Origin of the sequence: Catellatospora coxensis (assembly GCF_016862635.1) — a bacterium.
Classification (GTDB): Bacteria; Actinomycetota; Actinomycetes; order Mycobacteriales; family Micromonosporaceae; genus Catellatospora; species Catellatospora coxensis.
This window is the reverse complement of sequence record NZ_BONI01000005.1, coordinates 113,293-170,558: the sequence shown is the minus strand read 5'-3', so window position 1 is coordinate 170,558 and position 57,266 is coordinate 113,293. Positions and strand designations below refer to the sequence as shown.

Here is a 57,266-nt window from a genome sequence, read left to right as displayed (position 1 = left end):
CCGGGTCCGTTTCCGGATCCCGGGCCTGTTCCTCGATGCTCATCGAGCCGTGTGGTCGCGCGCCTGGCGGCGCTTGCGGCCGTGGCGGTGCAGCCGGTTGGCCATCCGCTCCTTCGCGGCCTCGTCTATGAGCTCTCGGTGATGCTGCTTCGCCAGGTCGAAGTACATCTCGGGTGTTCCGAACATCGCAGACTCCTCAGTCCTTGACTCTGTGTCTTTCTGACGAGATGAATACTCCTCCGACGACAGCCCCGTTCCATCCGCAGCGACGGCGTATCTTGCCTGGCCGTGCCCTACCTAGAGGCGTGCCTGGGTGGATCTAGGTATGCCTACGCACCGTGACCGCGGTCACCGGCGGCCTCATCGGTTCGAAACCGGTGGAGCCGGGGTGTTGTGCCGCCTACGCTGCACGCATGCGCAGCGTGTTCGTGTTTCCGGCGGGCGAGCGGGCCGAGACTGTCGCGACGCTCGACCGGCACCTACTACGTGGTGGCGATGACTGGGTGTTGGAGGGCAAGCTCTGGATCGGTTTCGTCACCGGCCGCGACTTCGGCGGCATCTTCTGGGACCGGGGCCCTGACGACGTGGCGCTGGTGGAAGCCGCCGTCGGCAGCCTGCCCGGCTGGGGGCTGCAGATCGACGTCTCCGGTCGGATCGACGGCGCCGCGGAGGTCGGGTACGCGGTGGCGATGCTGCTCGAACGGGGCGGCGTGGCGGTCGACGACTACTCCGCCCATCCCTGGACGCTGCCGGAGATCGAGTCCGGCACGGTGGTCGACGGCCTGCGCTTCTTCGATCACCGGGCCTGGTGCGGGATCCACTGCACTCATCCTCCCGTACCGGGTGAGAAGGGCGACCCGACGTGATTTATGGATGTGCATGCCGTGCGCTGGATCGTCCCCGGACGCGCGGGCGATCCTCGCGGGCCTGAATGCCGAGGCGTGACGCGACGGTGTGATCAGGGGCGGAAACTGGCCCGGTACTCCGTGGGGGTGCGGCCGGTGAGGTCCAGGAACGCGGCGTTGAACGCCGACAGCGAGGTGTAGCCGACCGTGTGCGCGATCCGGGTCACCGGTGCGTCGCCCGCGGCGAGTTCCTCGATCGCCCGCAGCACCCGCATCCGCCGCAGGACCGCGCGCCAGGTCAGGCCGGTCTCCTCGGCGAAGCGCCGGGCCAGCGAGCGCGGCGCGAGCCCGACCTCGGCGGCGACGTCCTCGAAGCTGACCTCCCCGCCGAGCTGCCGCTCGGTCGAGGCCAGGGCCCGGCGCAGTTCCGGTGACCGTCCCGCGGGGACGACGACCGGGCTCGGCTGCTCGGCGAGCCGCCAGGTCACGGCGGCGAGCGCGGCGAACAGCGTCCGGGCGTACGCGGGAAGGGGTTCGTCGCTCTGCCCCCAGGCGCCGCATTCGTCGACGAGTGCGCGGGCCAGCGGGTTGAGGTCGAACACGGTCAGCGGCGCGGGCGGGGCGGCCGTGAAACCGGTGTCGAACAGCACCGAGGCGGTGGTGACCGGTTGCGGGATGCTGACCAGGATCGGCCGGCCGGCCTCGATCAGGGCGGCCCGTGCCGGGGGCAGCAGCCACGCCTGGCCCTGCGCCTCCAGCCGGAGCACTCCGGCGGAGGCGCAGAGCAGGTAGTGGCGGTCCACGCGCAGTTCCCGGGCGGGTTCTGCGGGGAAGGTGCGGACGAAGCTGTACGCCTCACAGGTCATCGGCGGCCTCGCACGGACCCATCGTAGGCGCCCGGCGTCAGCCGACCGTCTCCAGCAGGTCGGCGCGGAAGCGGCGGCTCACCGGCGGAGCGATCATCATCGGGCGCAGCACCTCGCCGGAGCGGGTGAACGAGTCCGACGACTGGTATCCGGCGAAGGACTGCTCGTCGGCCCACTCGTGCACGATGGCGATCGCGGACTCGTCGGCGCGGGAGGCGTAGACCCGGAAGGCGACGTTGCCGGGCATGGCGCGGACCCGCTCGCTTTCGGCGTCGAGCTGGGCGAGGGCGGTGGCGCGGTCGGCGGGGGCGGTGCGGAAATCGACGATCGCGATGAACATGGAGAACCTCCGGGAGTACGGCGGCGGCTGCCGCGGCTGGATTCGATCCTCGCCGCGTGGCGGCCGGCAGGCTCGCGTCGGCCGGACGCGTTCGCGCTCCTATCGGACGCGTGTCACAGGCCGAAGAGCGACCGGAGTTCCGCCTCGTGCCGGGGGTCCCTGCTGCCCGCCACGACGTACAGGGCGACCTGGCCCTTGACGGCGAGCATGACCCGGGCGGCGCCGTCGAAGCGGTAGACCGCGTCGCAGTCCTGGTTGCCCGCCCAGGCGTAGGTCGTGGGCAGCTCGGTGTAGCGCTGCCGCAGCAGGTCGAGCGCGTGCGGCGGCAGTGGCAGGTCGAATCCGGAGACCTCGCCGTCGAACCAGCGCGAGTCCCACACCGACGTCAGCACGTACGCGGAGAAGGTGTCGGCGTAGCGCAGCTCGAACCGCTCGGGGTCGTCGGGGTCGATGACCCACACCGGCGGGTCCTCGTCGAAACGGGGCACGGGTTCGGACATCGGGAACAGCGGCTCTGTGCCGTCGGGCGGCGGCGGGATCCGGACGATCCAGTGGCAGCAGTACTGGCAGTCGGTCTCGGTCACGAGCCGGCCCGAAGCGAGGTGGTCGACGCGGTCGGTCGGCTCGCCGAGTTCTTCCGGGGTGACCAGGAAGTTCTGCCGGCGGTGGGCGAGCCAGCGCTGCGCGGCGGCGATCGAGTACCACTCCCGGATCGCCGCGGGCAGCCGCAGGCCCGAGCGGCCTTCCAGGGCGTCCAGTTCCGCGGCCAGGCGCGGATCGACCACGGGCCGCAGGCCCATCAGCCGGTATGCCTCAGCATGCCACCACGTCGGAGTCGTCAGCATCGCCCGAGGCTACCGGGGCATACGAACAGGCCCGGGGCCGTGGTGCGGCTCCCGGGCCTGTCTGGTCGTGCTCATCGTGCCGTGTGGTCGCGCGCCTGGCGGCGCTTGCGGCCGTGGCGGTGCACCCTGTTGGCTACCCGCTCCTTCGCGGCCTCGTCGATGAGCTCTCGGTGATGCAACTTCGCGAGATCGAAGTACATCTCGGGCGATCCAAACATCGCAGACTCCTCAGTCCTTGACTCTCTGTCTTGCTGACGAGGTAGATACTCCTCCCGCCGGACCCTCGCCCCATCCGCAGCGACGGCGTATCTTGCCTGGCCGCGACCTACCTAGAGCCATGCCTAGGCCGGTCTAGGTATGCCTACCCGCGGTGACCGCCATCACCGCCCCGAGGTCGTTAAGTCCGTTTCGGAGTGATCCGTTGTTGTCGGACGGCGCGGTTAGGGTCGGGGCCGTCCTAGGTGAGGAGGCGCGTGGTGCGGGTCGAGGTGCGCAGCAGGGTTCCCGGCGGGGACCGCCTGCCCGATGTGCTGGTGGAGCTGGCACGGGAACAGACGACGGTGGGCGAGCTGATCCGGGCCGCCGTCGCCGAGCAGGTGCGCGCCTGGCAGGCCGACAGCACGCGGTGCCGCGCCCTGCTCGACCGGCAGTACCTGACCGACGAGGACATCCGGGCCCAGGCCGGCACCGGGGTCATCCGGATGCCCGACCGGCAGGCGGCCGCGCCCGACGTCGAGGCCGAGGTGGCCCGCGCCTGGCGGGCGTTCGAGCGCGGCACGTTCGCGCTGTTCGTCGGCGGGCGGCAGCTGGACCTGCTGGACGAGGAGATCGTGCTGCGGCTCGGCGAGCCGGTCGTGTTCGTGCGGCTCACCGCACTGGTCGGCGGCTGACATGGACCACCCGATCCCCGACGTGCACGTGGCGGCGTTCGAGCAGGAGCGCGACGGACTGTGGCAGCGCGTCGAGCAGGTGCGTGCCGCGGTCAAGGACGGTGACCTGGCGCTGCTGCGTGAGCTGGGACCGGTGATCCGCGAGCAGTGCCGGCGCGGCGACGACCGGATCGGCGGCAACCTGGAGCGGCGCATCCCGGAGATCGACCGGGCGCTGAGCGACGCCTACGACGAGGCCTTCCCGCTCGCCCCGGACGCGGACGTGTGCACCGTGCTGGACGTGCCGTGGGCGACGGCGACCCGCGACGCGGCGCTGCGCGCACTGCTGGGCGCCCCGGCCTGGGGGACGCCGCCGCTGGACGAGGTGGCCGACCGGGTCATCGCGTCCGGTGCCGTGGGCGCGATGCGGACGCTGGTGCTGACGCCGCTGGGGCGGCTGACCCGGCCCGCCGTGACCAGGGTGCTCGACGCCCTGCACGCCCGGGACGCGCTCGACGCGGAGCTGGTCGAGCACGCGTTCACCGTGGACCGCTGGCTCGGCAACACGATCGTGGGCCGGGATCCGGCGGGTGGGCCGCCACCGCCGCCCGCGGCGTGCGCCGACGCGGTGCGGCCGTACGTCGAGGAGATGCTGTGGCGGCTGACCTCGGCCGGGGTGCCCGACGACGAGCTGCCGCAGGTGGTCGTGCCGCGCGGGCTGCGGTTCGTGCTGCGGGCGCTGGACTGGGCGGGGGAGGAGCGCACCGGGCGGCGGCTGGGCGCGGCGGAGCTGACCGGGGCCGAGCTGGCGGAGCTGGTCGCGCACCTGCGGCAGTGCCCGCTGGAGGTCCGGCTGCGCGCGTTCCACCTGCGCCGGGAAGCCGGTGACGCCGAGGGGCTGCTGCCGGTGCTCGGGCTGGAACCGGCGTCGGCGCTGCTGCGGCTGGTGGACCGGATCGAGGCGGGAGCCGTGGTCCGCCACGACCGCGAGCTGATCCTGGCGGCGGCCGAGGCGGCCGGACCGGAGACGATTGAACGGCTGCTGGCGCAGACGCCGTGCGAGCTGGTCAGCGCGGTCCTGGGGCGCAACCGCGCGGCGGTGCTCAAGCGCGTGAAGAACAACGCCCTGGCGGGCATCGCCGCGTACGGCATGCTGCCGCTCGCCGACGGCGAGACGGTGCTCGACCGGTACACGGCGTTGCGGGAGGTCGCCAAGCGCGGGCCGAAGCTCGGCCCGAACCGGCGGCACAGCCACGCCGCCGCGATCGAGGTCGCGCTGGAGCACCTGGCGCAGGTCGCGGGCCTGCCCGACGCGAGCCGCCTGGAGACCGAGTGCGAGATCCGGCTCGCCGACGACACCCCGCCGCCGTGGACGTGCGGCGACTACACGGTCGCGGTGGTCATGGACGGACCCGACCCGGTCATCACCGTGACCAGCGGCGGCAAGGTCTTGAAGAGCGTGCCCGCGGCGGTACGCGCCGACGCCCGCCACGCGGCGAGCCGCGAACACCAGGACCTGCTGCGCGACCAGGCCAGGAGGCTGCGCACCGGCGTCATCGAACGGCTCGTCGCGACCGGCGCGCCGGTCGGCCCGCAGGAGCTGGCCGGGCTGCTGAAACTGCCCGCGGGCGCGGCGATGCTGCCCGCGCTGCTGTGGCGCGACCGCACCGGTGAGGTCGGGCTGCTCGCCGACGTCGACACGGCCGGCCCGGTCACCGCCGCGCACCCGTTCGACCTGTACGAGTCCGGGCGGCTCGGGCACTGGCAGGCCGAGATCGTGCGCCGCCGCCTGCGCCAGCCCGTCAAGCAGGCGTTCCGCGAGCTGTACGTGCTCACGCCCGCCGAACGCGAAGCCGTCGACGTCTCCCGGCGCTTCGCCGCCCACACCGTGACCGGCCGGGTCGCCGGGCAGCTGCTGTCCGGCCGCGGCTGGCGCACCCACGGCGAATACGCCGAGCACCAGGCCACCCGCCCGGCGGGGAATCTGACGGCGGCCCTGCGCTGCGACTTCCACGGATACTTCGGCATGGGCGACGTGGAGATCGGCGAGCTGTGCTTCCTGTCCGGACGCGAGCGCGTGCCGCTGGCCGACGTGGCGCCGACCGTGTTCTCCGAGGTCATGCGTGACCTCGACCTGGTCGTGTCGGTAGCGGGCACCGATCCGGCGCGGCTGGACTCGCCGTCGCGGGCGCAGAGCCGGGCCGAGGTGCTGACCGCGCTCATCGAGGACCTGGGCCTGCGCCGGGTCGCCGTCGAGGGCACGGCCGCCGTCGTGCACGGTTCGCGTGCCGTGTACCGGGTGCACCTGACCAGCGGCAGCATCCACGTCGAGCCGGGTGGCTACCTGTGCGTGGTCCCGGACGGGTTCGGCCGCAAGCCGCACCGGCGGCTGTTCCTGCCGTTCGCCGACGACGATCCGATGACGAGCGTCGTGCTCAGCAAGGTGCTGCTGCTCGCCGAGGACGAGAAGATCACCGACCCGTCGATCCTGGCGCAGCTGGCGGCCCTCGCGCCGCGCTGACACCACGGCCCGCGGCAAGAGCCGGTGCGGGCCGGCCCGGCCGCACCACGCGGCCGGGCTGCCAGGTCGTGGCCGGGCGGTGAAGCCCGGTTGTCCACCTGGTGACATGTCGCCTTTGCGCAGCACCCGCTCTAGTGACCTTGGACACGTCGCCGCAGCAGAATCCGATCACCTTCGCCGTGGACAGCGGCGATGATCGTGAGGAGCTGCACACGATGTGGTCACCCCTGGGCCGCGCCACCGCCGCCGGCGGTATGGCGGCCGTACTCACCTTCACCGTGCTCGGCACGGCGCAGCAGACCGCTGCCGCCGCGCCGGCCACGCCGGACCGGACCGCGGCGACCCCGACGGCCGGCCAGACGGTCACGCTGATCACCGGTGACGTCGTCACCGTGAGCGACGCCGGCGCGGGCCGGCACACCGCCGCGGTGCGCCCCGCCCCCGGGCGGGAACGCATCACGTTCCACACCCTGGAGGTCGACGGCGGCCTGCGGGTGCTGCCCTCCGATGTGGTCCCTTACGTGTCCTCGGGCGCGGTCGACGCGGACCTGTTCGACGTCGAGGAGCTGCTCGCCGCCGGGTACGGCGACGCGACCGCGACCGGTCTGCCGCTGATCGTGCGGTACGCCGACGGCGGCGCGAACGCCATGCGTACGGCCGGTGTCACCGGCGTGCGTGACCTGCCGAGCATCGGCGGAGCGGCGCTGACCGCGAGCCGTGACAACCTCGCCGGGTTCTGGCGGGCCACCGCGCCCGCCGCCCCGACCGCGGCGGACACGGCGGCCGCCGCGTCCTCGGCGGGCGGCGTGCGGGCCCGCGCCGCGCAGGGCGGGCGCCTCGGCGGCGGCATCGAGCGGATCTGGCTCGACGGCCGCGTGGCGGCGGCCCTGGACCGCAGTGTCGCGCAGATCGGCGCGCCCGACGCCTGGGCCGCCGGGTTCGACGGCAAGGGCGTCGACGTGGCGATCCTGGACACCGGCGTCGACGCGAACCACCCCGACCTGGCCGGGCGCATCGGGCAGGCCCGCAACTTCACCGACAGCCCCGACGCCGTCGACCGGCACGGGCACGGCACGCACGTCGCCGCGACCGTCGGCGGCACCGGCGCGGCCTCCGGCGGCACCCGCAAGGGCGTCGCGCCGGGCGCGAACCTGCTGGTGGGCAAGGTGCTCAACGACGGCGGCTCCGGCTACGAGTCCTGGATCGTCGCGGGGATGGAGTGGGCCGTCGAGCAGGGCGCCGAGGTCGTCAGCATGAGCCTGGGCGGCTCGGCCACCGACGGCCAGGACCCGATGAGCCTGGCCGTGGACCGGCTGACCGCGTCCAGCGGCACGCTGTTCGTCATCGCCGCCGGCAACGAGGGCTCGGACTACAGCGTCGGCTCGCCCGGCGCGGCTGCGTCCGCGCTGACCGTCGGGGCCGTCGACCGGGACGAGAACCTGGCCGACTTCTCCAGCCGTGGCCCGCGCCTGGGCGACGAGGGCCTCAAGCCGGAGATCACCGCGCCGGGTGTCGGCATCGTCGCGGCCCGCGCGGCCGGAACGTCGATGGGCACCGTCGTCGACGCGAACCACACGACCGCGTCGGGCACCTCGATGGCCACCCCGCATGTGGCGGGCGCGGCCGCGCTGCTGGCCCAGGCCCACCCGGGCTGGAAGGCCGGGCAGCTCAAGAACGCCCTGGTCAGCACCGCCCGCGCCAACGCTTCGCTGACGGTGTACCAGCAGGGCGCGGGCCGGGTCGACCTGACCCGGGCCGTCGCGCAGACCGTGTACGGTGCCGCCACCGCCGACTTCGGCCTGATCACGGTGGCGCCGGCGGCGCAGGCGTCGACCCGGACGCTGACGTTCACCAACACCGGCAGCACGCCCGTGACCCTCGACCTCGCCGTCGACCTGCGCAACGTCGACCGGGCCGTCGCCGAGACCGACGCCCTGACCACCGACCGGCAGGTCACCGTGCCCGCGGGCGGCACCGCCGACGTCACCGCCACCCTCGACCCGGCCAAACTGGACCGTGGCCGGCACAGCGGCGTCATCACGGCGACCGGCCCCGGCGGGATCGCCCTGCGCACCGCCGTCGGCCTCACCCTGGCCGGGCCGCGGCACAAGGTCACCCTGCGGGCGCTCGACCCGGCCGGCAAGCCCGGCTCCGCGCCGGTCGTCATGCTGCACGGCGAGGACAGCCGCTCCGACACCCTCACCTGGCTCGTCGGCGACGGCGGCACCGTCGAGGTCGAGGAGGGCAGCTACCTGCTGCAGGGCCTCATCGAGCACGGCGCACCCCTGGACGAGCAGGTCACCCTGGTCACCGACCCGGAACTGAAGATCACCCGGGACATGACCGTGGTCCTCGACGCCCGCAAGGGCACCCCGATCCGGATCGAGACGCCCAAGCCGTCCGAACAGCAGGCGATCCTCAGCTACTACGTGCACCGGGTGCACGGCAACGGCCGCACCATCAGCCACGGCGTCATGCACTTCAGTACCGTGCAGCAGGTCAACGTGACCCCGACCAGGCCGGTCAGCGCGGGCTCGTACGAGTTCTCGTCCCGCTGGCAGCTGGTAGCGCCGATCGTGCAGGCACAGATCGACGGGGTGAAGGGCCCGCTCGACATCAACCTGCTGCACCTGTCGCCCGGCTACGACGGCCCGCGCAAGCTCAAGCTGGTCCGCGCCGGCACCGGCACGGCACAGCAGCTCGCGGCGGCGCGCGTGCGCGACGCGGTCGCGCTCGTCGAGACGGCCACCGACCGCACCGAGCAGGAGCAGATCGCGGCCGCGGCCGCGGCGGGCGCGGCGGCGATGATCATCGTCCGCCCCGCCGACTGGTCGGCGTGGACGGTGTGGGAGCCGCAGGGCGAGCGGGAGCCGATCCCGGCCATGGTCGTCGCGTACGACGACGGGCAGAAGCTGCTCGCCCGCACCGCGCGCTCCAGCGCGGCGATCGAGCTGGTCCTCACCCCGGTGAGCCCGTACCTGTACGACGTCTTCCACGTCGAGCACGGCCGCGTCCCGCAGCGCATCGTGCACCGGGTGACCGCCGCGAACTCGATGCGGATCGACACCTCGTACGCGCACAACGGCGGCGAGCCGTGGGCCCGTGAGCAGCGCTTCGGCTGGCGTCCGTGGCAGGACTACTCGTGGAACGACACCACCCGCTTCGTGGCGACGCCGTCGACGCGCGAGGAGTGGGTGTCGGCCGGGGACTCGATGTGGCAGCACCGGGTGCACCAGGAGTACCCGTGGGGCGGCTGGGGACCGCTGGCCGGCGGTATCACCGAGCAGCCGCGCAGCTACCGCCCCGGCAAGATTCGGGAGACCTGGTTCGGGCCGGTGGTCCGTCCCGCCGCAGCGAGCGGGCTGCTGTCCACCCGCCTCGGTGACGTGCTGTCGCTGCGGGTGCCCGAGTTCGTCGACGCCGCCGGCCACGCCGGCTTCCGCGAGGGCGACGAGGTCGCGGCCATGCTGTGGCGTGACGGGACGCTGGTCGCGGAGCTGCCCAGCGCGATGGCCGACGTGGAGGTGGCGGCAGGCGCGGCCGGGTACCGGCTGCAGCTGACCACCGCGCGGACCTCGCCGGAGTGGGCGAGGGCGACCCGTACCGACACGGTGTGGGAGTTCCGGTCCGGGACCGCGGACAAGGCACGGGCGCTGCCGCTGCTGCAGGTCGACTACCGGGTGCCGGCCGACCTGAACGGCTCGGTCGCCGGGCGGGCGCACACGGTCGGGCTCGGACTGCGCCACCAGGCGGGTCTGCCCACGCCGCGGCACACGACGCTCGTCGTCGAAGTGTCGTTCGACGAAGGCAAGAGCTGGCGGGCGGTGCGGGTGACGGGACGCGGCGACGCGTACACCGCGCACATCCCGGCCGGGTCGGGCAGCGTCTCGCTGCGCACCCGGGCCACCGACGGCGCGGGCAACACGGTCACCCAGACCGTCGTCCGGGCGTACGACCTGCGCTAGCGGGACAAGGATGGGCGTCCTCCGAGCGGGAGGACGCCCATCCGTTCATCCGTCATGCCGTCGCTTCGACGACCGAGCCCACCGTTTCCCGTACGGTGCGGTGGCGGCGGACCGGCAAGCCGAGCGTCGGGTTGGCCACGCCCCAGGCGGCGCCCTTGCAGATCACTTCCTTGTACGCGGCGGCGAGCCGTCCGGTCAGGACCGCCGGCTTGGCGACGTCGTCGGCGGTGACGTACTGGATCAGACCCTCCCTGCGGCCCAGCGAGATGCACTGGTTGAAGTAGCGCAGGTGCGCGGTCGGCAGCTCGCCGCCGGTCAGGCGGGCCGCGATCGCGTCGGCGGCCTGCCATGCCATCGGGGTGCCCGAGGCGCACGACATGCGCAGCGGCTTGTCCCCGGCACCGATCGCCATCGCCGCGTCGCCGACGGCGTACACGTCCGGGTGCGAGACCGAGCGCATGGTCCCGTCGACCACGATCTGGCCGGTGCCGGTGACCTCCAGAGCCGTCGCCTGCGCGATCGGGTGGACCGCGAAACCGGTGGTCCACACGGTCACCGCGGCCGGGACGGTCCGGCCGTCGGCGAGGGCGACCCGGTCGGCGTCGACGCGGGTGACGGCGGCGTCCTCGTACACGGTGATACCGAGCTTGCCGGCGACCTTCCACAGGTGCTCACGGCCCTTGGGCGAGAGCCAGTCGCCGAGGCCGCCGCGGGCGGCCAGGGCCACCTGGAGGTCGGGCCGGGTTTCGGCGATCTCGGTCGCGGCCTCCAGGCCGGTCAGGCCGCCGCCGACCACGACCACGGCCTGCCCGGCGTCGAGGCGGGCGAGGCGCTCGCGCAGCCGCAGCGCGCCGGGGCGGCTCGCGATCTCGTACGCGTGCTCGGCCGTCCCCGGCACGCCCTGGGTGTTCCAGCCGCTGCCGAGGGCGTAGACGAGGGTGTCGTAGGCGAGTTCGCCGCCGTCGGAGACGGCGACGGTCTTTCGGTCGACGTCCACGCCGGTGACCTTCGCGAGCCGCAGCTCGACGCCGGTGCCGGCGAACATCTCGCGGAACGGCCGGGGCTTGAGGTCCTGGCCGGCGGCCAGCTGGTGCATGCGGACGCGCTCGACGAAGTCGGGCTCGGCGTTGACGAGGGTGATGGTGACGTCGTCACGGTGCAGCCGCTTGGCGAGACGGCCGGCGGCGATGGCGCCGGTGTATCCGGCTCCGAGGACGACGATGCGGTGCTGCATGTCCTTGCTCCTGTCTTCGCGGGTTCGCCTCTTGAACCGGGCAGCCCGCCGTTTCCTGACAGGTACGGCTGTGAAGCAGCTCACACGGCGGTCAGAACGCGGTGAACAGGGGTTTTCCGTGGTCCTCGGCGGCCCAGCGCGCGGTGGCGCGGGCGAGCTTGTCGGGGTTGACCTGGTTGCGGGACGCGGCGATGCCCTCGGCGGTGACTTCCAGGCACATGACGCCGACGACCCGGCCGTCCACGACGGCCACCACGGCGGGGTCGCCGTTGGCGGTCGTCGCGTAGATCTCCGGCGACCCGCCGATGATGGCGCGCTTGGCCTCGGCGGGCCGGAACAGGCCCCACAGGAACTTCGCGACCGCGACCGCGCCCTCGAACGCCCTGGCGCGGGCCGGGACCTTGCCGCCGCCGTCGCCGATCGCGATCGCGTCGGCGGTGAGCAGCCGCACCAGCGGCTCGGTCCGGCCGCTGGTGGCTGCGGCCAGGAACTCCTCGACGATGCGCCGGGCGGCGGCCTCGTCGATCTCGGTGCGGGCCTTGCCGTCCGCGACGTGCTTCTTCGCCCGGTGGAAGATCTGCTGGCTGGCGGCCTCGCTGAGGTCGAGGATCTCGGCGATCTCCCGGTGCGGGTAGTCGAACGCCTCGCGCAGCACGTACACGGCGCGCTCGTTGGGCGACAGGCGCTCCATCAGGGTGAGGACCGCGTAGGAGACCGATTCGCGCTGCTCGGCGGTGTCGGCCGGGCCGAGCATCGGGTCGCCGGCGAGCAGCGGCTCGGGCAGCCACTGGCCGACGTACGTCTCGCGGCGCGCCCGCGCGGAGGTGAGCTGGTTGAGGCACAGGTTGGTGAGCACCTTGGTCAGCCAGGCCTCGGGGACCTCGATCTGCTCGACGTCGGCGGCCTGCCAGCGCAGGAACGTCTCCTGCACGGCGTCCTCGGCCTCCGTCGCCGAGCCGAGCATGCGGTACGCGACGGCGGCCAGGCGCGGCCTGGCGGCTTCGAACCGGTCGACGTCCAGCGCGGTCAGCATGGCCCGATACTAACCACCGGCCCGGGGCGGCCGCTGTGGTGATCGACTCCGCGGCGCGCTCCGGATCAGAGCCAGCCGTGCCGCGCCGCGTGGTACGCCAGGCCGGGGCGGGTGTCGACGCCGGCCAGGGCCATCAGCCGGTCGAGTCGGCGTTGGACGGTACGCCGGCTGACCCGGAGCTGGGAGGCGATGGCCTTGTCGGGCAGCCCGCCGATCATCAGGGACAGCACGTACAGGTCGGAGTCGTCGGGGCCGTCGGCGGCGGCCGCCTCGCCCGAGGGGTGGATCGGGGTGGCCATCGCCCAGTACGCGTCGAACAGCGCGAGCACGGCGGTCAGCAGCTCGCTCTGGCCGATCACGGCGGCGGTGGGCTCGCCGCCGCCCGTCTCGCGGACCAGCGGGCAGATCGCGGTGGCCCGGTCGGCGATCGCGATCCGGATCGGCAGGCTGGGCAGGGTGCGGGCCTGCTGCCCGAGGCGCATCGCGGCCTGCGCGTTGTCGAGCACGCCGGGCGACTGCAGGAACTCGCGGTCGTAGATCACCTGGTAGCGCACGCCGCGGCGCAGCGCGTCCAGCTCGGCGGTGTTCTCGCCGCTGGGCAGCGCGACGGGGTTGGACCGGCAGAACCACAGCATCTCCTGGCGGGCCCCGTCCTGCAGCTGGCGCAGCCGTTCCCGCAGCGCCCCGCCGCCGACGACAACCTCGACGAGATGGTCGGCTTCGAGGCGGCGCACACCGGCCCGGTACTCGTCGTTCAGGTCGGCGACCAGCTGCCGGGCCCGCTCCAGCGCCTCGTACCGGCGCAGCAGGTGGTTGCCGAGGGCGACGTCGGGCGGCAGGGGGCGGAACACCGCGTCCTCGCCGGGCTGGGCCGCCGCCAGGCCGCGCGCCTGCAGCGCCTGCAGCACCCGGGCGGCCTCGGCGTGGGACAGCGTCGTGATCGCGGCGAGGTCGTCGGGCCGGGCCCGGTCCAGTTTCACCAGCAGGCGGTACGCGTGCTCCTCCAGCGCGGGCAGCATCTCCAGCTCGTCGGGCATGCGCGGTACCTCCGATGTGCGGATCTTGCCAGTGTTCCCCGGTACTGACCGTCGCGAGCTGCCCACGGTTCCCTGCGCTCGATCCGGACTTCAAGGCTGCTTCGGGGACCGGGCGGGCGCGCAGGCATGGAAAGCGGTGTGGGCGGGCAATACCGGGATGTGTGGTTGACGACGGGAGGCCGGCCATGACCGGGCGTAAGGAAGACATGCCCTCATCGGTGTCCGGCAAGGACATGTCGATGTTCGACCGCTTCGCGGAGGCGGCCAGCAACTTCGCGTCCAAGGCGTGGTTCTTCGCGCTGTGCGTGCTGCTGATCCTGGTGTGGGCACCGTCGATCCTCTTCATCGGCAAGGTCGACACCTGGCAGTTGATCATCAACACGGCCACCACGATCATCACCTTCCTCATGGTGGCGCTGCTGCAGAACAGCCAGACTCGGGCCAACGAGGCGGTGCAGCACAAGCTCAACGCGATCGCCGACGGCCTGGCCGACCTGATGGAGGCGCACAGCGAGGACAAGGGACAGCTGGCCCAGGACATGATCGAGCTGCGCGACGCCGTCGGCCTGGAGCACCGCGAGGGCACCCGCTGACCCGCTCAGGAACGGTCGCGGCGGGTCCAGGCCAGCAGCCGGTCCAGCGGCCAGGTGTTGACCACCCGGTCCACCGGCACGCCGCAGCGGGCGGCGCGCTCGCAGCCGAAGCGCAGCCAGTCCAGCTGCACGCTGAAGTGGGCGTCGGAGTCGATGGCGAACAGGCAGCCCGCCTCGACGGCCAGCCGCAGCAGCCGCTTGGGCGGATCGAGCCGGTCCGGCCGAGAGTTGATCTCCACGGCGACGCCGCGGTCCGCGCACGCGGCGAACACGGCCTCGGCGTCGAACGTGCTCTCCGGCCGGGTCTCGGTCGCGGTGCCCCCGCCCGCGCGGCGCAGCACCCGCCCGGTGCAGTGGCCCAGGATGTCGGTGTGCGGGTCGGCGACCGCCGCCAGCATCCGCGGGGTCATCACCTCGGTCGGGGCGCGCAGCTTGCTGTGCACGCTGGCCACCACCACGTCGAGCCGGCCCAGCAGCTCGTCGGCCTGGTCCAGCGAGCCGTCGTCGAGGATGTCCACCTCGATGCCGGACAGCAGCCGGAAGCCGTCGCCGTAGCCGGCGTTGAGCCGTTCGACCTCGGCCAGCTGCTGCTCCAGCCGCTGCGCGGTCAGCCCCCGGGCGATGGTCAGGCGGGGGGAGTGGTCGGTGAGCACCAGGTACTCCCGGCCCAGGGCGCGGGCGGCGTCGGCCATCGCCTCGATCGGCTCCGCGCCGTCGGACCAGTCGGAGTGGCTGTGGCAGTCGCCGCGCAGCGCGCTGTGCAGCTCCTCGGCCGCCTCGTCGAGCGGCCGGCCGGCGGTGGCCAGCAGGCGGCGCAGGTAGACCGGCTCCTCCCCGGCCAGTGACTCCGCCACGCAGCGGGCGGTCACCTCGCCCAGGCCGGGCAGCTTCGCCAGGGTGCCCCGGGCGGCCCGGTCGGCCAGCTCGGCGGGGTCGGTGGCGGCGACGGTCTCCGCGGCCCGGCGGAAGGCGCGGATGCGGTAGCCGGCCTCGCCGGCGCGCTCCAGCTCCACGGCGATGGCCAGCAGGTCGGCGGCGGGATCGCGGCTCACCAGGGAGTTGTACCCCGTCGTATCGGACATGTCACATCCTGGCGGCCCGCTGAGCGTACGCAATCAAGATCGTGAATTGTTCTTGGCCCTGGTCGTGGCTAGCATTGCTGATCCTCGCTGCCCCGGCGGGGCAGGCCGCAACGGCGCGGCCTCGTGCATCCCGAATGAGGTAGTCGTGACCGCAGGCCTGCCCCCCGTGATCGCCGCCACCACCCACTGGCTGACCCGGGCATACCCGTCCGACGGCGGTCCGGCGCAGGCTGCCCGGGTGCTGGCGCAGGCCCGGCAGGCGGCCACCGTCGCCGCGTGGCTGCGCTACCCGACGGAGCTGGACGCCGGCCTGCTGGCGATGCTCGGGCCGGGCGGCTCCGGCGGCCTCGACCGGGTCATGCGCGCCGACGAGCACGAGGAGCCCTCCGCCGCCGACCGGATCTGGCGCGGCTGGGTCGACGAGGTCGTCGCCAGCTGGGCCGCCTGCCTGCTGTCGGACCCGCGGCTGGCCGCCGACGCCGTGGCCGCCACCGCCGACTGCGAGCACGCCCAGGTCGTCGACCGCGACTTCAGCCGCCTCACCACGCCCGACGCCGACGACGCCCGCGCAGCGGCCCTGCTGCGCCACCCCGACCTGGTCGCCCCGGTCGCCAACATGCACCGCGCGAACCTGATCGAGCGCCTGCGCCTGGACCCGGTCGAGGTCGGCTGACCGGCCACCAGGGCGGACCAGCCGCCCGCGAAACGGGTCGCACGGCATGGTCCGTCCGCATCCCGGGTACCAGCTCACCATGGCGACGAGCACGGAGCAGGGCGCTCAGCGGTATGTCCCCGACGGGGCGGCGTCGATCGGCGAGCTGCGGGAGGCCGCGGCCGGCTGCCGTGGCTGCCACCTGTATCGCGACGCCACCCAGACGGTCTTCGGGGCGGGGCCGGCCCATGCCCGGGTGGTGCTGATCGGCGAGCAGCCCGGTGACGTCGAGGACCGCCGCGGCGCGCCGTTCGTCGGCCCGGCCGGCAAGCTGCTGGACCGGGCGGTGGAGCAGGCCGGGCTGGACCGGGCGGACGCCTACGTGACCAACGTGGTCAAGCACTTCAAGTTCAAGTCCACCGACACCGGCAAGCGGCGTATCCACCAGAACCCGAACCGTGCCGAGATGACCGCCTGCATGCCCTGGCTGGCCGCCGAGCTGCACCTGCTGCGTCCGCGCGTGCTGGTGGCGCTCGGCGGCACGGCGCTCAAGGCGCTGCTCGGGCCGTCGGCGACCGTGTCCGGGGCGCGGGGTGTGCTGATGCCCTGGCCCGGCGCGGCGTACCAGCCCGAGCTGTTCGCGGCCGACGGCGCGGCGCAGTTGCTGGCCACCATCCATCCGTCGGCGGTGCTGCGCGCCGTCGACCGCGACGCCCTGTACGAGGGCCTGGTGGCGGACCTGCGGCTGGCCGTGGCGGCGCTGCGCCGATGAGCCGGGCCGGTTTGACATGTTTCACCCGTGGGTACGCGGAATGTCGGGTGATCCCGGTCGAGCATCGACGATCGGCCCGGTACGCCCACCGGAGTCCTGTCCCATCCTGGGCCGGCCGTTCGGACGAGGGAGAAAGAGATGGCCACGCTGCTGTGGATTCTCGCGGTCGTGCTGGTGATCGCGGGTATCTTCGCCCTGCTGCGCAGGGAGATCCTCTGGGGGATCGTGTTGATCGTCGTCGGTCTGCTCGTGGGCCCCGGAGGTGTCAGCATCTTCACCTGAGTTGCCATTCCGCTCGCATCGGGCCGTTCACGGTGTTTGGCCGATGCGGGCGGGGAATGCGGTGAAGAGCATGGAAAGCCACCGCAAGGAGGTTCCAGATGGCAACCGCGCAGATGGTACGAGAAATCATGACAGGCGACCCCTGCTGCATGCCCGACTCGGCGAGCATCACCGAGGCGGCCGAGCAGATGCGCAGCCGAGACATCGGCGACGTGCTGGTCACCGACCAGCAGGGCAACCTCGAAGGCGTCGTCACCGACCGCGACATCGTGATCCGGGCGCTCGCCCAGGGCCGCGAGCCGGGCAGCACCCGGCTGAAGGACGTGCTCAGCGAACCCGCCGTGACGATCCGCCCCGACGAACCCGTGTCCCGGGCCGTGCAGCTCATGCGCGAGCACTCGCTGCGCCGCCTGCCCGTCGCCGAAGGCGGCCACCCGGTGGGCATCGTCTCGCTCGGCGACCTGGCCGTGGAGCGCGACCCCGCATCGGCGCTCGCCGACATCAGTGACGCCGCACCCAACCAGTGACCCGCACGCTGTCAGACCGACCGCATAGCGTCTGGCGGCATGGGTGACGCCGCACCGCTCGACAGTGCGCCGTCCGGTGTGCCCGCCCGGCTCAGGGCGGCGCACCGGGCGGCGCTCGATCATGTACTGGCCCTGGTCGCCGCGGCGCCCTGCGGGGACCGGCTGGTGCTGCGCGGCAGCATGACGATGCTCTCCTGGGCGGGGGAGCACGCTCGCGAACCCGGCGACCTGGACTGGGTCGTGCGGCCCCTGGCCTGGGTGCCGATCGACCCCGCGTTCCCCTATCCCTACCTGGACAAGCTCGACCGGGTGCGCACCTGGCCGGAGGCGGCCCACGGCGCGGCCGGCGACGAGATGTGGGACCCGGACGACTTCGACACCGGCGGCATTCGCGCCGTGCTGCCACCCGAAGGGCTGCGCTGGATGCCGCCGCTGGACCGCATGGATCTGGACCGTCCGCACGAGGACGTGCTCATGCTCGTGCGCAAGCAGCCGCAGGCCGAGGGTGGCGTCCTGTTCGACCCCGACGAGGCCGAGATCGACCACGCCTGGGCGTACGCGTACGACGGCGAGGACGGTACGGGTGGCACGCGCCTGCTGCTGCCCTGGCGGGTCGATGACGCGGTGCACGGGCTGCTGCAGCTCGACTTCTCCTACGACGAGCACCTGCCGGAAGCGCCGGTGCTGACCGCGATACCCCGCGCCGGGGGCGGCCCGCCGACCGCCGCGTGGACCGTCGGTCCGGAGCTGTCGCTGGTCTGGAAGCTGCAGTGGCTGCACAGCGACCAGGCGGACGCGGGCACGGCCGCGGGCAAGGACCTGTACGACGCGGTGCTGCTCGCCGAACGGGGCGGCGCCCGCCTGCCCGACCGCCTGCGCCGCCACCTGCTGCGCCGGGTGTCCGATCCGGACGCCTACCACCCGGACCGGGTGCGGTCCTGGCGGATCGACTGGGCCGGCGACTTCGGCGGGCCCGCCGCCGCGCCCTGGCTCGAACGGCTCATCGCCGCACTGCCGTCGGTGCTCGGTTCGTGAACCGCGGTCAGTCGACGGCGCGCGCCCGCAGCTGTGCCATGACCTCCGGCGCGGGCCAGTCGCCGACCTGGTAGCGGGTCGGGGCGAGCAGCGGCTCGGGGGTCAGCTCGACGAGCCGGGCCACGTCGCGCCACGGCACCCGCCCCCAGCTCTCGCCGTCGCGGACGAAGGAGACGAAGTCGGCCTCCGGCAGCAGGGTGGTGATGCCGTCGGTCCAGGTGGTGACGGTGATCGCGGGCTCGTCGGGGCGGGCCGCGGCGATGAGCGACGCCACGAACACGTCGATGCCGTGCTCGGCGTACTGCGTGGACAGCCACCGGGTCTGCGCGCCGTACTCGGTGTGGGCGAGCACGACCTGGGCGCGCTGGGCGGGCACGTGGTCCGGGTGGCCCGGCGGCGGGGCGTACGGCACGACGCGGCCGCGCTCGCCGGCGACGTAGCCGACCGGGGAGACCCCGCGGGTCGCCTCGTTGAACTCGCTCTCCACGAGGGAGAACAGGCCGGGCATGCCGCCCTCGCCGACCGGACAGAGCAGGACCGTGTTGATGTCGGGCACGAACGCGACGACCTGCGCGTCCATCGCGTGGCCGACCCCGGCCAGCCAGCCCGGGGCCAGCAGCAGCGAGGTGAAATAGCCGTCGCCTGAGTCGACCATGCGGATCAGCGCGCCCGCGTCGGGCCACTCCCGGCTCAGCGAGCGCTCGGCGATGCGCTGGAGGTTCTCGCGCGCGGCGGTGAAGACCTCGTCGGCGGTGACCTCCCAGTCGTCGAGCCGGGCCGGGGTCACGTACGCCATGGACTCGGGGCGGTCGACGACGACCAGCTCGCGCAGGTGCGGCAGGGCGGCCCGGGACAGCGGCGGGACCATGCCCATCGGCCCGCCCTGCCCGAAGGTCTCCGCGCGCAGCACCGGGCGCAGCCGGTGGCGCACCTCGTGCCAGGCCTCGTCGTCGTGCGGGGTCATGATGATGCGCACGAGCTGCGCGATCCGGTCCCGGCGGGCGGCCGCCCCGGCGCCCTCGCTCTCGGCGAAGACGTTCGACAGGTAGATCCACACCGGGGTGGTGGCGCCGTCACGCCACGCCGCGATCGCGAACTTGCCCGCGTCGTAGCCGGCCCGCCGGACCCCGGGGGCCTGCCGGGTGATCCGGAGCGCCTCGGCCGCGAACCTGTCCCGGGGCGATCCGAAGAACCTTCCCAGCAATCCCATGGCGGCCAACGTAGTGGATGCCCGTCGCCCGTGTGGGCCCGGCCAGGTCAGAGCGCCGTACGCGCGGCGGCATCGGTGCTGGTGTCCCGATCGGTGTGCTCGCGCACGATCCGGTCGATGCGCGGGTCGGGCACCACCCACATGACCACTACGGCGACGAAGCAGCCCAGCGCGACCCATACCCCGGCCTGCCCGGGGATCAGCAGCGCGCTGAGGATGCCGGCGACGTCGAGCACCAGCGACGCCTTGCCCTTGCGGTCGCGGCCGACGGCCCGGCGTAGCGGCGAATCCGGCCCCTGCTGCTTGATGACCAGGTTCTGCAGCACCACGTAGGCCAGTGCCGAGCCGAGCAGGTTCACGCCGTAGAGGACCACCGGCGTCTGCGCGAACCCCGACTCGTCCACCCAGGCGGTCGTGAACGGGAACAGCGACAGGCAGAACAGCAGCGCCAGGTTCGCCCACAGCACCGCGCCGCTGACCCGCTCCACCAGGTGGAACATGTGGTGGTGGGTGTTCCAGTAGATGCCGATGTAGACGAAGCTCAGCAGGTACGTCAGCAGGCCGGTGCCCGTCATGTCGAGCAGCGCCGACAGGTCGTGTCCCTCCGGCACCCGCAGCTCCAACACCATGATCGTGATGATGATGGCGAGCACCCCGTCGCTGAACGCCTCCACCCGACTGGTTTTCACGGCACTACCTGCCCTTCTTCGGTCCGCTGTGCGATGGAGGGGGTGAGGTCCGAGGAGACGCCACGACCTCACCCCCGGCTCGGGTCAGGCCGCCGCGACGGCCTCGAGGATCGTCGCGGTGACCGCGTCGGGCTGCGAGACGCTGATCGCGTGGGACGCGCCCGGCACCTCCCGGACGCTCCTGGCCTCGGCCCGCTTCGCCATGTGCCGCTGCAGCTCGACCGGGATGCACAGGTCGGCGTCGCTGAAGACGAACCACGACGGGATCGACGCCCACGCCGGTGCGGCGGCGGGCAGGCCGGTGGTGAGGGCGAGTTCGGTGACGGGGCGCTGGGTCGCGAACATCACGGCGGCCCGCTCGGCCGACACGTCGGCGGCGAACTGCTGGTGGAACACGTCGGGCCGGATGGCGAGCTCGTTGCCGCCGGTCGAGACCGGGTAGGCGGTCAGCGCCTGGCCCAGGGTGCTGCCCGGGAACCTGGTCGACAGGTCGAACGCGGACTCGCCGTGGTCGGGCGCGAACGCGCAGACGTACACCAGGCCGGTGACCTTGCCGTTGCCGGCCGCGGCCTCGGTGATGACCATGCCGCCGTACGAGTGGCCGACGAGCACCACGGGCCCGCTGATCGCGGCGACCACGTCGCGTACGTAGGCGGCGTCGCCCGGCACGCCGCGCAGCGGGTTTCCGGCCGCCACGACGTCGATCGAGCGTTCCCGCAGCCGCTGCACGACCCCGGACCAGCTCGCGGATTCGGCGAAGGCCCCGTGCACGAGCACGACGGTCGGCTTCTGGTCGGTCATGGTGTTCTCCGTTCCGTAAGGTTTGCCCTGCTCGAACAGCTAAGACAGGACAGCCCTACGGCATGTGACGGTGCGTGGTGGTCGTCACACGTTCCGTGCTGCAGCGAGCCCGCCCTGCACGATCGCGACGGCGAGCGGCTGCGCCGCCTCCCTGGTCACCGCCTCAGCAGGCCCGGTGACCAGCGCGAATAAGGCACCGCCGTACATCACGAGCATCGGCGGGATCGCGGCCGGGGGGATCTGCAGGCCGAGGTCGGCGTGGTGGGCGCCGGTGAACGAGGCCATCGCCGCCATCGACTCGTCCAGCGCCGCCGCCAGGGCCGGCCGTCGCAGGCTCTCCAGCCGCAGCTCGAAGATCGCCAGGTAGCGCGCCCGGTGCGGGCCTGCCGCCAGCAGCAATGAGCCCGTGATCAGGTCGATCGCCCGCTGCACGCCGTCTTCCGCGACGGGAGCGGGCTCGGCTCTCGCCGCCTCGGTCATGTCGGCCTGGTGGCGCTCGACGACGCGGCGGGCGGTCGCCACGAGCAGGGCCTCCCGGCTGCGGAAGTAGTTCGACGCGGTCCCGGCGGGCAGCCCGGAGCGCCGGTCGACGGCCCGGTGGGTGACGCCGTGCACGCCCGATTCCACGAGCAGATCGATGGCCGCGTCGGTGAGAAACGCCCGGCGCTGTTCGTTGGGTGGCGGCACCCGATCAGTGTATGGCACCATCCGTTGTACAACGTACGTAGTGAATGGGGTGTCGCAGTGCAGGTACTCATCGCGGGAGGCGGTGTCGGCGGGCTGGCCCTCGCCCGCGGGCTCGCCGGATCCGGGCACGAGGTCCGCGTCTTCGAGCAAGCCCCCGAGCTGCGTACCGGCGGCGCGGCCGTCACGATCTTCAGCAACGGGGCGGCCGCGCTCGCCGGGCTCGGCGCGCCCCTGGCCGGCTTCGGCGGGCGGCTCGACCGGCTGCGGTTCGACAGCGCCGACGGCCGGACCATGGTCACCGCCGACCTGACGGTGCTCGCGAAGCGGATCGGCTTCCCGGTGACGTCGGTGCCCCGCGATCGCCTGTTCAGGCATCTCGCGCAGGGGGTGCCGGTGGAGTTCTCACGCGAGATCGTCGACGTCGAGGTCCACCCCGGCGGCGTGACCGCGATCGACGCCGCGGGCGACCGGCACGAGGCCGACGTCGTGGTGGGCGCGGACGGGCACCGCTCCGCCGTACGCCGCGCGGTCCTCGACCCGGCGCCCGCCGCCGAGAACGAGTGGACCACCTGGCAGGGCCTCACCCCGGTGCTGCCCGAACTCGTCGGCGGCACGACCGGCGTCTGCGTCGTCGGCGACGCCGGGCTGGTCGGGCTGCTGCCCTCCGGCGACGGCCTGCTCATGTGGTGGTTCGACGTGCACCGGCCGCTGGGCGACTCACCCGCCGCAGAGCTGGCCGCGCGGTTCGCCGGATACGGCCCGCTCGTGCAGGGGCTGCTGCGGCAGCTCCGGGACGAGGACCTGGAGTCGTTCCGGCACGTGACACACCAGATCCCCGACCGGTGGGGACGCGGTGGGGCGACGCTGCTCGGCGACGCCGCGCACGCCTTCCCGCCCACCCAGGCGCAGGGCGCCAACCAGGCCCTGGAAGACGCCTGGCTGCTCAGCCGCGCGCTGCGCACCGACACCGCCGACCTGCCCGGCGTGCTGCGGCGCTACGAGGCACTGCGCGCGCGCCGGGTGCGCAAGGTCTCCCGGCGCGCCGCGAGCGAGCAGACCAACAAACCACTACCTCCGCTGGTACGCACGCTGACCGGGCTGATCCCGCCGAGCCTCATCGGCAAGGCGTACGTCGCGCAGCTGCGCGGCATCAGCAGCGTCCTCAGCCAGGAGTCCGTCTGACACGGACCGTGATCAGGTGCTCGCTTAGGGGTCGGGTTCAGGGTTGTCGCCGATGCGAGGTCTCCGGCGGCGCACCTAGCGTGGCAGGCAGCGGCCGGCGTCGTCCGTCCGATGACGTCTCACGGATGGAGCAGCCATGCGCGCGATCGTGCACCAGGACTTCGGTTCACCCGACGTGCTGCGCCTGACCGAGGTGGACACACCGGTGCCCGGTGACGGCGACGTCCTGGTGAAGGTCGTCGCGACCACCGTCACCGCGGCCGAGGCCGCGATGCGGCGCGGCGAACCCCGCTGGGGCCGGGTCGTCCTCGGATTCACCCGGCCGCGCCGCCGGATGCGCACCCTCGGCATGGAACTGGCCGGCGAGGTGGCCGCCGTCGGCGCGGGCGTGACCCGTTTCCGGCCCGGCGACCGGGTGTTCGGCTTCACCGGCTTCGGGCTGGGCGCGTACGCCGACTACAAGTGCATGCCGGCGGGCCGCTCGCTCGCGATCATGCCGGCGAACGTGACCTTCGGGCAGGCCGCCGCCGCGGTCGACGGAGCCACCACCGCGCTGTTCTTCCTGCGCGACCAGGCCCGGGTGCGGCCCGGGCAGCGGGTGCTGGTGGTCGGCGCGTCCAGCAGCGTCGGCACGTACGCCGTCCAGCTGGCCAAACACCTCGGCGCGCACGTGACCGGGGTCTGCGGCGCCCGCAACCTGGCGCTGGTCGCCGAACTCGGCGCGGACCACGTCATCGACTACACGAAGGACGACTTCACCGCGAACGGCGAGCGCTACGACGTCGTGTTCGACACGCTCGGGCGCAGCTCCTTCCGCGCCTGCCGGGCGTCGCTGACCCCGAAGGGCCGGTACGTCCCGACGACGGGCCTGCACAACGTGCCACTGGTCTGGCTGACCGCCCTGACCGGCGGCCGCCGCGTCGTCGGCGGCATGTCCGTCGACAAGACCGAGCTGCTGGTCTACGTGCGCGACCTCATCGAGCAGGACCGGCTGCGGATCGTCGTCGACCGCACCTACCCGCTGGAGCGGATCGCCGAAGCGCACCGCTACGTCGACACCGGCCACAAGACCGGCAACGTCGTCATCATGGTCGGTGACGCTGGTTGATCAGTATTACGGGTTACAGTAATCGTATGAACCGTGAACAGGTGGACCGCACCTCGATCAGCCTGCCGGTGGATCTGGCCGAATACGCCCGTGCCAAGGGCAACGGCAACACCTCGGCCTACCTGGCGAGCCTGATCGAGAAGGACCGCCGCCTCGACCGGATCAAGGCGATGCTCGCCGAGCACGGCTACACCGGCGAACAGGCGATCACCGACGCCGGAGTGGCGGCCATGCGTGACCGGCTGCACCGGGTGCGCCGGGAACGGGCGAACCGCCGCCAGCAGGCCGCGTGAACATCACCGTCGTGCTGGACGGCTCCGCGCTGCGCGCGTACGCCCGCCTGGAGAGCGTGTCCGTGGGGGAGCTGATGCAGACCGTCGCCGAGGACGGCGACCTGGCCGGGATACCGGTCCTCGCGCTCGTCGACCTGTGGCCCGACCTCGGCAAGGAGGAGCAGGACCTGCTCACCGACCTGATCGGACGCGCGGACAGCCCCGTGCAGGTCCTGCCGATGCACACCGACCTGGTGCCCGCCGTCGCCGCCCCGGCCCGCGCCCTCGGCCACGGCCCGGCCCACGCCGTCGCCACCGTCCAGGACCTCGGCGCCACACTCGCCACCTTCCACCCCGACCACTACGCCGACGCCCTCGACCCGTACGACATCCTCGAACTGTCCTGACCACCGGACGCCCCGAGCGAGGCCTTGGTCCGCAGTTTCGGTGAAACCGCAGCTAAGTGCCTGTCTTTACGTGCAGTTTCCCCGGACCTGCGGACCGGGTGCCGGGCGCGAGGTGTGGCGGGGCGGTGGTGCGGTGGAAAGTGTCGGGTGGGGACGGTAATTTCACCCGCGCCGCCGAAGCCGACCTTGGCCGGTGGATCCGCCGTTCAAGGAGGTGCAGGCAGGGTGAACGCTGCCCGGAAACCGTGGGAGGAGCGCAGCGCCGCGCTCGTGGTCGCGCCCGCGCGGCCGCGCAAACTCGCCAAGGTGCCGTTCGTGGAGCTGGCCGACGGCCGGCTGCAGGGAGTGGTGTCCAGCGGCTCGGACATCGAGCGGGTGTACGTGTCCTCGCTGACCGCCGCGAACCACTCGTTCCACTGCAGCACCAACAACAACCGCCCCTGTGGCGGCATCCGCCGTGGCGGCTGCAACCACCTGCGCGCCCTGGCCGACGAGGCGGTGCTGCAGTACGGGGTCGAGCGCGTCGCCCGCTACGTGCGCGCCGAGGTCGCCGAGGACGCCACGACCGGCGCGGCCGTGCTGGCGGCGGCCGACCCGTGGCACGAGCCGTCGGCGGGCGCGCCGGTGTTCAGCCGCTTCCTGCGGCACCTGGCCTACCTGGAGCTGGCCGCCACCACCGAGCCGCTGCCCGAGCTGCACTGGTTCCCGGCCGGCGGGGCGGTGCGCTGATGCGGTTCGACCTGCTGGCGGCCCCGGTCGACGGGGTGTCCGAGGCGTACGAGGTGGTGGCCGGGTTCGACGGCGCGCTGGTCGGCGGGCTGCTGCGGCCGGGTGCGGAGCAGATCGCGGCGCTGCACGCGCTCGCCGCCGCCGTGTCGGGCACCCCGCTGGCCGGCCGGGTCGCCGAGGCGGTGGACAAGACCATCGCCGGTTCGATCTCCGACGAGCACCTCGCGGCACTGGTCGCGGCGCGTTCGGCGCTGCTCGGCGCGTCCCACGACGCGCTGCTGGCCCGGCTCGACGAGGCGGCCGGGCGCGGCCGTGAGCCATGGCCGGCCGCCGGACTGGGCTCCTTGACGGGAGCCGACAACCTGCTGGCCGCGGCCCGGTCGTGGCTGTCCGATCTGGCCATCGCGGGCTGGCGCGGCATCGACCACGACCTCGTGTCGCACGCCGACCAGGCGGTGCAGGCGCTGCTCGCCGACCTGCGGCTGCGGCGGCTGGGCGCGCTGCTCGACGGGTTCGCCGGAGAGCTGCGCGCCTGCGCGCCCGGCGCGACGATGCCCCGGGTGCCGGTGCGCCGCTGGGCCGACCTGTGGGCCCGCGCGGTGCTGCTGGCCCAGCCGGGCGCGCTCGCCTCGACCGAGGTGGGCACGGTGTCGGGGCGGCTGCTGCCGCTCGGCGTTGACCTGCACGAGCACCCGACGGCGGTGCAGGCGCAGGTGCACGCTGTGCTGGAGACCGCCGACGGGCCGCGCCTGGTGCGCGCGAGCGTGTCCACGCCGAAGGTGGACACGCTGGTCGGGTCGGGTGTGTGGCAGTTGCTGCGCGGCCACAGCGCGCTGCTGGCGGCGGTCACCGAGCAGCGCGCCATGGACCTGACGGACATGCCGGTCACCGCGGGCGGCGACCTGATCTGGTCCGACGAGCACACGAAGGCGGGAGCGCCCGCCGAGCCGTTCGCCACCGCACGGGTGCAGCTGGCGGCGGCGAGCGCTGCGCCGGTTCCACCGCTGGAGCGGCACCCGGTGCGCATCGCCGAGCCGGTGCTGCTGGAGGGGTACACGGCGGCGGCGGATGACGACGGCGTCACGCTCACCCTGCCGGGCCTGACCGTCGAGGTGGACGTCGAGCGTATGCACAGCGCCGGGCCGCTCACGCCCGCGCTGGTCGCCGCGTCGACGGCGTGCATCGGGCTGCTGCGCTGGGACGGGCACTGGACGATCCAGCCCCTGGCCGTCGAGGCGCAGGTCAAGCGCAAGACGGTCGCCGTACACGCGGGCGCGTGGGCCGGCGGGGCGGCCGACGCCGCCGGAGCCAAGGCCGAGGCGGCCGCCGCCGACGCGGCCAAGGTGCTGCGCGAGCGGGCCGGAAGGTTGCTGCGCCGATGACCGTGGACGCGGACTTCAACCGCCGCCAGGTGATCTACTGGCGGCTCATCGCCCGGCTGTTCAGCCGCGAGGAGCAGGGCACCCTGGAAGCGGCCAGCCTCGCCGTGATCGAGGACATCGGCCTGCCCGCGGCCCTGCTCGACCCGTCGGTGTCGATCGACAACATCGTGCAGCGCTTCCCCGACCTTGCCACGGAGTTCGACGGACTGATGGTGCCCGAGAACCTCGGGGCCGCAGTGTCCGGCGAGGCCGCAGCGAGTGCCGGCGAGGCCGAAGCCCCTGCGGCGGAGGAGGGCCGCGATTCGGCCGCCGAGGTGCGGCGTGCCGCGCTCGCGGCGAAGCTGCTGCTCAACGTGTTCGACACCGGGTCGGGTGCGGTGTCGGCGACGCAGCTGGCGCGCTGGCAGTCCGATGCCGGGTGGCTGGAGCGGGCCCTCGGTGAGGAGCCGGGCAGCCTGCGCCGCCAGGGCGGCGGGGGCATGGGCGGCGGCAGCGGGCAGGGCATGGGCGGCACGCTCGGCGAGCTGGAAGGTGACCTGGTGGGCCGGATGAAGCTGCGCGAGGTGCTGGCCGACCCGAAGCTCGCCGCGCAGCTCACCCCGAGCATGTCGCTGATCGAGCAGCTGCTGCGCGACAAGTCGAACCTGTCCGGGGTCGCGCTGGCCAACGCGAAGTCGCTGATCCGGCGGTTCGTGGAGGAGGTTGCGGCGGTGCTGCGTACCCAGGTGGAGCGCACCGCGGTCGGCAAGATCGACCGGAGTGTGCCGCCGAAGCGGGTGTTCCGCAATCTCGACCTGGACCGCACCATCTGGAAGAACCTGACCAACTGGAGCCCGGACGACCAGAAGCTCTACGTCGACCGGCTGTTCTACCGGCACACCGCCGCCAAGACCACGCCGTCGCGGCTGATCGTGGTGGTCGACCAGTCCGGTTCGATGGTCGACTCGATGGTCAACTGCACCATCCTCGCCTCGATCTTCGCGGGGCTGCCGAAGGTGGATGTGCACCTCATCGCGTACGACACCAGGGCCATCGATCTGACGCCGTGGGTGCACGACCCGTTCGAGGTGCTGCTGCGCACCAACCTGGGCGGCGGCAACGACGGCCCGATCGCGATGGCGATGGCCCGCCCGAAGATCGCCGAACCGGCCAACACCGCGATGGTGTGGATCTCGGACTTCTACGAGTTCGACCGCTCCCAGCCGCTGTACGACAGCATCGTCGCCGTGCAGCGCTCCGGGGTGCGGTTCATCCCCGTCGGCTCGGTGACCAGCTCCGGCCAGAACATCGTCAACCCGTGGTTCCGCCAGCGCTTCAAGGACCTCGGCACGCCGGTCGTGTCCGGCCACATCCGCAAGCTCGTGTTCGAACTCAAGAACTTCCTGGCATAGGAGAACGACCCATGACCGAGATGCTGCGCGCCCCCGCCGAGACCAAGTACGCCGAGGAGCTGGACTGGCTGGAGTCGATCGACGACGGGCCCAAGCCGTTCTCGTGGCGGCTGAGCCCGAAGATGGTGCGGCTGTTCATCCTGGGCAGCGAGCGCGCCGACGGCCTCGACCGCGAGGTCGCCCAGAAGTGGTTCGGCGACCGCAGTTTCGTCGAACGCGCCATCGTCACCCTCGCCTCCGACCGGGGCCTGCTGCTCATCGGTGACCCCGGCACCGGCAAGAGCTGGCTCGCCGAGCTGCTCGCCGCCGCGATCAGCCGCAACTCGACGCTGGTCGTGCAGGGCACCGCCGGCACCACCGAGGACCACATCAAGTACTCCTGGAACGTGTCGGCGGTCATCGCCAACGGCCAGTCCCGGGCCTCGATGATCCCGTCGCCGATCATGACGGCGATGGAGCAGGGCGTCATCGGCCGCTTCGAGGAGCTGACCCGCTCCACCAGCGACGTCCAGGACGCCCTGATCTCGATCCTGTCCGAGAAGTACGTGTCCATTCCCGAGCTGGACGACGACAACATCGTCTTCGCCAAGCCCGGCTTCTCGGTCATCGCGACCGCGAACAGCCGCGACCGGGGCGTCAACGACCTGTCGTCGGCGCTCAAGCGCCGCTTCAACTTCGTGCGCATCCCGGTGGTCACCAACAAGAAGAGCGAAGCCGAGATCGTACGGTTCCGCACCGTCGAACTGCTGCGCCGGCACCAGATCGAGCTGGACGTGCCGCCGACGCTGCTCGACATCCTGCTGCAGAGCTTCGCCGACCTGCGCGCCGCCGCCGCGTCGGCGGGCAGCGACGACGAGAAGCTCGAATCGGCCCTGTCCACCGCCGAGCAGATCGGCGTCCTCGAAGACGCGATCCTGCACAGCAACTTCTTCGGCGACCGGGCCCTGCGCGCGCAGACCCTGGCCAGCTCCCTGGTCGGGTCGCTGGCCCGGCGCGCCCCGGAGGACCTGGCCATCCTCAACAAGTACTGGCACGGCGTCGTCGAGCCGCGCAGCAAGGCCGAGGGCGGGTCGTGGACCGAGTTCCTCGACGGCGGCCGCGAAGCGATCAAGACGCTGTCGTGACCACACCGACCTTCGGGGCGCTGCGCTCGCAGCTGCTCGACGCGGCGGCGGCGCTCGCCGACGGGCCGGACGCGCTCGCCGGGATCCTCTCCGGCATCGTGGACGACGTCGACCGGGCGCTCGCCGAACCGCTGGAGATCTTCCCGGTGTGCCACCACTCGCCCGCGTCCGCGATGGCGATGGCCAGACGGCTGCGCGACAAGCAGCCCAAGGTCATCTACCTGGAGCTGTGCGAGGACATGACGCCGCTGCTCACCGAGCTGCGCAACTGCCGGCTGCCGGTGGCGGTGCAGGCGTTCGCGTCCGAACTCGACGGCTTCCCGCAGGACTGGGCGCCGCTGTCGGTGGTCGCGCCGATCACCGAGGCGTCGGCCGAGTACCAGGCCATCGCGTACGCCCTGGACACGCCCGGGGTCGAGCTGGTGCTCGTGGACCGGTCCACCGACCACGTGTTCCAGTGGCAGCCGCGCAAGGACAAGGCGGCCGAGCCGAACACCGAACCCGCGGCGGAACCGGTCGAGGACGCGGACCTGCACGGCGACGCCGTCGGGGTCGAGATCGGCGACCTGCGGCCGCGCTTCGCCGAGCTGGAGGAGCACCTGCTGCACCACGGCAAGGTGCGCCACTGGTCGGAGTGGTGGGACCAGTACGTCGAGCAGCCCCTCGGCGACGCCGACTACGACACGTACCGGCAGGTCATGGTCCTGATCGGCAGCCTGTTCCGGCGGCTCGCGCCCGGCGCCCGCGAGCGGGTCACCTCCGACGAGGAACGCGAGCGCTACATGTGGACCCGGATGCGGCAGCACCTCGCCACGTCCGGCGTCGACGCCGCCGACACGCTCTACGTCTGCGGCGCGTTCCATGCCGCCAGCCACGTCGACGAGTTCGGCCTGCACGGCGCGGACACGTACGAGATCAGCCCCCGGACCGCCACGAAGTGGCACTACGGCCTGATCCCGTCGAGCCACTCCTCGATCGAGGCCCAGTTCGGGCTGGCCTCGGGCTCGGTGTCCATCGCCGCGGCGGTGTTCGCGAAGTCGCTGACCCGCACCGGCGTGGTCCCGTACCGGCTGGAGGGCCAGCAGGGCGGCCGGACCGCGAAGAAGAAGGCCAAGCCCGCCCCGGTGGTGTCGCCGCAGGCGCAGCAGGTCGCCGACCGGCTGTCCGGGTTCCTCGCCCGGCCCCCGGTCCTCGACGCGCTCGACGAGGACGAGCTGCTCGGCTGGTCCGTCGAGATCGTGCGGCTGGCCCGGCGCAACGGCTACCTGTCCAGCACCGCCGACGCCATCGCCGTGTTCGAGACGTCGATCCTGCTCGCCGGGATGCGCGGCCGGGCCCGCCCCACGCCGTACGACTTCCAGGACGCGGCCGTCACCTGCATCGAGAAGGAGTCCGTGCCCGGCCGCCGCGACGTGCGGCGGCTGTGCGAGATCATGCTCGGCGGCGACCGGATCGGCCAGGTCGGCTACGACTCGCTGCCCCCGCTGGCCCGCGACGTGCACGACCGGCTCGCGCCGCTCGGCCTGAAACTGGAGCAGCGCGGCGTGCAGCGGGCCCTGCTCGACATCGCCGGCGATCCCGTGCTGGGCAGGTGCTCGGACCTGCTGTGGATCCTGCGGCGACTGCTGCCGCAGGGCGCGGCCCGCCCGATCATGGGCGAGCGGCGGCTCGGCCACCGGGCCATCCAGGAGTCCTGGGACCTGGCCCTGGGCACCCACTCCCGCGAGCTGATCGAACTCGGCTACGAGGGCATCACCGTCGAGCAGGTCCTGGAGCAGCGGCTGCGCCGCTCCGTCTGGGGTCCGCAGGCCACGGCGGCGGTCGCCCTGGGTGCGGTCGAGGACGCGACGCTTTACCTGCGCAGCCGCCGTTTCGCCGACGAACTCGGCGCGCGGGCGGTCGAGCTGCTGGCCGCCGAACGCACCGTCGACGACGCCCCGGACGTGCTGCGCCGGGCCCGCCGCCTGCTGGCCCACTACCGGGCCACCGAGCCGGTGCTGCCCGCCTGGCTGGAGGCGTTCGTCAAGGCCGGGTACGCGCACTACTGCACCCTGCTGCCGAACGCCTTCGTCGAGGAGGAGACCGGCGCCAAGCAGGTCGCCGCGATGCTGGGCTTCCTGTTCAGTATGGAGAGCCTCGCGCTGTCGCTGGGCTGCGACCGGGCCCAGCTGGAACTGGCCGTGGCGCAGTCGCACCCGACCACGCCCGGCAAGACCGCGCTGCTGTGGGCGGCGCAGCACCAGCTCGGCGTGCTGTCCCGGGCCGAGCTGCGCGAACGCTGCGTCGGGCTGCTGGACAACCCGCTGGTGCTGCCCGCGTACCCGCAGTATCTGAGCGGGTTCGTGCAGGCCCTGGAACCGGTGCCGGCGCTGGCCGGGTTCGTCGTCGAGGCGATCTCGCAGGCGTTCGGGCGGCTGCCCGACGCGGTGCTGCTGCCCTGGCTGCCGACCCTGATCACGACCCTGCGCAAGGAGGGCGGCGACCACGTCGGCCTGCTGGTCCGCGAGGCCGGCCGGGTCTTCCCGGGCGACCTGCCGACCCTCGACACGTGGACCCCGCCCTGGTCGGCGACGGCTCCCGACCCGGCGGCCGCCGCGGTCGGGCCGCGTGCCCAGGCCGGTCCGGTCGCGGCGCTGCTGGCCGTGCATCCCGAGCCGACCGACGCGCTCGCCGCGCTGCTCGGCTGCGAGGGGGCGTGGGACGTGCCGGAGTCACAGCCCGGCAGCGGGCCGGTGCACGAGCTGCTGGCCCGTTATCCGGAGTCGGCTGTGGCGCTCGCCGCGGCGACGGGCGTCGCCTGACCGACACGGGCCGTGGAGCAGCCTTCCGCTACTCCACGGCCCCACGCACCTCGGAGCGCCTGCCCGACCCGGTCGTCAGATCGAGCTGGTAGTCGATCGTCCCGGACAGGCCGGTCGGCGCGGTGAGCGCGAACCGCCCTCGCTCGTCGATCAGGTGGACGGTGACGGGGATCGTGCCGCCGTCCTCGAAGCGGAGATCGAAGACCGGATCGAGGTCGCACAGGAACGTGACGCCCTCAAGCGCCGTCTCGCTGAATGCGAGGAAGCGGCCCTCGGCGTGCCAGCCGCCGTCATCGCTGGTGATCACCACGTGGACGGCGTCTCCGCAGAAGTTCAAAGAGGAGTTCGCCCACCAGTCCAGGTGACAGCTTCCTTCGAAACGGTCCATGGACCAGATCCTCGCCGAGCGGGCACCTCACCGCCAGACCGCACCGGCCACGTCATCGAGGCACCCGCCGCCTCGGCACCGGCCTCGGCGTAGCCAGGGGGCCTCGCATCCGGGAATCGACGGTCCCAGGCGTGGCCGACCAGACCGGTCGTGGTCGAGGACCGCGGGGTGGATCACGGCCAGGCCGTCACCAGTCTCCGCATCCGGGCGTGGTCCTCCGGGAAGGAGCTCTCCCAGCCGTGATCCAGCTGTTTCCAGGCCGCCTGCTGCCCGTCTTCGCCGACCAGGGGTGTCGAGGCGGCGGCGACCGCCACGTAGGAGAAGGACAGGGTCACCGGCAAGCTCGGATGGAACGAGCGGACGGCCACCGCCGCCGGCCGGTCGAGGAGTTCGGCGCGCACTCCGGTCTCCTCGAACAGTTCCCGGGCCGCCCCCTCGCGTGGCGTCTCCCCGGGTTCGACCCTGCCACCCGGCGGCACCCAGGCCCGCCAGGGGTGCCGGACCAGCACGACGCGGGTCCGGGCGGGGTCGAACACCCACACCTCGGCACCCAGCGGCTCCATCGGCCCGCGCACCGCCGCGTCGAACCACGCGCGTGCGTCGTCGAACTCCAGCACGGCCGCCGCCAGGTCACTGCGCACCGCGTCGAGGACGCGCTGGTCGAATCCGCTACCGATCACGGTGGAAGGGTAGGACACCCGTACGACAAACCTCGGCGATTCCTCGCCCTGGTCGGCGAGGTGCTTCCGCTGAGCTGACCGCCCGGCTCAGCGTTGTTCGACGACCGCGCTGGTCCCGGAGCCGGGCCGCGACTCCCACTCCCAGGTCTCGTCCAGCCGCAGCCGGCCGTCGCCGAGCTGGGACAGCACGGACACGCAGTGCCCGGTCGAGGTCTGCCCGTCCGTGTTGAGCTGGGTGTACCGGAAGTCGAGCCGGTCGCCGTCACGGGTGCCGACGAGGAAGCCGCGCCGGATCGCGCCGCCGCCGTACTCGGCCCAGACCATGCCGTCCTGCTCGTGGTAGCTGAACTCCGTCTGCGTGCCGACCTCGCCGCCCGCGACCTCAGCCTCGGCGACGAAACGCCGCCCGTCCAGAGATGTGATCACAAGCTGGATGCTGGCATCCACCCCGCCGCAACCGTGACCCGCCCCCGGAGGAACGTCGAGGAGTGGATCTAGACGATCTGTTGTCGCTGGGACGACGACAAATCATCTAGATCCGGAGTGTGGTGCCTGGGAGAGTGCCGTGTCCACCGCGGAGAGAGCGAACGCGACGGTCCCGTCGGGACCGAGCGCCGCGCCGGCGTCGACGGCTTCGGTGTAGGCGGTGACGCCGAGCGTCGCGGTGAGGTCGGCGGCCGCCGTGGCGAGGCTGGCGGCGTCGGAGCCGTACGCGGCTGTGTCGGCGGCGTCGAGCGCGCCGAGCAGCGTCGCGGCGGCCTCGCCCGCGCCGACCCGCACCAGCAGCGGCACCAGGTTGCGCAGCGTCGTCCACTGGTGGTGCCACACCTGCAGGCGGTGCCACCGGTCGACGCACTGCCGGAAGGCGCTCAGCGCGGCGGCGTCCTCGCCCGACCGGGCCAGCAGCGCGGCCAGCCCGACCTGCGCGATGGTCGCCGTGAACGTCCCGGCCACGGAGTCGGCGAGCGCGACCGCTTCGGCGTACAGCCGCCGAGCCCGCGCCGGATCGCCACCGCACAAGGCCTCGGCCTGGCAGTACTTCGCCCACGCGAGCAGGCTCGGATTGCCCAGCCGGGTCGTCACCCGCAGGTTCTCCTGCGCGATCGTCAGCCCGGCGGCCACGTCACCGGCGTACGTACGCGCCAGCCCGTGGAACAGCAGGCCCTCGCCCTCGCGCCACGCGTCGCCGTGCACGCGGGCGAGCCGGGTCTGCTCCTGCGCCCAGCGGCTGCAGTCGTCCAGGCGGCCCTCGTACAGCGCGACCGCCGCGAGCACCTTCAACACCGGCAGGCACGGCGCGCCCTGCGGGTCGGCGGCCCCGGCGAGGGCGGACTCGGCGACAGCGAGCGCCCGGCGCTGGTCGCCGCGCAGCGTGAAACCTTCGCCGACCGCGCCGCAGACGACCGGGTACAGCGGATGGGCTGCGGCGCCGGGCAGGCCGAGCACGGTCTCGCCCCAGGACACGACCTCGTCGTGGAACCGGTAGACGACGTAGTGGTACAGCCCGGCCGAGATGCGCATGGCCAGGCCGGTGTCGCGCCGCTCGACGGCCCACCGGTGCGCGGCGCGCAGGTTGGCCATGTCGGCGTCGAGCACGGCCACGCACCGGCCCTCGTCGGGGCCGCGCATGGTCGCGCCGAACCGCTCGGCGGTCGCGGCGAAGTATGCGGCGTGCGTGTCGTGCAGCGCCTGCGCCTCGCCCCGCTCGGCGAGCTTCTCCGCGGCGTACGCCCGCAGCGTCGCCAGCATCCCGTAGCGCACCTGCCCGGCGCTCGCCCCGGCGGTGACCAGCGAACCGTCGACCAGCGCGGCGAGGGTGTCGACGAGGTCGGGTTCGCCGCACACCTGCTCGGCGGCGGCGAGGGTGAACCCGCCCGCGAACACCGACAGCCGGTCGAACAGCCGCTGCTCGGCGGGGCTGAGCAGGGCGTACGACCAGTCGACGACAGCCCGCAGGGTGCGGTGCCGCTCGACGGCCATGGACCGGGCCGCCAGCAGTCTCAGGCCGTCGCCGAGCCGGTCGGCGAGGTCGGCGGGGTTGAGCGCGCGCATCCGGGCGGCGGCGAGTTCGATGGCCAGCGGCAGCCCGTCGAGCCGGCGGCAGACCTGCGCCACGTGGTCGAGGTTCGGCCCGGTCAGGTCGAGCCCCGGCCGCACCGCGCGGGCCCGGTCGGCGAACAGCAGCACGGATGCCGAACCGGCCGGGTCGGTGTCGTCGCCGGGCACGGGCAGCGGCGCGATCGGCTGGATCTGCTCGCCCGCCACGCCGAGCGGGGTACGGCTGGTGGCCAGCACGGTCAGCCGGGGGCAGCTGCGCAGCAGGGCGGTGAGCAGCGCGGCGGCGGCGTCGAGCACGTGCTCGCAGTTGTCGACGACCAGCAGCAGCGACCGGGTGGCCAGGTAGGCGCGCACCGACTCGGTGATGTCCGAGCCGGGCTGCTGGCGGGCCCCGATCGCCGCGGCGACGGCATGGCCGACTGCGGCCGGGTCCGTGATCGTGCCCAGCTCGCACCAGCGCACACCGTCGGGGTACCCCTGTGCCCCGGCCGCGGTCTGGACGGCGAGCCGGGTCTTGCCGACGCCGCCGGGTCCGGTGAGCGTGACCAGCCGGTTCGTGTCCAAGGCGACCTGGATCGCGGTCAGCTCGTCCTCGCGGCCGATGAAACTGGACGTCTCCTCCGGAACCGTTCCCTGTTCCGGCGCGGCCGCCGCTGTTCCGCCCGGCCCGTCCACTCCTGCCCCGCCGCGCCCCATGCCGGTCTCTGCCGCGTCGGGCGGCCGAGTGCCTGGTGACGTGCCGGTGATCGGGCGTGGGTCGAGGTCCGGGTCCTGGCGCAGGATCGCCGTCTCCAGGGCTCGCAGTGCCGCTGACGGTTCGACGGCGAGTTCGTCGTCGAGGCGCTGCCGGAAGGCCCGGAACGCCGCGAGCGCCTCGGCCTGGCGGCCGCACCGGTACAGGGCGAGCATGAGCTGGCCGCAGGGCCGCTCGCGCAGCGGCTGCTCCTCGGTGTACGCCCCGAGCGCGCCGACCAGCTCGGCGTGGTGGCCCAGGGCCAGCCCGGCCTCGAAGCGCTGCTCGACCGCGCCCAGCCGCAGCTCGGCCAGCCGGGAAGCCTCCGGCCGGGCGAAGTCCTCGTCGGCGAACTCGGCGTACGCCGTACCGCGCCACAGTGCCAGGGCCTCGTCCAGATGTGCCAGCGCCGCCGCCGGGTCGCCCGGGAAGACCCGGCCGGCCTCGCCGACGAGGACCTCGAACCGGCCGACATCGGTCTGCGCGGGTGTGACCTGCAGCAGGTAGCCGGGCGGCCGGGTCGACAGCGCCGCCTCGCCGTCGGCGTGCAGCAGCGCGCGCAGCCGGGACACGTACGTGTGCAGGGACGGCACCGCCGTCGCGGGCGCGTCGTCACCCCACAGGATCTCCACCAGCCGGTCGGCGGACACCACCGAGCCCGCCTGCGCGAGCAGCGCCGTGAGCAGCAGCCGCTGCGTCCGGCTGCCGATGGCCAGGTTGCGTTCGCCGGACCGGACCAGCAGCGGCCCGAGCACGCCGAACGTCAGCACCGCGGCCCCGCCCGCCGCAAGTCGGCTGCAAGAGCGCTGCAAGGTGTCGCCGCCAGCATCGGAGTTGTCGGTTCCACCGTCACAACCCCTCACTATAGGAGGCGTAAGGATCATGACCACCGCAGAGATCACCGTCGAGGCGTCCGCGGCGGCCGTCGAGGAGTTCGCGGGCCGGGTCACGGGCGACACCAGCGCCTGGATGGTCACCACCATGGCGATGCTCGGCGACCGGCTGGGCCTGTGGCGGGCGCTGGCCCACTCGGACCCGGTGACCAGCGCCGAGCTGGCCGCCCGCACCGGCACCGGCGAGCGCTACGTCCGGGAGTGGCTGTCGTCCATGGCCTCGCACGGGTACCTGACCTACGACGAGTCCACCGGGCGGTTCACGCTGCCGGCCGAGCACGTGCCCGTGCTGGCCGCGGACAGCCCGGTCTACTTCGGCGGCCTGCACCAGGCTCTGTACGGGCTGACCGGGGTGCTCGGCCAGGTGACCGAGGCGTTCCGCGTCGGCGGCGGGGTGCCGCTGGCGGCGTACGGCGAGGACTGGTGGCAAGGGCTGGAGCGGTTCACCGCGGGCAGCTTCGACCACCTGCTGACGCAGGTGTGGGTGCCCGCGATGCCGCAGGTGTACGCGAAGCTGGCGCTGGGCGCGCAGGTCGCCGACGTCGGCTGCGGCCGGGGCCGGGCCCTGATCGGCCTCGCCCGCGCCTTCCCCGCCGGGCGGTACGTCGGGTTCGACGTGCACCCCGAGTCGATCGCCGCGGCCCGTGCCGCCGCGGTGGAGGCCGGGGTCGCCGACCGGGTGCGGTTCGAGGTCTGCGACGCCGCCGCGGGGATCCCCGGCGAGTACGACGTCGTGACCACGTTCGACGTGATCCACGACCTGGTCGAGCCGGCGGCGGTGCTGAAGGCGATCCGCGGCGCGCTGCGCCCGGCCGGGCACTACGTGTGCGTCGACATCAATGCCAGCCACCACCTGCCCGACAACGCCGGACCGCTGGGCGCCTACTTCTACGGCATCAGCATCCTGTACTGCCTGACCACGTCCCTGGCCCAGCACGGCGCGGGCCTGGGCACGTGCGGGTTCAACGAGCACACCGCGCGGGAACTGTGCACGCGGGCGGGCTTCGGCTCGGTCACCAAGGTCGAGATCGGCAACCCGTTCAACAACCTGTACGAGATCACTGTCTGAACACGACCCGGGCCCGGTCCACGTGACCGGGCCCGTTTCCCATGAGGAGCCGTCATGTCCGTGTCCGCGCTCGGCACCATCCTCGGGATCTGGGCACATCCCGACGACGAGGTATACCTGTCCGCCGGGCTCATGGCCACGGCCCGCGACGCCGGGCAGCGGGTGGTCTGCGTGACCGCGACGCTCGGCGAGCACGGCACCGGCGACCCGGTGCGCTGGCCGCCCGCGCGCCTGGCCGCGGTACGCGCCCACGAGCTGCGCGCCTCGCTGGCCGTGCTCGGCGTGACCGAGCACCACGTGCTCGGCCTGCCCGACGGCGGCTGCGCCGAGCAGGGGGAGGCCGTCGTGGACCGGCTCGCCGCGATCGTGGATCAGGTGCGGCCCGACACCATCGTCACGTTCGGGCCCGACGGCTTCACCGGGCACGCCGACCACCAGGCGGTGTCCCGCTGGGCCACGGCCGCCCGGAAGCGGGCCGCCCCGAACGCCCGGCTGCTGCACCCGGTCCTCACGTATGAGTTCCTTGCCCGCTGGCAGGACGTGTACGACCGGATCGACGTCTTCCTCGCCGACGGGCTGCCGCACGCGGTGCCCGCCGCCGCGCTGAGCCTGACCGTGCCCTTCGGCGACGCGCTCGCCGACCGCAAGCTGGTCGCGCTGCGGGCACAGGCCACCCAGACCTCCGGCCTGGTCACACTGCTCGGCGAGCAGACCATGCGGGACTGGTGCGCGACCGAGGGCTTCGTCGACGCCGGGCCGGTGTCCGACCGCGTCTGGGCGTCGTGGCGACCGGCGGCGGGCCGCCTGCCCGGCTACGCCGCATGGGACCACCAGTGCTGAACCGCGCTGGACTCCACCAGCAGGAACGTAGCTCAAACCAGGTTTGCCGATGGCGGGACAAAGCCATCGGCAAACCTGGCCGGTCACGCGTATTTGACCATGGAGCAGTGGTACCGCACGTTGTCACTGAACTTGCATGCCTGGTACCACTCGACTTTCCTGTTCTGCCACCAGGCGGCAGAGTCGGACCCGTAGAGCGTCGTTGCGGTGACGTCTGCGTACGAGCCGTCGGTGAACTTGACGTGCAGTCCTGCGTCCCACCCGTCGTTGCTTCCGTTCCAGACCCAGCCCCAGCTGGACCCGGTTCCGGGATTGTCGTCGACGGAAACCTCGTCACTCTTCCAGGTGAGACTTGAGGCCGCGGCCTGAGCCGGAGCCGGAGCCGCTGACGCCAGCACGGAGGCGGCGGCGACGGTGGCGACAGCCAGACGCGCCATCACCCGCGATGTCTTTCGCATCGAGGTCCCTTCGGTCGTGTTTCCGATGTGCAGAGGCCGAGGCTTGAGGTCATGGGCGTCATTGCCGTCCGTCTGGATCGCGCCGGTACGGCGCATCGGGCGTGGATGCCGCTTTCCTGAAGCACCTTCCTCGACCGTTCGTACGGGTGGGTGCGGATCTCGGTTCAGGGCAGTGGCGAGCGGCACTGGGCGACGCGGGCCGACCGCGCGCGCCAGGTTTGATGGACGTTGGCCTATGTCATCGAAAAAACGTGCGCCGGATTCGATGTGATAGGCCAACGTCGATGGAAAGCGCGGCAGGTGCGGGGCGTGCCCCGGGAGCCGGGTGAACCGGTGCCGTGCGCCTGCTCATGCGGGTCGGGGCGGGACGGCGTGAAATGATCCACCCATGCTGACCCGCCGCGATCTCAACCGTGCCCTGCTCGCGCGGCAGCTGCTGCTGGAGCGCTCGCCGCTCACCCCGCTGGCGGCGATCGAGCACCTGGCCGGTCTGCCCGCCCAGGCGCCGAACCCGCCCTACCTCGGGCTGTGGACGCGGCTGCGGGAGTTCCGCGTCGACGACCTGTCGGATCTGCTGACCTCCCGGGCGGCCGTGCGGCTGGGCCTGATGCAGGCCACGCCGCACCTGGTCAGCGCCCGCGACGCCCGCGCCCTGCGGCCGCTGTTGCAGGGCGTGCAGGAACGGCACCTGCCCGGCGCGATCCGGGAGCGGCTGCGCGGGGCGGACCTCGCCGAGATCGTCGCGGCGGCGCGGACGCTGGCCGAGCAGCGGCCGTACACCGTGAAGGAACTGGGCGCGGAACTCGCCGGGCGCTGGCCCGACGCCGATCCGGCCGCGCTCGGGGCGGCGGCGCGGGCCGGGCTGCCGCTGGTGCCGGTGCCGCCGCACGGGCTGTGGGGCGCGGTCGGGCAGCCTGCGTACACCACCGTCGAGCACTGGCTCGGTGCCGCAGACGGGCCGGCGGCCACCGTGGACGACCTCGTGCTGCGGTATCTGGCCGCGTTCGGGCCGGCGACGGTGCGCGACGTGCAGGCCTGGTCGGGGCTCGGCGGGCTGGGCGAGGTAGCCGACCGGCTCGGCGACCGGCTGGTGGCCTACCGGGACGAGGACGGGGCCGAGCTGCTCGACCTGCCCGGCGCCCCGCTGCCGGACCCGGACACCCCCGCGCCCGCCCGCTACCTCGCCGACTTCGACGCGATGCTGCACGCGTACGACGACACCTTCCGGATCATGGACGACCGGGACCGGCGTGACGTGTTCGCGGTGCCCGGGGTCGTGCCCGGCACGGTGCTGGTCGACGGGTTCGTCCAGGCGATCTGGTCGATCACCAGGAAGAAGGGGGCGGCGACGCTGGTCGTGCGGCCCCTGTTCCAGATCCCGACGAAGGACGTGCAGGAGCTGACCGAGGAGGGCGAGCGGCTGCTCGCGTTCGCCGCGCCCGACGCCACCCGCCACGACGTACGGTTCAACTCCCGCTGGTGACCCCGCGGCGGTGAACCGGTGCCGCTGTCCGGTTCCCGGCAGCGGTTCGCGCGGGCGCATGCCAGGGCCGTGGATCCGTTGCGGGGCAGGCACGACGGCATACCGGCGGGTTCCGTGGTGTGGTAGGAACGTGCTCATGGATCTCAATGCACTGCTCTCCGAAGAGGGACGTGTGGATCCGCCGGCCCTCTACGCGCGCCTGCACCACGAAGGCGTCGCCGTGCCCGTGGACGGCGGCGCGCAGGGCTTCGCCGTGGCGGTGCACGGCTTCGACGCGGTTGCCCAGGTGCTCAAGGACCCGCGGTTCCGCCAGCTCGACGCGGCCTACCTGGACCTGCACACCCCGCAGTGGCGGCGGCATCCCGCGCTGCGGGTGCTGCGCGACTCGATGTTCTTCACCGACGGCCCCGCCCACGACGGCGTACGGCAGATCATCGGCCGGGCGTTCACCGCGCGGCGGGTGTCCGCGCTGGAGCACGCGGTCACCGGCCTGACCGAGCGCCTGCTCGACCGGCTGGCGCAGCTGGCCGCCGACGGCCCGGTCGAGTTCATGGGCGAGTTCGCCTACCTGCTGCCCAGCAGCGTGATGGCCGAGCTGCTGGGCGTGCCGCAGGAGGACCTGGCCTGGTTCCGGCCGCGGGTGCTGGCGATCGGGGCGATCCTCGAACTCGACGGCGCGAACTGGCGCAACATGGTCCGCGCCGACACCGCGGCCCGGGAGCTGTCGGCGTACTTCACCGACCTGGTGGGCAAGCGCCGCAGCGAGCCGCGCGACGACCTGGTCAGCCTGCTGGCCGCCACGGACCTGAGTGACGACGCGCTGGTCGCGAACCTGATCACGACGTTCAACGCCGGGTTCGTGACGACGACCCACCTGCTCGGCAACGGCCTGACCATGCTGCTGGAGCGCCCGCAGCTGCGCGCGGAGCTGAACGCGCACAACGTCGGCTCGTACGTCGACGAGATGCTGCGCTTCGAGCCGCCGGTGCAGATCCTGGTGCGGTACGCGCCGGAGGACGCCGAGATCGAGGGCGTGCCCTGCCCGGCCGGCCAGGCGGTGCTGGTCATGATCGGGGCGGCGAACCGGGACCCGGCGCGGTTCACCGACCCGGACGCGTTCGACCCGGCCCGGCCCGATCCGGGGTCGCTGAGCTTCGGCTTCGGCCCGCACTACTGCCTCGGCGCGGCGCTGAGCCGCCTGGAGGGGCAGGTCGCGTTCCCGGCGCTGTTCGAGCGGTTCCCGAAGCTGGCGCTGGCGCAGCAGCCGGGCAACGTGGCCAAGCCGCTGATCCTGCGTGGGCACGACACGCTCACCGTCGCGTGCCATGGCGGCTGAGGGCAACTACGTCCGGCGCGGGCTGGAGCTGTTCGCCGGGCACGGCGAGGCCGAGGCGATCGTGCACGGCGACCGGCGGATCACGTACCCGCAGCTGCGCGCCGCCGTGCTCGGCATGGCGCAGGCGCTGCTGGGGCACGGCGTGCGGCCGGGTTCGGCGATCGCGGTGCTCGCGGGCAACCAGCCCGAGGCCGTGTACGCGCAACTCGCGCTGCACCTGCTCGGCTGCCGGTCGGTCTGGATCGCCCCGAACGCCCCGCCCTCGCTCAGCGCCCGGTATCTTGCGCTGGCCGAGGTGGACGGGTTCGTCTACGACGCCCGCACCCACGCCGAGCCCGGCGCCGCCCTGGCCGCCCAGGCTCCGCACCTGCCCGTGCTGTGTATCGGCGCGGGTGGGGTCGGCCCTGACGTGTGCGGGTCGGCGGCGGACGCGCTGCCGCCGGTCGGTCACACCGAGCCGCAGTCGCTGTTCCAGACCGGCGGCACGACGGGCCTACCGAAGCTGGTGCACCACCGGCACGACTTCTTCGCCAACGTGCTCGCCGCGGCGCAGCGGCAGCTCGACGCGGGCGGGCCGCGGCTGCGGCAGCTCGCGGTGGCCGGGTTCTGGCACTCCAGCCAGCAGGCCGCGGGGCTGATCACGCTGTTCAGCGGAGGGCTGCTGGTGCAGCACGACGGCTTCGACGCCGGGCGCTTCCTGGCCACCGTGCAGCGGGAACGGATCACCGTGGCGACGTTGCCGCCGCCGATGCTGTGCCAGGTGCTCGACCATCCGGACCTGGCCGCGACCGACACCGGCAGCCTGGCCATGCTGTCGTGCGCGGGCAGCGCGATCGCCCCGTCCCGGCTGGCGCAGGCGATGGAGCGCTTCGGCCCGGTCGTGCTCGTCGCGTACGGGATGAGCGAGGCGACGCTGCTCGCCGCGTACCCGGCGGCGCAGCACGATCCGGCGTTCCCCGAGCGGCTGGCCTCGTGCGGCAGGCCGCTGCCGCCGTCCCGGGTGGAGATCCGCGACGACGCGGGCCGGCCCGCGGCCGCGGGCGAGGTGGGGCAGGTGTGGGCGTCGGCGCGGCTGATGACGTCCGGCTACTGGGGGCAGCCCGAGCTGACCGCGCAGACGCTGGTCGACGGCTGGCTGTGCACCGGCGACGTCGGCTACCTGGACGAGCACGGGTACCTGTACCTCGTGGACCGGGCAAAGGACATGATCGTCACCGGGTTGACGTCGTCCAACGTGTACTCCCGCTCGGTCGAGGACGTGCTCAACGCCCATCCGGCGGTGAGCGCGGCCGCGGTGATCGGGGTGCCGGACGAGCGGCTCGGCGAGGCGGTGCACGCGGTGGTGCAACTCCATCCGGACGTCTCGGTCGACATCGACGAATTGCGGCAATGGTGTGTGGAGCGCCTCAATTCACTATGGGCGCCGCAGGCGGTGGACTTCGTGGATCGCCTACCACTGACCGCGCTCGGCAAGATCGACAAGCGGTTGTTGCGCGAGAAATACCTGGAAAACCGGGGTGTGGTGGCGCGATAGAGGGCGCTGTGGCATATCTGTGACAGCAACTATCCGCTCGCGTATTTCCATGTGAGAATGGCTTCCGCGAAGGCCCCGGGCCCTCGCTGTCGAACCCCACTCGGACATGTCGTGTCATCGGAGGCTGCGCGGAATATGTACCGCACCATGCTCAAGTCCAAAGTCCACCGGGCCACGGTCACGCAGGCGGAGCTGCACTACGTCGGCTCGCTCACCCTCGACCCCGATCTGATGGACGCCGCCGACCTGCTGCCCGGTGAACTGATCCACGTCCTGGACGTCACCAACGGGGCCAGGCTCGAGACCTACGTCATCGAGGGCGAGCGGGGCAGCGGCGTGGTCTGCGTCAACGGCGCCGCCGCGCACCTGGTCCACCCCGGCGACCTGGTCATCATCGCGGCGTACGCGATGATGTCCGACGACGAGGCGCGCGACAGCAAGCCGAAGGTCGTCTTCGTCGACGAGGCCAACCGCATCTCCTCCGTGCACAGCGATCCCGCCGCCTGAGCCATGTCGAACCGGCACCACATCGCCATCGTCGGCAGCGGCTCGCTGGCGACCTCGATCTGCGAGTCGCTGGCCGCGCTCGCACCACCGCACGGCGCGCTGAACGCGGCCCCGATCGAGGTCACCGTGCTCGCCCGCAACCCCGACGCGGTGTCGGCCATCGCCCGCCACTGCCGGGCCCGGGCCGCGGTCGCGGGCACGGCGATCAGCTTCACCGGGGAGCGGCTCGGCGACGAGGCCGCCACCCTGGCCCGGCTCCAGCCGACGTACCTGGTGTGCTGCGCGTCCGCGCAGTCGCCGTACGAGAAGGTGGGGCGGCCCTCGCCGTGGACGCGGCTGGTCGCGCAGGCCGGATTCGGGGTGACGCTGCCGTTGCAGGCCACCGTCGTGGTGCGGCTGGCCCGCGCGATCACCACGGCCAGCCCGCACACCGCGCTGATCAACGCCTGCTTCCCGGACGCGGTCAACCCGCTGCTGGCCGCGATGGGGCTGCCGGTGCTGTGCGGCGTCGGCAACGTCGCCACGCTGGCGGCCTGCCTGCAGGCCGCGCTGGGGCTGCCCGACCAGCGTCGGCTCGCCGTGCTCGGCCACCACGCGCACCTGGACGCCCCCGACGACCCGGGCGACGACGTGCTCGCCTGGCGCGACGGCCGGCCGGTGCCCGGGGTGACGGCGCTGCTCGCGCCCGACCGGGCACTGCCCCGGCAGCAGCTCAACGCGATCGCCGGGCACGCCGGCGCACGGCTGCTCACCGACCTGCTGTCGGGCGCGGAGGTGCACACCAGCCTGCCCGGACCGCTCGGCCTGCCCGGCGGCTACCCGGTGCGGCTGACCGGCGGCGGGCTCGCGCTGAACCTGCCGGGCCTGAGCCCGGCGGAGGCGATCGAGTGGAACGTGCGCGCCGGCCGCCGCGACGGCATCGAACTCGGCGGCGGCCGGGTCCGGCACCTGCCCGCCGCGGTGGCCGCCCTGGAGCCCCACCTGCCCGAGCTGGCGCACGGCTGGGACGCCACCGACTACGACGCGGTGCAGGACCTGTTCCGCGTACTGCGCCGACGGCTGCGGGCCACGAGCCCCAGCCCGGCCCTCATCTGAACCGAACCCATCGCCGACCCAAAAGGAGCAAGGGTGCTCACGACAGCGACCGCCCCGGTGACCCGCAACCTCATCGTCGACTACTACCAGGTCATCACGGCCGCCGTCGCCCGGCTGGCCGCCGGCCCCGGCGGTCCGGCGGGCACGGCGGGCTTCGCGCCCGGGTTCGACCTGCCGGACCTGTCCGACGACGTGCGGCAGTTCTTCGCCGCCGCCAACGCCACCTGGCGGGAGCTGGGCGCGCACGGCGGCCACGGCGTGCAGTTCATGGACCTGACCGGCAATCCCGGCACGCACACCACCAAGACGTTCCCGTCCATGCTCATCGTCGCCCGCGCCGTGGAGCACATCCGGCGCACCGGCGAGCCGATCTGCATCTTCACCCCCACCTCGGCGAACAAGGGCATCGCGTTGCGCGACGCGGTCAGCCGCGCCATCGCCGCGAAGCTGGTCACCCCCGAGCAGCTGCGCGTCGTCGTGCTCGCGCCCGCGTCGACCCGGCACAAGTTCCGCCGCGACGCGCTGTCGGCCGACCCCGCGCTGCGGGCCGCGAACCCGCTGCTGCGCTTCGGGGGCGCTGAGCCCGAGGGGGTCAAGGCGCTCGGCCGCGCCTTCGTCGACGCGTACGCGCAGCAGGCGTACGACAGGCACGGCACCACGCTGTGGTTCTCCCTGGCCCTGCCGAACTACCTCGTCGCCGACGCGGCCCGCGCCGCGTTCGAGCTGGACGCGGCCCCGGCGATCGCCGCCGCCCCGCGCTGGCACGCCCACGCCGTGTCCAGCGCGTTCGGCCTGCTCGGCTACAACCTCGGCCGGGACGTGCTGGAGGACTCCGGCCGCGCCGACGGCTCGCCGCGGCCCGGCTTCCTGCTGGTGCAGCACCTGGGCACCCCGGACATGGTGCTCAACCTGCGCACCGGCTCGTTCTCGCGGGACGGGCTGCCCGCATACCGCAGGGACGCCGCGACGGGCCTGTGGGCGCAGGACGCCGACCCGCACTTCCCGGCCGTGGCCGACGACCTCGGCGAGGTGCTCGACCCGACCTTCTACACGCACCAGCCGGTCACCTCGCCCGCCATGAACGACCTCATCAAGCGGTACGGCGGCGACGGCATCACGGTGTCGCGGCACGAGTGCGTCGCCCGCTACCCGCAGCTGCGCGACTGGCTGCGCAACACCCCCTGCGAGCTGCCCGCCGACCCCGCCGACCTGCGCGAGTGGTCCATCGTCATGGCGCTGACCGGCGTGCTCAACGCCATCGACCGAGGGCTGGTGCCCGCCGGCCGGGAGATCGTCGTGCACGGCTCGGGCAGCTACCGCGACGACGACTACGCGGTGTGCGAGCCGGATGCCGAGGTGTCCACGGTGGAGGAGATCGCGGCGGCGGTCCTGGGCGGCCGCTGATGTCGATCGTCCTGCCCCCGGCGGCGGTGCACGACCTGGCGAGAGCCTGCGGTGTCACCGCCGACCGGGCCGCCCGCGCTGCCGTCGCACTGCTGGCCCGCCGCTACACCGGCCGCGCCGCGCAGCCGGTGCGCTGCCCGGACGGCGTCGTCCACTTCGACCTGACCGCCGACGGCTCGGTGCTCGACCTGGTCAGCCTGTCGCCGTCGCCCGAGGCAGGCGAGCAGATCCGTGACCTGCCGGCGGGATCCGCTGCGGGTGAGCAGTTCGACGACCTGGCCGTCCTGCCCGGTGCGGGCGGCGCGCTGGTCGTGCTCGGCTGCCCGGACGAGCTGGCCGTGCCGTTCGCCGCGGACCTGGCGACGCTGCTGGCCGACATGGCTGCCGAGCCTGGCCGGTCCACCGCGGACCTGCTGCCGGAGTCCGCGTACGAGCGCGTCCGGCCGGGGGAGCGGGCCGCGCTGCACGGCGGGCCGCGGCAGGAGCCGACCGCGTGGGAGCCCGGCGCGGACACGATCAGCACCGCGTTCGCGGCGCAGGTGGCGAGGCATCCGGACCGGTTCGCGGTGCTAGCCGACGACGGGGAGCTGACGTACCGGCAGCTCGGGTCGGCGGTGGCGGCCACGGCTGCGGCGGTCCGGGCCGCGACCGGTGACGCTCGTGGTGGCCGGACGGCGCTGCTGTGCCGGCACGGTGCGACCACGGTCGTGGGGCTGCTCGCCGCGCTGGCGGGCGGCCGGGCGTACGTGCCGCTGGAGCCGAGCTTCCCGGCCGGGCGGCTCGCCCACATCCTCGCCGACAGCGACGCCGACGTGCTGCTCGTCGACGCCGTGCACGCCGACCTCGCCCGGCGCATCGCCGCCGAGGCGGGCCGGCCGGACCTGACGACGGTCCACATCAGCGCGCACACGCCGCCCCGGGACCTCGACGAGCTGGTGGCGGCCCTGGCCGGGCCGGCGGTGCCGGACGATCCGGCGTACCTGCTCTACACGTCCGGCTCGACCGGCGCGCCCAAGGCCGTGGTGCAGAGCCACCGCAACGTGCTGTTCGGGGTCGGCAACCACATCCGCAACTTCGCGATCACCCCCGCGGACCGGACCAGCGTGCTGACCTCGTTCGGGTACGACATGGCGGTCACCGACCTGTTCGGCGCGATCCTGTCCGGGGCGGCCGCGGTGCCGTCCGACATCCGCGCGCACGGCCTCGGCCACCTCGCCCGGACCATCGACCGGCACGGCGTGACGATCTATCACTCCACCCCGACCGTCTACCGCTACCTGCTCGCGGGCCTCGGCGAGGGCGGGCGGCTGCCGAGCGTGCGCGCGGTGCTGCTCGGCGGCGAGGAGGTCACCCGGCACGACGTGGAACTGTGCCGCCGCCACTTCGCCGACCGGGCCGTGTTCGTCAACGGGTACGGCACCACGGAGATCAGCTTCGCGGCGCAGCACCACCTCGGCCCGGACGCCGTGCTCGACCACGCGGTGGTGCCGATCGGGCACCCGCTCGACGGCATCGACGTGGTGCTCGTGGACGCCGCAGGGCGGCCGGTCTGCCTGACCGGCGAGGTCGTGGTCCGCTGCGTGCACGTGGCGCTCGGCTACCACGGGCAGCCCGAGCTGACCGCGAGCCGGTTCCGGGACTACCGCGGCACGCGCGCGTACTGGACCGGCGACGTCGCGCGGCGGCTGCCGGACGGGCGGCTCATCTTCCTCGGCCGCGCCGACCGCCTTGTCAAGATCCGCGGCTACCGGGTCGAGCTGGGCGAGGTCGAATCCCGGCTCGCCGCGCTGCCCGGCGTCGGCCAGGCCGCCGTCGTCGCCCGCGCCACCACGCACGGCACCGGCCCGTCAGCCAAAGAGATCATCGCGTACGCCGTTCCCGCCGCCGGCGCGTCCGTGGACCCGCACGGGTTGCGGGCGGCGCTGGCCGAGCTGCTGCCCGACTACATGGTGCCGCGTGCCGTGGTCGTGCTGGACGCGCTGCCGATGGGCGACACCGGAAAGCTCGACCCCCGGGCGCTGCCCGACCCGTCCCCGGCGATCCCGGCACAGCGCAGCGGTGGCCCGGCCGCCGCGCAGCCCGACCTGCTGGAACAGGTGATCGCGGCGGCCTGGTGCGACGCCCTCGGCGTGGCCGAGGTGGACCGGCACACCGCGTTCTTCGACCTGGGCGGGCACTCGCTGCTGCTGGCGCTGGTCCAGGAGCGGCTGCAGGACGCGCTCGGCGAGCGGATCTCGATGCTCCGGCTCCTGGAGTTCCCGACCGTCGCCGGCCTCGCCACCCATCTGCGCGCCGCGCGCCCCGGGAACCGGCTTCCGGCTGACACCGGGGAGGGCCGTGTCGCGGACCGCATGCGCCGCCGCCGCGCCGCCCGGCAGGGCTCCGCCGAGCGGGTGGAGACGCCGTCATGAGCGACGACGACCTGATCGCGGTCGTGGGTATGGCCTGCCGGGCACCCGGCGCGCCGGACGTGACGGCCCTGTGGCGCAACCTGCTCGACGGCGTCGACGCGGTCCACCGGTCGACCCCCGCCGAACTCGCCGCCGCCGGCCTGCCCGTGGACGGCTCGTACGTGCCCGCGTTCGGGCGGCTGGACGGGCTGGAGGACTTCGACGCGGGGCTGTTCGGCTACTCCGACACCGACGCGGCGCTGCTGGACCCGCAGCACCGGATCTTCCTGGAGACGGCCTGGCGCGCGCTGGAGGACGCCGGGCTCGACCCGGCGCGTACGCGGGCGCAGACCGGCGTGTTCGCGGGCTGCGGCGTGAACCGCTACCTGCGCCACCACCTGCTCGGCAACCCGGCCGTGAACACGGCCGGTCCGCTGCCCGACGACTGGGACGACGCTCTGGCCGGCGGCACCGCCGACTACCTGCCCACCCGGGTCGCGTACGCGCTGAACCTGACCGGGCCGGCCGTGGCCGTGCAGACGGCCTGCTCGTCGTCGCTGGTCGCGGTGTGCCAGGCGGCGCAGAGCCTGCTCGACTTCCGGTGCGACGTCGCGATAGCGGGCGGGTCGGCGGTCGTGTCGACCGGGCAGCTCGGCTACCGCCACCGGCCCGGCGGCACGTGGGCCGCGGACGGGGTGTGCCGCCCGTACGACGCGGACGCCACCGGCCAGGTCTTCGGCAACGGCGGCGGCGCCGTGGTGCTCAAACGCCTCGCCGACGCGCTCGCCGACGGCGACCGCGTGCACGGGGTGCTGGCCGGCTGGGCGGTCACCAACGACGGCGCGGCCCGCGCCGGCTTCAGCGTGCCGGGCGTGGCCGGGCAGGCGGCCGTGGTGGCCGAGGCGCTGGCCGCCGCCGACTGGGACGCGGGCGGCGTCGGATTCGTGGAGGGCCACGGCAGCGGCACCCCGGTCGGCGACGCGATCGAGATCGAGGCGCTGACCCGCGCGTTCCGGGCGTCGGGCGCGCGGCCGGGACAGAGCGTGCTCGGCTCGATGAAACCCAACACCGGCAACCTCGACGCCGCCGCCGGAGTGCTCGGCCTGATCAAGACGGTGCTCGCCGTTCGCGACGGCAGGATCCCGCCGACGCTGCACTTCCGCGGCCCGCACCCCGATGTGGACCTGGCGGCGACGCCGTTCACCGTCAGCGCCGAGACGCGCGACTGGCCCGGCCCGCGGCGCGCCGGGGTCAGCTCGTTCGGGCTGGGCGGCACCAACGCCCACGTGCTCGTCAGCCAGGCCCCGGAAGGCTCCGGCCCGGCGGAGCCCCGGCAGCCTGTCTCGGGCCGCGTGTTCCAGCGGCGGCGGCACTGGATCGAGCCCGTGGCGGCCGGGCATGCGTGACACCGGCAGACTCGGCTCGGCGTCACGGAGCAGCACCGGCCCGGCCGAGCCGGACGGGCTCGTGCCGCTCGGCGACACCGGCTGGCACGCGTGGCGCTCGGCCGTGCTGCGCGCGCCCGGTTTCCCCGCGACCGGCCTCGACCTGCTCGCCGCGCCCGAATGCGCGAAGGAGGCTGACGCGTTCCTGGCCACCGGAGCCGATCGCGCCCCGTTCGACGTGGCGTTCACGGCCGCGACCCGGCGGATGACCGCGCGCCTGCACGGCATCGCCGCCGATCCGCTGTTCTGCGAGGCGGTGACCTGGCAGAGCCTGAACGCCGTCGAAGCCCTCGACGGGCTGCTGCGCGCGGGCCCGGACGCGAACCGCAACTCGCGCCACCGCCCGCGCGAGATCCTGGTGACCCGCTACTGGCAGCGCTACTGCGCCAAGAACGACACCATCGGCTTCTTCGGCCCCGTCTGCTGGGCGTCGCTGACCGCCGACGACTTCACCGCCCGCGTCGAGGCCGGCCCCGACCTCGTCCGGGCCCGGGTCGTGGACCTCGAACGCCGGGTCCTGGCCGCGTACGCCGACCGGCTCGCCGCCGACCCGAGGTTCCGGCCCTGGCTGCCCGTGACCCGGCAGCCCCAGCTCGCGCTGCGCGGCGACGACCTGCTGCAGGCGGGACTGCCCGCCCGGCGGCTGTCCCCGGCGCACGCCGTCCTGCTCGGCGCGTGCGACGGCGTGCGCAGCGCCCAGGAGGTGGCGGCGCTCGCCCTGGCCGAGCCGCGTACGGGCCTGCGCAGCACATCGGACGCGCTCCTCGCACTGGAGCAGCTCGCCGAGCAGGACCTGCTGCGCTGGGGCGTCGAGCTGCCGCTGACCGTGCTCGCCGAGTCCGAACTGGAACGCCGCCTGGTCGCGATCGCCGAACCGGCACTGCGCGACGAGGCGCTGTCCGGGCTGGCCCGGCTGCTCGCCGCTCGCGACGTGCTCGCCGACGCGGCCGGTGACGCCGACGCGGTACGGGCCGCCCTGCTGCGGCTGCAGGACGAGTTCGTCGCGGTGACCGGCGGAGACGTGCTGCACCGCCCCGGCGCCACGTACGCCGGACGCGGCCTGGCCTACGAGGAGACGCTGCGCGATTTGGACGTCGCCTTCGGCGAGCCGCTGCTGAGCATGCTCGCCGACACCCTCGTGCCGCTGCTGGAGGCCGCCCGCTGGCTGACCGCCGCGATGGCCGGCGCGTTCACCGAGGCGCTGCGGGAGCTGTACGACGACGCCGCCGCCGACGGACCCGTCATGCTGGGCGACCTGTTCGACGCCGCCCTCGGGGTCCTGTTCGGGCAGGGGCCGGTCGCCGGCGTGCTCGCCGACTTCACCACCCGCTGGTCGCAGCTGCTCGGGCTGACCGCCGCGGCCGACGGCCCGATCACCCTCGACCCGGCCGAGGTGCGCGCCGCGGTCGCGCGGCTGTTCGGCGCGGCCGCGCCCGGCTGGACCGCGGCCCGCCTGCACAGCCCCGACCTGCACCTGTGCGCGCCGAACGCGCAGGCCCTGGCCGACGGCGAATTCACCCTGGTCCTCGGCGAGCTGCACGTCTCCTGGCTCACCAACGACAGCGGCACCCTCACCCGCTTCCACCCCGACCCCGGTGCGCTGCGCGCCGCGCTGCACCGCGACCTGGGCGACCGGACGCTGCTGCTCTACCCGGCGGACTTCCCCGAGTTCACGGCCCGGATCGCGTTCACCCTCGACGGGCCGGGCGACGTCCGGCTCGCGTACACCCCCGCGCCCGTGCCCGATCTGGGGCAGGTGCTGCCGCTGGCCGCGGTCACGGTGTCGCTCGTGGACGGTGAGCTGACCGGTCACGCCCCGGACGGGCGGTCCTGGCCGCTGCTGGAGCTGTTCGGCCCGTTCCTGTCGTCGCGGGCGGTCAACGCGTTCAAGGTCGCCGCCGACGGGGCGTACACCCCCCGGGTGAGCATCGGCCGCCTGGTCGTGCACCGGCAGACCTGGCGCACCACCGTCGCCGACTGCGCCCGCGCCGCCGACCTGCCCGACGAGGCCGCCCGCTACCTCGCCGTACGCCGCTGGCGGGACCGGCTCGGCCTGCCCGAGCAGGTGTTCGTGCGCGTCGGCACCGAGGTCAAACCGGTCTACGTCGACTTCACCAGCCCCGCGTACGTGGCCGCGTTCGTGGCGATGGTCCGCGCCGCGTCGCGTGCCGGCGGCGCCGGGGTGCCGCTGACGGTGTCCGAGATGCTGCCGGGGCCCGAGCAGGCGTGGGTGCCGGACGCGGCCGGCCGGCGCTACTTCAGCGAGCTGCGGATGGCGATCCGCGACCCCGCGACCGCACCGACGAGGAGCTGAACCGTGGCGATGGCATCGGGCGAGACCCTGCCGTACCCCGACCGCAGGTATACCGACCTCGTCGCGGACCACGCCGCGTCGGCTCCCGACACGGTCGCGGTCCGGCAGTGGGACACCGTGCTCACCTACCGGCAGCTGTGTACGGCCGCCGGCGAGCTCGCCGCCACGCTGCGTGCGAACGGCCCGCACCCGCTGATCGGTGTCTGCGCCGACCGGCAGCCGATGCTGGTCGCGGGCCTGCTCGGGGTGCTGGCCTCGGGCGCGGCCTACGTGCCGCTGGACCCCGCCCTGCCACCCGCGCGGCTGCACGACATCGCCCGCGAGGCGGGCCTGCGCACCGTCGTCTGCGACCCGGTCGGCGCGCGCCTGCTCGACGGCGCGGGCCTCGATCTGCTGCCGCTCCCGGAGGTGCCTGGTCCAGTCGCGCCGACCGACACCCCGGCCCTGGTAAACGGTGAGGCCCTGGGGGCCGACGGCCTCGCCTACGTGATGTTCACGTCGGGCTCGACCGGTCGGCCGAAGGGCGTGATGATCCCGCACGGGGCGCTGACCGAGTTCGTGACCAGCCTCGCCGCGATCGCGGATCTGACCCGCGACAGCGTCGCGCTCGGGTTCGCGTCGATCGGGTTCGACGCGTCCGTCATCGACATCCTGGCCCCGCTCGCGGCGGGTGGCACGGTCGCGCTCGTCGGGACCGCCGACCGGGCCGACCCGACCCGGCTGCAGCGGTTCTGCGCCGAGCACCGGGTCACCGTCGCGTTCGTACCCCCGGCGCTGCTGCCCGTGCTCGACCCGGCCGGCCTGCCCGATCTGCGGGTGGTGCTGACCGGCAGCGAGGCCCCGGGCCCGGAGCAGGTGGGACGCTGGACGGCCGGAGGCCGCCGGTTCCTCAACCTGTTCGGCCCCACCGAGACGACGGTGCTGGTGACCTGGTTCGAGGCGACCGGTGAGTGGGACCGGCCGCTGCCGATCGGCCGTCCGGCCGCCAACCACCGGGTGTACGTCGCGGACGAGCACCTGCGCCCGGTAGCCGACGGCGTACCCGGTGAGCTGCTGGCCGGGGGAGCGGGGCTGGCGCTGGGCTACCTGGGCGCGCCGGAGCTGACCGAGGAGCGGTTCGTGGCCGACCCGTTCTCCGGGGTGCCGGGCGCGCGGCTGTACCGCACCGGTGACCTGGTGGTCCGGCAGCCGGACGGGCTGCTGCACTTCCTCGGCCGGGTCGACCGGCAGGTGAAGATCCGGGGCCAGCGTGTCGAGATCGGCGAGGTCGAGGCGGTGCTGCGCAGCCACCCCGAGGTCGGGCACGCCGCCGTCGCGGCCGTCGACGGCCCCGGTGGCAAGCAGCTGGTGGCGTTCACGACCGGTGCCGCCACCTCGCAGGCGCTGCACGAGCACGTCGCCGCCCGGCTGGGGCCCGCGATGGTCCCCGCCCGGATCAGCGTGGTGCCGCAGCTGCCGCTGCTGTCCAGCGGCAAGGTCGACCTCGACCGGCTGGTCGCGCAGACCGGGCCCGTGGAGGAGACGCCGTTCGCCGCGCCGGCCACTCCGGCGGAGACCGAGGTCGCCGCCGTCTGGGCCGAGCTGTTGGGGCTGGCCCGGGTCGGCCGCGACGACGACTTCTTCGACACCGGCGGCCACTCGATCACCGCGATGCGGCTGGTCGCCGCGCTGCGCCCGCGCCTTCGCCGCGACGTGGCGATCGAGGACGTGCTGCAGGGCCGCACCCTGCGGGCGATCGCGTCCCGCGCGTCGGACGCGGCCGTGCTCGGCGACGAGCCGCCGGTACGCGGCCGCCCGCCCGCGCTGTCGCCCGCGCAGCAGCGCCTGTGGTTCCTGGAGCGCTACTCGCCCGAGGCCGCCGCCGCCTACAACATCGTGCTCGCCGAACGCCTGCGCGGGCCCCTCGACGAGCAGGCGCTGCGCGCCGCGCTGACCGCCGTCGCCGAACGCCACGAGGTGCTGCGCTGGCGCATCCCGGACGCGGACGGGGTGCCGTACGCGGTGCTCGACCCGGTCGGCCCGGTGCCGCTGCCGGTGACGGACCTGAGCGGGCTGCCCCCGGCCGAGCGGGAACGCGAGCTCGCCGCGCAGCTGGCCGCCGAGGCGGGCGGCCGGTTCCGGCTGGCCGTCGACGCGCTGTGGCGGCACCGGCTGTTCCGGCTCGGCGAGGACGAGCACGTGTGGGCGGTCACCGCCCACCACGCCGTGTTCGACGGCTGGTCACAGGCCATGCTCTACGACGACCTCGCCACGGCGTACGCCGGTGCGGCCCTGCCGCCGCTGCCCGCCACGTACGGCGACTACGTGGCCTGGCGGGCCGAGCGGCGCGAGCAGCGCGCCGACGCCGACCTCGGCTGGTGGACGGCCCACCTGGACGGCGCGCCGACCGTGCTCGACGTCCCCGGCGACCGGCCCCGGCCCGCCGAGCAGACCTACCCCGCCGGCTACAGCGGAGCCTGGCTCGACGCCGAGACCACCGCCGAGCTGCACCGCTTCGCCCGCGAGCACGGTGCCACCCCGTCGGCGGTGCTGCTGGCCGCGTTCGGGCTGGTCCTTTCGAGCTGGGCCGGGCAGGAGGAGCTCGTGCTCGGCACGCCGGCGGTGGACCGCCGCCATCCCGACTTCGAGCCGATGGTCGGCTTCTTCGTCGACATCACCCCGCTGCGGCTGCGCACCGAGCCCGGCGTGAGCTTCGCCGACCACGTACGCGCGGCCCGCGACGAGCTGATCGCCGCGCTGGCGCACCCGGAAGCGCCCCTGGAACGCCTGGTGCAGGCGTTCGGGCTGGGCGGCCAGACGGTCCGCAGCCCGCTGGTCCAGGTGCTGTTCAACGTGTTCAACTTCGCCGCGCCCCGGCTGGACCTCAAGGGCCTGGCCGGCGAGCCGGTGCCGGTGCCCGCGCCGGGCTCGGCGTTCGACCTGACGCTGTACGGCGTGGAACGCGACGGCCGGATGCGGCTGGAGATCGTCCACAACAGCGACCTGTACGACGTGTCCCGGATGGACCAGCTGCTGGACTCGCTCCGGCAGGTGATCACCCGCGGTGTGGCGGCAGGCGACCTTACTGGCGGCGAGCTCGCCCCGTCGCGCGGCGTCACCGCCGTCGCCTCCCCGCGGGCCACGGCGCGGCCGCGTCGCTCGGACCACGGCGCGGGGACGCCGCCGGCGACCGCGACCGAGCACGCCGTCGCCGCCGTGTGGTGCGAGGTCCTGGGCCGCGACGCCGTCGGGGCGACGGACAACTTCTTCGACTCCGGCGGCGGCTCGCTGTCCGCCGTGACCGTGCAGCAGCGGCTCAACCGCATGCTCGGCCGGGACCTGCGCGTCGTCGATCTGTTCCGCTATCCCACCGTACGGGCGCTGGCGTCCTTCCTCGACGGTGTCACGACCGCGGGCGACGCCGACGACGCGGTGGAACTGGCGTTGCGCCGGGGCGCGGCCCGGCGCGCGCGGACCAGACACCGCGCCGCGACCGAAGGAGACCACCGGTGACCGACGACCTGACCGACGGACCCGAGCCCATCGCGGTGATCGGCATGGCCTGCCGGGTCCCCGGCGCACCCGACCTGGCCCGGTTCTGGGACAACCTGGTCGCCGGCAGGTCCGCGCGCACCGAGCTGAGCCGCGAGCACCTGCTGCGCGCCGGGGTCCCGGCCGAGCAGCTCGACGACCCCGATTTCGTACCGGTCGGCTACCTGCTCGACGGCGTCGAGGACTTCGACGCGGGCCTGTTCGGCCTCACCCCGCGCGAGGCGGCGCTGGCCGACCCGCAGCACCGGCTGTTCCTGGAGCTGTGCCACAGCGCCCTGGAACACGCGGGCTGGGACCCGGCCCGCTTCCCCGGCGACATCGGCGTCTACGGCGGACGGGGCATGGAGACCTACCGCTGGCAGCACATCCACGCCAACCGGGCGATCATGGCGGTCACCGACCACACCACGATCGGCAACGGCAACCACGCCGACACGTTCACCACCCTCGCGTCGTACCACCTGAACCTGCGCGGCCCCAGCGTCGGCGTCTACACGGCCTGCTCCACCTCGCTGGTCGCCGTGCACATGGCCGCCGAGGCGCTGCGCGCGGGCGAGTGCGACATGGCCCTGGCCGGCGGCGTCAGCATCGAACTGCCCGCCGACCGGGGTTACCTGCACCGCGAGGGCGCGGCCGACTCCGCCGACGGGCACTGCCGCCCGTTCGACGCGGCCGCCTCCGGGGTCGTGGCCGGCAGCGGCGGGGGAGCCGTGCTGCTCAAACGGCTCGCCGACGCGCTCGACGACGGCGACCAGGTGTACGCCGTCGTGCTCGGCAACGCCGTCAACAACGACGGCGCGGCCAAGGTCGGCTTCACCGCCTCCGGA

50 protein-coding genes (1 of these 50 running past the window's edge) are annotated in these 57,266 nt (G+C 73.6%); 32 read left to right on the top strand and 18 right to left on the bottom strand.

Translation table 11 applies throughout. From position 1 onward, the window contains the following. Window positions 1-39: 39 nt before the first annotated feature. Window positions 40-186, bottom strand: coding sequence for a hypothetical protein (locus Cco03nite_RS04460; RefSeq protein WP_203688760.1), 147 nt, complete (start codon window positions 184-186; stop codon window positions 40-42). Between the two features lie 152 nt (window positions 187-338). Between Cco03nite_RS04460 and Cco03nite_RS04455 the strand changes: the two genes are divergently transcribed. Beyond that, window positions 339-866 carry a hypothetical protein gene (locus Cco03nite_RS04455; RefSeq protein WP_203688759.1) on the top strand — a complete coding sequence of 176 codons (528 nt, stop codon included), beginning with the start codon at window positions 339-341 and terminating at the stop codon, window positions 864-866. Window positions 867-958: 92 nt separating this feature from the next. Here the strand turns inward: Cco03nite_RS04455 and Cco03nite_RS04450 are convergent, their stop codons facing one another. The 4 genes from Cco03nite_RS04450 to Cco03nite_RS04435 form a co-directional block, all read right to left on the bottom strand. Continuing rightward, on the bottom strand, window positions 959-1,711 hold the full coding sequence (locus Cco03nite_RS04450) for an AraC family transcriptional regulator (protein WP_203688758.1): 753 nt from the start codon (window positions 1,709-1,711) through the stop codon (window positions 959-961). Between the two features lie 37 nt (window positions 1,712-1,748). After that, a complete protein-coding gene (locus Cco03nite_RS04445) occupies window positions 1,749-2,051 on the bottom strand; it encodes a putative quinol monooxygenase (protein ID WP_203688757.1) in 303 nt (100 codons plus the stop codon). Between the two features lie 113 nt (window positions 2,052-2,164). After that, on the bottom strand, window positions 2,165-2,896 hold the full coding sequence (locus Cco03nite_RS04440) for an SMI1/KNR4 family protein (protein ID WP_203688756.1): 732 nt from the start codon (window positions 2,894-2,896) through the stop codon (window positions 2,165-2,167). A 71-nt stretch (window positions 2,897-2,967) separates the two neighbouring features. After that, the gene (locus Cco03nite_RS04435) at window positions 2,968-3,114 is read right to left on the bottom strand and encodes a hypothetical protein (RefSeq protein WP_203688755.1); all 147 of its coding nucleotides are present in this window, start codon (window positions 3,112-3,114) and stop codon (window positions 2,968-2,970) included. Window positions 3,115-3,372: 258 nt separating this feature from the next. Between Cco03nite_RS04435 and Cco03nite_RS04430 the strand changes: the two genes are divergently transcribed. The 3 genes from Cco03nite_RS04430 to Cco03nite_RS04420 all read left to right on the top strand — a co-directional run bounded on the left by Cco03nite_RS04430 (window position 3,373) and on the right by Cco03nite_RS04420 (window position 10,251). Further along, complete coding sequence (locus tag Cco03nite_RS04430; protein ID WP_203688754.1) at window positions 3,373-3,786, top strand: hypothetical protein; 414 nt, start codon at window positions 3,373-3,375, stop codon at window positions 3,784-3,786. Between the two features lies 1 nt (window position 3,787). Continuing rightward, on the top strand, window positions 3,788-6,286 hold the full coding sequence (locus Cco03nite_RS04425) for a DUF4132 domain-containing protein (protein ID WP_203688753.1): 2,499 nt from the start codon (window positions 3,788-3,790) through the stop codon (window positions 6,284-6,286). 134 nt (window positions 6,287-6,420) lie between these two features. Further along, window positions 6,421-10,251, top strand: a complete 3,831-nt coding sequence (locus Cco03nite_RS04420; RefSeq protein WP_239167101.1) for a S8 family serine peptidase — start codon at window positions 6,421-6,423, stop codon at window positions 10,249-10,251. Between the two features lie 52 nt (window positions 10,252-10,303). Here the strand turns inward: Cco03nite_RS04420 and Cco03nite_RS04415 are convergent, their stop codons facing one another. The 3 genes from Cco03nite_RS04415 to Cco03nite_RS04405 all read right to left on the bottom strand — a co-directional run bounded on the left by Cco03nite_RS04415 (window position 10,304) and on the right by Cco03nite_RS04405 (window position 13,555). Continuing rightward, entirely contained in the window at window positions 10,304-11,485 is a 1,182-nt protein-coding gene (locus Cco03nite_RS04415; protein WP_203688752.1) for an NAD(P)/FAD-dependent oxidoreductase, read from the bottom strand. Window positions 11,486-11,576: 91 nt separating this feature from the next. Then, window positions 11,577-12,518 (bottom strand): RNA polymerase sigma-70 factor, encoded by a 942-nt coding sequence (locus Cco03nite_RS04410; protein ID WP_203688751.1) that lies wholly within the window; start codon window positions 12,516-12,518, stop codon window positions 11,577-11,579. 65 nt (window positions 12,519-12,583) lie between these two features. After that, window positions 12,584-13,555 carry a helix-turn-helix domain-containing protein gene (locus tag Cco03nite_RS04405; RefSeq protein ID WP_203688750.1) on the bottom strand — a complete coding sequence of 324 codons (972 nt, stop codon included), beginning with the start codon at window positions 13,553-13,555 and terminating at the stop codon, window positions 12,584-12,586. A 185-nt stretch (window positions 13,556-13,740) separates the two neighbouring features. Between Cco03nite_RS04405 and Cco03nite_RS04400 the strand changes: the two genes are divergently transcribed. Beyond that, window positions 13,741-14,148 carry a low affinity iron permease family protein gene (locus Cco03nite_RS04400; protein WP_239167100.1) on the top strand — a complete coding sequence of 136 codons (408 nt, stop codon included), beginning with the start codon at window positions 13,741-13,743 and terminating at the stop codon, window positions 14,146-14,148. A 5-nt stretch (window positions 14,149-14,153) separates the two neighbouring features. On the opposite strand, the gene Cco03nite_RS04395 is transcribed toward Cco03nite_RS04400, so the two are convergent. Then, a complete protein-coding gene (locus Cco03nite_RS04395; protein WP_203688804.1) occupies window positions 14,154-15,203 on the bottom strand; it encodes a PHP domain-containing protein in 1,050 nt (349 codons plus the stop codon). A gap of 172 nt (window positions 15,204-15,375) precedes the next feature. On the opposite strand from Cco03nite_RS04395, the gene Cco03nite_RS04390 reads away from it, so the two are divergent. The 5 genes from Cco03nite_RS04390 (at window position 15,376) to Cco03nite_RS04370 (ending at window position 18,498) form a co-directional block, all read left to right on the top strand. Further along, window positions 15,376-15,903, top strand: a complete 528-nt coding sequence (locus Cco03nite_RS04390) for a hypothetical protein (protein ID WP_203688749.1) — start codon at window positions 15,376-15,378, stop codon at window positions 15,901-15,903. A gap of 79 nt (window positions 15,904-15,982) precedes the next feature. Then, window positions 15,983-16,654 (top strand): UdgX family uracil-DNA binding protein, encoded by a 672-nt coding sequence (locus Cco03nite_RS04385; RefSeq protein WP_203688748.1) that lies wholly within the window; start codon window positions 15,983-15,985, stop codon window positions 16,652-16,654. A 138-nt stretch (window positions 16,655-16,792) separates the two neighbouring features. Next, window positions 16,793-16,936, top strand: coding sequence for a GPGG-motif small membrane protein (locus Cco03nite_RS04380; RefSeq protein ID WP_203688747.1), 144 nt, complete (start codon window positions 16,793-16,795; stop codon window positions 16,934-16,936). Between the two features lie 128 nt (window positions 16,937-17,064). After that, a complete protein-coding gene (locus Cco03nite_RS04375) occupies window positions 17,065-17,463 on the top strand; it encodes a CBS domain-containing protein (protein ID WP_239167099.1) in 399 nt (132 codons plus the stop codon). A 39-nt stretch (window positions 17,464-17,502) separates the two neighbouring features. Continuing rightward, window positions 17,503-18,498, top strand: coding sequence for a nucleotidyl transferase AbiEii/AbiGii toxin family protein (locus tag Cco03nite_RS04370; protein WP_203688745.1), 996 nt, complete (start codon window positions 17,503-17,505; stop codon window positions 18,496-18,498). Window positions 18,499-18,505: 7 nt separating this feature from the next. Here Cco03nite_RS04370 and Cco03nite_RS04365 read toward each other — a convergent pair whose 3' ends face one another. The 4 genes from Cco03nite_RS04365 to Cco03nite_RS04350 all read right to left on the bottom strand — a co-directional run bounded on the left by Cco03nite_RS04365 (window position 18,506) and on the right by Cco03nite_RS04350 (window position 21,885). After that, the gene (locus Cco03nite_RS04365) at window positions 18,506-19,708 is read right to left on the bottom strand and encodes a hypothetical protein (protein WP_203688744.1); all 1,203 of its coding nucleotides are present in this window, start codon (window positions 19,706-19,708) and stop codon (window positions 18,506-18,508) included. A 47-nt stretch (window positions 19,709-19,755) separates the two neighbouring features. Further along, complete coding sequence (locus Cco03nite_RS04360; protein WP_203688743.1) at window positions 19,756-20,397, bottom strand: TMEM175 family protein; 642 nt, start codon at window positions 20,395-20,397, stop codon at window positions 19,756-19,758. A gap of 84 nt (window positions 20,398-20,481) precedes the next feature. Beyond that, a complete protein-coding gene (locus Cco03nite_RS04355; protein WP_203688742.1) occupies window positions 20,482-21,198 on the bottom strand; it encodes an alpha/beta fold hydrolase in 717 nt (238 codons plus the stop codon). 84 nt (window positions 21,199-21,282) lie between these two features. Then, window positions 21,283-21,885, bottom strand: a complete 603-nt coding sequence (locus Cco03nite_RS04350; protein ID WP_203688741.1) for a TetR/AcrR family transcriptional regulator — start codon at window positions 21,883-21,885, stop codon at window positions 21,283-21,285. Between the two features lie 57 nt (window positions 21,886-21,942). On the opposite strand from Cco03nite_RS04350, the gene Cco03nite_RS04345 reads away from it, so the two are divergent. The 9 genes from Cco03nite_RS04345 to Cco03nite_RS04305 all read left to right on the top strand — a co-directional run bounded on the left by Cco03nite_RS04345 (window position 21,943) and on the right by Cco03nite_RS04305 (window position 32,281). After that, a complete protein-coding gene (locus tag Cco03nite_RS04345) occupies window positions 21,943-23,067 on the top strand; it encodes an FAD-dependent oxidoreductase (RefSeq protein ID WP_203688740.1) in 1,125 nt (374 codons plus the stop codon). 136 nt (window positions 23,068-23,203) lie between these two features. Next, window positions 23,204-24,175, top strand: coding sequence for an NAD(P)-dependent alcohol dehydrogenase (locus Cco03nite_RS04340; RefSeq protein WP_203688739.1), 972 nt, complete (start codon window positions 23,204-23,206; stop codon window positions 24,173-24,175). A gap of 26 nt (window positions 24,176-24,201) precedes the next feature. Beyond that, window positions 24,202-24,468, top strand: a complete 267-nt coding sequence (locus tag Cco03nite_RS04335) for a hypothetical protein (protein WP_203688738.1) — start codon at window positions 24,202-24,204, stop codon at window positions 24,466-24,468. Next, window positions 24,465-24,854, top strand: a complete 390-nt coding sequence (locus tag Cco03nite_RS04330) for a hypothetical protein (protein ID WP_203688737.1) — start codon at window positions 24,465-24,467, stop codon at window positions 24,852-24,854. The genes Cco03nite_RS04335 and Cco03nite_RS04330 overlap by 4 nt, the downstream gene beginning before the upstream one ends. Window positions 24,855-25,079: 225 nt before the next feature. Next, entirely contained in the window at window positions 25,080-25,583 is a 504-nt protein-coding gene (locus Cco03nite_RS04325) for a hypothetical protein (protein WP_239167098.1), read from the top strand. Next, a complete protein-coding gene (locus Cco03nite_RS04320; RefSeq protein WP_203688736.1) occupies window positions 25,583-26,965 on the top strand; it encodes a hypothetical protein in 1,383 nt (460 codons plus the stop codon). The genes Cco03nite_RS04325 and Cco03nite_RS04320 overlap by 1 nt, the downstream gene beginning before the upstream one ends. Then, window positions 26,962-28,356 carry a VWA domain-containing protein gene (locus Cco03nite_RS04315; protein WP_203688735.1) on the top strand — a complete coding sequence of 465 codons (1,395 nt, stop codon included), beginning with the start codon at window positions 26,962-26,964 and terminating at the stop codon, window positions 28,354-28,356. Before Cco03nite_RS04320 ends, Cco03nite_RS04315 begins: the two co-directional genes overlap by 4 nt. 11 nt (window positions 28,357-28,367) lie before the next feature. Beyond that, window positions 28,368-29,480, top strand: coding sequence for an ATP-binding protein (locus Cco03nite_RS04310; protein ID WP_203688734.1), 1,113 nt, complete (start codon window positions 28,368-28,370; stop codon window positions 29,478-29,480). Further along, entirely contained in the window at window positions 29,477-32,281 is a 2,805-nt protein-coding gene (locus Cco03nite_RS04305) for a DUF5682 family protein (protein WP_203688733.1), read from the top strand. Before Cco03nite_RS04310 ends, Cco03nite_RS04305 begins: the two co-directional genes overlap by 4 nt. A 28-nt stretch (window positions 32,282-32,309) precedes the next feature. Here the strand turns inward: Cco03nite_RS04305 and Cco03nite_RS04300 are convergent, their stop codons facing one another. From Cco03nite_RS04300 to Cco03nite_RS04285, 4 genes are all read right to left on the bottom strand, one after another. Beyond that, window positions 32,310-32,669 carry a hypothetical protein gene (locus Cco03nite_RS04300; RefSeq protein WP_203688732.1) on the bottom strand — a complete coding sequence of 120 codons (360 nt, stop codon included), beginning with the start codon at window positions 32,667-32,669 and terminating at the stop codon, window positions 32,310-32,312. A 173-nt stretch (window positions 32,670-32,842) separates the two neighbouring features. Further along, a complete protein-coding gene (locus Cco03nite_RS04295) occupies window positions 32,843-33,349 on the bottom strand; it encodes an NUDIX domain-containing protein (RefSeq protein ID WP_239167097.1) in 507 nt (168 codons plus the stop codon). Window positions 33,350-33,436: 87 nt separating this feature from the next. Next, window positions 33,437-33,775 (bottom strand): avidin-fold protein, encoded by a 339-nt coding sequence (locus Cco03nite_RS04290; RefSeq protein ID WP_203688731.1) that lies wholly within the window; start codon window positions 33,773-33,775, stop codon window positions 33,437-33,439. Between the two features lie 102 nt (window positions 33,776-33,877). Continuing rightward, window positions 33,878-36,910, bottom strand: coding sequence for an AfsR/SARP family transcriptional regulator (locus Cco03nite_RS04285; protein ID WP_203688730.1), 3,033 nt, complete (start codon window positions 36,908-36,910; stop codon window positions 33,878-33,880). A gap of 112 nt (window positions 36,911-37,022) precedes the next feature. On the opposite strand from Cco03nite_RS04285, the gene Cco03nite_RS04280 reads away from it, so the two are divergent. Both Cco03nite_RS04280 and Cco03nite_RS04275 read left to right on the top strand, forming a co-directional pair. After that, window positions 37,023-38,102 (top strand): class I SAM-dependent methyltransferase, encoded by a 1,080-nt coding sequence (locus tag Cco03nite_RS04280; RefSeq protein WP_203688729.1) that lies wholly within the window; start codon window positions 37,023-37,025, stop codon window positions 38,100-38,102. Window positions 38,103-38,156: 54 nt separating this feature from the next. Further along, window positions 38,157-38,942 (top strand): PIG-L deacetylase family protein, encoded by a 786-nt coding sequence (locus tag Cco03nite_RS04275; protein WP_203688728.1) that lies wholly within the window; start codon window positions 38,157-38,159, stop codon window positions 38,940-38,942. Between the two features lie 83 nt (window positions 38,943-39,025). Here Cco03nite_RS04275 and Cco03nite_RS04270 read toward each other — a convergent pair whose 3' ends face one another. After that, on the bottom strand, window positions 39,026-39,496 hold the full coding sequence (locus Cco03nite_RS04270; protein WP_203688727.1) for a hypothetical protein: 471 nt from the start codon (window positions 39,494-39,496) through the stop codon (window positions 39,026-39,028). A 292-nt stretch (window positions 39,497-39,788) separates the two neighbouring features. Between Cco03nite_RS04270 and Cco03nite_RS04265 the strand changes: the two genes are divergently transcribed. The 11 genes from Cco03nite_RS04265 to Cco03nite_RS04215 all read left to right on the top strand — a co-directional run. Beyond that, a complete protein-coding gene (locus Cco03nite_RS04265) occupies window positions 39,789-40,883 on the top strand; it encodes a winged helix DNA-binding domain-containing protein (RefSeq protein WP_203688726.1) in 1,095 nt (364 codons plus the stop codon). 136 nt (window positions 40,884-41,019) lie between these two features. Continuing rightward, window positions 41,020-42,219: a cytochrome P450 gene (locus Cco03nite_RS04260; RefSeq protein WP_239167096.1), complete on the top strand. Its 1,200-nt coding sequence runs from the start codon at window positions 41,020-41,022 to the stop codon at window positions 42,217-42,219. Further along, window positions 42,209-43,753 (top strand): AMP-binding protein, encoded by a 1,545-nt coding sequence (locus tag Cco03nite_RS04255; RefSeq protein WP_203688724.1) that lies wholly within the window; start codon window positions 42,209-42,211, stop codon window positions 43,751-43,753. The genes Cco03nite_RS04260 and Cco03nite_RS04255 overlap by 11 nt, the downstream gene beginning before the upstream one ends. Window positions 43,754-43,888: 135 nt before the next feature. Continuing rightward, window positions 43,889-44,260: an aspartate 1-decarboxylase gene (panD, locus tag Cco03nite_RS04250; RefSeq protein ID WP_203688723.1), complete on the top strand. Its 372-nt coding sequence runs from the start codon at window positions 43,889-43,891 to the stop codon at window positions 44,258-44,260. Window positions 44,261-44,263: 3 nt separating this feature from the next. Further along, window positions 44,264-45,355, top strand: a complete 1,092-nt coding sequence (locus Cco03nite_RS04245) for a potassium transporter TrkA (protein ID WP_203688722.1) — start codon at window positions 44,264-44,266, stop codon at window positions 45,353-45,355. A gap of 33 nt (window positions 45,356-45,388) precedes the next feature. After that, window positions 45,389-46,759 (top strand): DUF6002 family protein, encoded by a 1,371-nt coding sequence (locus tag Cco03nite_RS04240; protein WP_203688721.1) that lies wholly within the window; start codon window positions 45,389-45,391, stop codon window positions 46,757-46,759. Continuing rightward, window positions 46,759-49,170, top strand: a complete 2,412-nt coding sequence (locus Cco03nite_RS04235) for a non-ribosomal peptide synthetase (RefSeq protein ID WP_203688720.1) — start codon at window positions 46,759-46,761, stop codon at window positions 49,168-49,170. The genes Cco03nite_RS04240 and Cco03nite_RS04235 overlap by 1 nt, the downstream gene beginning before the upstream one ends. Continuing rightward, window positions 49,167-50,555 carry a beta-ketoacyl [acyl carrier protein] synthase domain-containing protein gene (locus Cco03nite_RS04230; RefSeq protein ID WP_203688719.1) on the top strand — a complete coding sequence of 463 codons (1,389 nt, stop codon included), beginning with the start codon at window positions 49,167-49,169 and terminating at the stop codon, window positions 50,553-50,555. Before Cco03nite_RS04235 ends, Cco03nite_RS04230 begins: the two co-directional genes overlap by 4 nt. Next, entirely contained in the window at window positions 50,548-52,908 is a 2,361-nt protein-coding gene (locus Cco03nite_RS04225) for a lantibiotic dehydratase (RefSeq protein ID WP_203688718.1), read from the top strand. The genes Cco03nite_RS04230 and Cco03nite_RS04225 overlap by 8 nt, the downstream gene beginning before the upstream one ends. 9 nt (window positions 52,909-52,917) lie before the next feature. After that, window positions 52,918-56,400 carry a non-ribosomal peptide synthetase gene (locus tag Cco03nite_RS04220; RefSeq protein WP_203688801.1) on the top strand — a complete coding sequence of 1,161 codons (3,483 nt, stop codon included), beginning with the start codon at window positions 52,918-52,920 and terminating at the stop codon, window positions 56,398-56,400. Beyond that, a protein-coding gene (locus Cco03nite_RS04215) for a type I polyketide synthase (RefSeq protein WP_203688717.1) crosses the window boundary here: on the top strand, window positions 56,397-57,266 show its 5' end (the start). It continues 2,187 nt past the right edge of the window; only the first 870 of its 3,057 coding nucleotides appear in the window; the start codon lies at window positions 56,397-56,399; its stop codon lies off the right edge, out of view. Before Cco03nite_RS04220 ends, Cco03nite_RS04215 begins: the two co-directional genes overlap by 4 nt.

Coding starts and splice junctions, on each gene's coding strand:
- Cco03nite_RS04265 (WP_203688726.1), top strand. CDS start 39,789: ATGCTGACCCGCCGCGATCTCAACCGTGCCCTGCTCGCGCGGCAGCTG.
- Cco03nite_RS04410 (WP_203688751.1), bottom strand. CDS start 12,518: ATGCTGACCGCGCTGGACGTCGACCGGTTCGAAGCCGCCAGGCCGCGC.
- Cco03nite_RS04220 (WP_203688801.1), top strand. CDS start 52,918: ATGGCATCGGGCGAGACCCTGCCGTACCCCGACCGCAGGTATACCGAC.
- Cco03nite_RS04370 (WP_203688745.1), top strand. CDS start 17,503: ATGGGTGACGCCGCACCGCTCGACAGTGCGCCGTCCGGTGTGCCCGCC.
- Cco03nite_RS04315 (WP_203688735.1), top strand. CDS start 26,962: ATGACCGTGGACGCGGACTTCAACCGCCGCCAGGTGATCTACTGGCGG.
- Cco03nite_RS04400 (WP_239167100.1), top strand. CDS start 13,741: ATGACCGGGCGTAAGGAAGACATGCCCTCATCGGTGTCCGGCAAGGAC.
- Cco03nite_RS04260 (WP_239167096.1), top strand. CDS start 41,020: ATGGATCTCAATGCACTGCTCTCCGAAGAGGGACGTGTGGATCCGCCG.
- Cco03nite_RS04435 (WP_203688755.1), bottom strand. CDS start 3,114: ATGTTTGGATCGCCCGAGATGTACTTCGATCTCGCGAAGTTGCATCAC.
- Cco03nite_RS04310 (WP_203688734.1), top strand. CDS start 28,368: ATGACCGAGATGCTGCGCGCCCCCGCCGAGACCAAGTACGCCGAGGAG.
- Cco03nite_RS04440 (WP_203688756.1), bottom strand. CDS start 2,896: ATGCTGACGACTCCGACGTGGTGGCATGCTGAGGCATACCGGCTGATG.
- Cco03nite_RS04375 (WP_239167099.1), top strand. CDS start 17,065: ATGACAGGCGACCCCTGCTGCATGCCCGACTCGGCGAGCATCACCGAG.
- Cco03nite_RS04235 (WP_203688720.1), top strand. CDS start 46,759: ATGTCGATCGTCCTGCCCCCGGCGGCGGTGCACGACCTGGCGAGAGCC.
- Cco03nite_RS04385 (WP_203688748.1), top strand. CDS start 15,983: ATGGCGACGAGCACGGAGCAGGGCGCTCAGCGGTATGTCCCCGACGGG.
- Cco03nite_RS04415 (WP_203688752.1), bottom strand. CDS start 11,485: ATGCAGCACCGCATCGTCGTCCTCGGAGCCGGATACACCGGCGCCATC.
- Cco03nite_RS04320 (WP_203688736.1), top strand. CDS start 25,583: ATGCGGTTCGACCTGCTGGCGGCCCCGGTCGACGGGGTGTCCGAGGCG.
- Cco03nite_RS04380 (WP_203688747.1), top strand. CDS start 16,793: ATGGCCACGCTGCTGTGGATTCTCGCGGTCGTGCTGGTGATCGCGGGT.
- Cco03nite_RS04300 (WP_203688732.1), bottom strand. CDS start 32,669: ATGGACCGTTTCGAAGGAAGCTGTCACCTGGACTGGTGGGCGAACTCC.
- Cco03nite_RS04355 (WP_203688742.1), bottom strand. CDS start 21,198: ATGACCGACCAGAAGCCGACCGTCGTGCTCGTGCACGGGGCCTTCGCC.
- Cco03nite_RS04445 (WP_203688757.1), bottom strand. CDS start 2,051: ATGTTCATCGCGATCGTCGATTTCCGCACCGCCCCCGCCGACCGCGCC.
- Cco03nite_RS04340 (WP_203688739.1), top strand. CDS start 23,204: ATGCGCGCGATCGTGCACCAGGACTTCGGTTCACCCGACGTGCTGCGC.
- panD (WP_203688723.1), top strand. CDS start 43,889: ATGTACCGCACCATGCTCAAGTCCAAAGTCCACCGGGCCACGGTCACG.
- Cco03nite_RS04245 (WP_203688722.1), top strand. CDS start 44,264: ATGTCGAACCGGCACCACATCGCCATCGTCGGCAGCGGCTCGCTGGCG.
- Cco03nite_RS04405 (WP_203688750.1), bottom strand. CDS start 13,555: ATGCCCGACGAGCTGGAGATGCTGCCCGCGCTGGAGGAGCACGCGTAC.
- Cco03nite_RS04450 (WP_203688758.1), bottom strand. CDS start 1,711: ATGACCTGTGAGGCGTACAGCTTCGTCCGCACCTTCCCCGCAGAACCC.
- Cco03nite_RS04280 (WP_203688729.1), top strand. CDS start 37,023: ATGACCACCGCAGAGATCACCGTCGAGGCGTCCGCGGCGGCCGTCGAG.
- Cco03nite_RS04270 (WP_203688727.1), bottom strand. CDS start 39,496: ATGCGCCGTACCGGCGCGATCCAGACGGACGGCAATGACGCCCATGAC.
- Cco03nite_RS04255 (WP_203688724.1), top strand. CDS start 42,209: ATGGCGGCTGAGGGCAACTACGTCCGGCGCGGGCTGGAGCTGTTCGCC.
- Cco03nite_RS04460 (WP_203688760.1), bottom strand. CDS start 186: ATGTTCGGAACACCCGAGATGTACTTCGACCTGGCGAAGCAGCATCAC.
- Cco03nite_RS04335 (WP_203688738.1), top strand. CDS start 24,202: ATGAACCGTGAACAGGTGGACCGCACCTCGATCAGCCTGCCGGTGGAT.
- Cco03nite_RS04365 (WP_203688744.1), bottom strand. CDS start 19,708: ATGGGATTGCTGGGAAGGTTCTTCGGATCGCCCCGGGACAGGTTCGCG.
- Cco03nite_RS04230 (WP_203688719.1), top strand. CDS start 49,167: ATGAGCGACGACGACCTGATCGCGGTCGTGGGTATGGCCTGCCGGGCA.
- Cco03nite_RS04225 (WP_203688718.1), top strand. CDS start 50,548: ATGCGTGACACCGGCAGACTCGGCTCGGCGTCACGGAGCAGCACCGGC.
- Cco03nite_RS04425 (WP_203688753.1), top strand. CDS start 3,788: ATGGACCACCCGATCCCCGACGTGCACGTGGCGGCGTTCGAGCAGGAG.
- Cco03nite_RS04275 (WP_203688728.1), top strand. CDS start 38,157: ATGTCCGTGTCCGCGCTCGGCACCATCCTCGGGATCTGGGCACATCCC.